Here is a 47500-nt window from a genome sequence, read left to right on the forward strand (position 1 = left end):
AAATCTTCAATTTATTGCGCTGTCGATTACAGAAAACAAACAAGTGCCCATTACAGGGCTCTTGTCGCAAGCTATAAGCAACAATGTTACTCAAACCATCTATCGACTTGCGCATATCAGTGATGCCGCATATCAAAGTGACATCAAGCCGGGTACTGTTATTAAACATATTGTCCTCCTATAAATCAGAAGAACAATGATGGTGGCTGATAGCTAAAATATGAAGGTGCAGTTTGTCGGACGCTTACGATGAAACCGTATCAAGTAGTCGAGCATCCCTACCGGGCGGGCGTTTGATAACCTTGTACAAAAAAGCCACGGCGGAGACCGTGGCTTTTTTAGCGGTGGCTTCCTAGCCACCTTTGGGATGTTGCTAAACTATGTTAGTAACCTATGAGTTAGGTTAGTTAAGAAGATTTAGTTCTTCTTAGAGTATTTCGCTGCTTCTTCACCCGCTAGGCGACCGAAGGTGATGATGTCAGAGATAGCGTTACCACCCAGACGGTTTGCACCGTGAACGCCACCAGTCACTTCACCGGCACCATATAGACCTGGAATGACCTGCTTCTTAGCATCCATTACCTCAGCCTTGGTATCGATCATCACGCCACCCATGGTGTGGTGAACACCAGGTGTTACTTCGATGGCATAGTAGTTACCTTCGTTTAGTGCACGTGGCAGGTTAGGACGCTCGAAATCAGCATCTTTACCGGCAGTCACGAAGCTGTTGTAGCGTGCAACGGTTTCGGTAAGTGCTTTACCGTCGATACCTTCCATCTTGCCTAGTTTCTCTAGGCTATCTGCGCTTGGTGCTACACCTAAGCCGATATACTTGTCGATCTTCTTCAGAGACTTACGAACTGAGTCGTCGAAGATCAGGTAGGCAGACTTACCAGTTTGCTGCAGGATAGCCGCGGCAGCCTTATCACGAGTGGTGATCTCGTTGACGAAACGCTTACCTTCACGGTTAACTAGGATAGCGCCGTTACCACGAACCGCCTCGGTCACCATCACACCACCTTTAACAGATAGCGTTGGGTGAGCCTGGATGTATTCAAGATCTTTCATCGCTGCGCCAGCGTTAGCCGCGACATCGATACCGTCACCTACCGCACCAGGTTGGTTGGTAGAAACGAAACCTTTCAGCTTAGGATCTAGCTTAGATACACGCTCGTTATTCTTAGCGAAACCACCGGTAGCCAGAATCACTGCATCGGCTTTCACCCAGTAGTAACCCTTGTACATCCCCTTAACCAGGATACCTTTCACCTTGCCGCTGTCGTCTTTTAGGATCTCGATGCCGCGAGTGTTCATGCGGATATCGATGTTGCGCTTAACCGCATTATCGTAAAGCACTTGCACAACGTGCGCACCAACACCAGCACCACCAGTTGGACGGTGTGAACGGTTAACCGATGCACCACCCATACGACCCACGTCATTCAGGTCGGCGCCCATAGCGGTCACCCAGTCAACTGAGCCTTTAGAGTGAGAAGAGAGGATCTCAACCAGTTTAGGATCGTTGATGTTACGGCCACCCTTCATGGTGTCTTTGTACATCAGCTCTGGGCTATCTTCGATCTTCTTGGCTTTTTGCTGATCGGTCCAAGCGGCGTTCATACCACCGGCAGCCAGCTTAGCGTTACCACCGATAACCGGCTCTTTCTCGATCAGAATGACTTTAGCGCCGTTATCGTGGGCCGATACTGCGGCAGAGAAACCTGCGCCGCCTGAACCCACAACCACTACGTCAACGGTATCGCGAGGTGCGCTAGCAAGAGCCGCTTGACGTTCTGCCTTGTCTTTCGCCAGTTCGGCAATAGTAGGCTCGTGACGCTCCCACTTCTTGGCATATGGCATGTTGAAATCGAAGCTATGGCAAGAATCACAGTAGACCATAGACTTTTCGTGGGCGCTGTGACATGAGGTACAGGATACATCGCCAGGGAAGTGAGAATCGTGGGCGTTGTAATGTTCATGCTTAGTGGTTTCAGCCACTTCAGCTAAGGTACCGTGACAAGAAACACACTGCTCGTTCTCATAGGTCAGGCTGTCGTTTGACAACTCACCATCGGGTTGGTGGCAGCTATCACATTCTTGATTTTGGGCGTGGAAGTCAGCCAGGTTATCGGCTGCCATGGCGTTGCCCATGAATCCGGCTGTGCCCATTAATGTGGCTAGACAAACCGCAAGTTTCATCTTTTTCATCTTTGCTCCCCCTTCTAAACTTACAGGCTTAACCCGCTGAATTTAGAAGCACTTACATTATATTTAGATTAAAGTGATTCACACTTAACTTTAGAAGAAAGCCTTAGCAGGTATTGATGAGTACCTAGGGCCTTCACTATCGCTCGATATAAATGATTAACCAGGGATGACAAAGCGGCAAACGGATACCCTAAATAACCCTCAGAAATGACACCTCAATCACATGCCCCGAGATCCCCTATGCAAGTATGCATAATCACAAAGGGGGATATGCAAAAATGCATAACCCACGGAGATCGGGATCACACCAAATGTTAGCTAGATAAGAAATCGCTAATTCGCGTAATACAGCACAGTTTATTGCATCGGAAAAATGTAACATTTCCGCATGAAACGCTTACTTATCTGCCTACTATTTATCAGCTTTCCTGCACTGACACAGGAGAGTATCGTCTTTGGCGTCCACTCGAAGACCGCGCCGCTGGAGTGGCGCAACAACGGTGTTGATCAAGGCTTCAACATAGAGCTGATGCACAGGATCGGCCAGCTGATCGACAGGCGGATCATCATCCGCCGCAAGAGCTTTCAGCAGCTGGTAAAAGATGTGCACAATCCCGGCAGCGACATAGATGTCATCGCCGTCGTCAGCCCGATGAATCTGGATCGCAAGCTCGCCCAATCAGATCCCATCTACGCCACCCATGCCAAGGCCTATACCCTGCAGGGTAAGGCGCTGATCAACAGCTGGACAGATCTGGTGGGTAAACGGGTTGCCATCAAGAAAGGCGCCTTCGTCGACGTCTATCTCTCAGGCTATCCGCAGAAATTTAACCGCGTCGATGTCGACCTGTATGAAACCGGCTTCAAGCAGCTGATCGAGGGCGAGGTGGATGTGGTGATCGCCGAGAGCTTCGTGGCCCGTCGCCTGCTCCCCCTCTACCCTTCGGTGCGCAGCTCCAGCGATGCCCTCATCTACGGTGCCTTCAACTTTGTCTGTAACGGCAAAAAGTCGCAGCTGATGCATGAGATCAACGACGCCCTGCGCCAGCTCAAGCTGTCGGGTGAATATGACCGACTGGTCAACAAGTGGTTTGGTACCGGCCGCGAGAAAGTCGACCTGACCTCGACAGAAAAGCGTATGTTTTCTCTGGCGATCTTGGTCGCCATCGTCTCGGCGAGCGGCATGATCTATACAGGCTTTATCAGTGCCAGCCTGCGCAGGCGCAAGAAGGCGCTGGACGCAGAGCTCATTCAGCGCCGCCGGGTCGAGGCGGAGATCTCCAACATCTCCAAACAGTTCCAGTCTGTGCTGGACGGTATTCCCCACGGGGTCACCATAGTCAACCGCGAGCTACAGCGCCTGTGGAGTAACGACAACAATGTGCACCTGCTGAGCTCGGAAGCCTTTCACTACATAGATAACCAGGCGTTCGACCTCAGGCCCGCCGTGTTACAGGTGCTCACCCAGCAAAAATCACTGATCGCCGATATGATGTATCAGGAGCAGTATTGGCAGCTGCAGATCCACCCCATCGCCAACGATCAGGTGGTGATCCTGCTCGAGGAGAGCACGGAGCAGCATCAATTGCGTCAGGCCAACGAAGAGGCCAGTCGTTTGGCATCCCTTGGGGAGCTTTCTGCCGGCATCGCCCATGAGATCAATAACCCGACAGGGCTCATCCTACACGCCATCTCGCTATTCTCGGCGGCGATGAAAGACCTAAGGCCCGCGGCCAACTACTATCAGCAGCACAACCCCTTCTGGCAGGTAGCTGGCCTGCCTCCCGGACAGGCCATAGATGAGATGGGCGTGAGCTGCGACACCATAGAAGAGGCCGCCAAGCGCATCAGCCGTATCGTCAAAGATCTCAAGCGCTACGCCCTGCCTAACCTCACCCAGGAACATACCCCGGTGTGCCTCAACGAGGTGGTCGAGGTGGCACTGCGTCTCACCGCCAACCAGACCAAGACCCGCCAGATCACTAAGCTGCTGCACCTGCCCAGCCCGAAAATTATGGGCGATGCCCAGCAGCTGCATCAGGTGTTAATCAACCTTCTCCAAAACGCCTGCCATGCCTGTCCGCCCCATGAGGGCAGCATTCAGATCAGCACCCAGATAAACCAGGGGCGCGCCATCATCAATGTCAACGACAATGGCTGCGGCATGGATAGCAATACCCTTAAGCGCATCACAGAGCCCTTCTTCACCACCCGGCGTACCGAGGGCGGCAGCGGCCTGGGCCTGTCGGTCTGCAGCCGTATCATCAAGGAGCATCAGGGGCAGATGCAGATCCACTCGACACCCGGTAAGGGTACCCGTATCCAACTTAGTTTCGCCTTGGTTCAGGAGTAGCAACGACAGATGAAACTTGCACGCAATATCCTATTGGTCGACGACGAGGCCTCCTGGCTACGCACCCTGGCGGTGACCCTCAACCGTCTGGTCCCCGAGGCAGAGATAGATACCTGTGTCGACAGCCGCCAGGTGCTCAACCGCCTAGAGGTAGGCGACTATGCCCTGGTGCTACTCGATCTCACCATGCCATTTCATTCGGGCGAGGAGCTGCTTGGGATGATCCGCGCCGAACACCCCAATACCCGGGTGATCATAGTCACTGGCGTCAACGAGGTGGATACCGCGGTGCGCTGCATCAAGCATGGCGCCTACGACTACTTCATCAAGACAGACAATGTCAGCGATCTGGCCCATACGGTACGCCGCGCGCTCGAGGTGGTAGGACTAGAGCGCAACTATCTGCATATCAAGGAGCGCTTTCTCAGCCGCACCTTAGATAATCCCAAGGCCTTTAATAACATTCTTACCTGCGAGCCTGCGCTGCTGGATCAGTTTCGCTATCTCGAGGCCGTCGCCTTCAGTCCTGAGCCGCTGCTGATCTACGGCGAGAGCGGCACGGGCAAGAGCGAATTCGCCCGCTCCTGTCACCAGCTGTTCAGTCCAGAGCAGCCCTTTGTCAGCCTCAACCTGGCGGGCATCAACAGCGACACCTTCGAGCTCAAGCTCTGTGGCCGCCTGAGCCATAAGCCTAATGGTGAGCTCGATGCGGTGACCGGCTTGCTCCATCAGGCAGGCAGTGGCGTCCTCTACCTGAGCGAGATAGGCGCCCTTCCCCTGAGCGCCCAGATCATCCTGCTGGAGCTTATAGAGAGCAGAAGCTACTCACCCCAGGGCAGCGACAGTCGTTTCCCCATCAAGTGTAAGTTTGTGGTCTCCACCCAGGATGACCTACTTGCCCTGAACAAGGCGGGCGAGTTTCGCAGCGATCTCCTCTACCGCCTGCGTGCCCACAAGATAAAGCTGCCTAGGCTGGCTGAGCGCCCACTGGATATCGCCATGTTGATCAACCACTTCATTGCCGAGGCCGCCGAGGAGATGTCCCTTAGTGCGCCGCAGCAACCCAGGGATCTGGCGCCCAAGCTACTGGACTATGACTTTCCAGGGAACCTCAATGAGCTCAAGGGCATGGTGTTCGATGCCGTCAGTCGCAGCGACGGCGTCACCCTCAACATCTCCCCCTTCATGGAGGCGGTGAAGGAGCATAAGTCACTCACGGCTACGCCTGGAGATCACATCATCTTTCCCAAGTCCCTACCGACGCTGGCCGAGATGAACCAGGCCCTGATCGACGAAGCCATGAGCCGCACGGCCAACAATCAGACGGCGGCGGCGCAGATGCTGGGAATAAGCCAGAGCGCCCTCAGTCGGCGCCTGACCAAGGGACACTGACCCAAGTCGCCTATCGAGAGGTTAGAAGCTACAGCAATTAAAAAAGGGACGCTTAGCGTCCCTTTTTACTCTCAAACGAATAAGTTAAAGGAGCTCCAATGTCTTAGTCGCAAGCAAATTATTATTGAGATCAGATAATTCCACTGTCAGTTTACCCTTGAACAGCTCATCGTCGTCAAACGAGATACGCGTACTCCATGTGTCCTCCTGGCTTCCCCACAAGAAGTTCGTCTGCACTATCTCTTTGCGTCCCTTATCGTCTTCTTTAGTCCACTTGGCAATAAAGGCGACCTTGCTCTGTTGATCCACGCCTTTTTGCGGCTCAACTTCGAAGACCATTCCTAACACCAGGCTGGGTGAGGCATCAAAACGCTTACGCTTCTCGTAAATCCTATACTTCTTGTAATAGCGACTGTATTCGATTGCACCGGCTTCAACCCCCTCTAACATCACTTGCACATCCGAGACGCCATACTCCTGTTTGACCAAATCCTGGATGAGCTGAATCTCTTTGGCATCAAAATGTCCGTAAGTATAAAGCTGGCTTATTATCCAATGCAGCAACTTACGCGAATCGTCAGTCACGGCATTTTTCTGATCTTTCTTCGGCAAGTCCGCCAACTTAGAGAGCGCAAGCAGTTCGGTGCAGCGCTTCACATCTCTCAACTCATCCTTGGCGAGGCAGTGTATTTTCCCCATCCTCAGTTGAGATCGCGCATCATAACCCTGCTCCACCGCAGCGCTATAAAACTCCACCGCCTTGGCCAGATCCTGAGTCACCTCTTCGCCCTCATCGTATAACAAGCCGAGCCAATTACTGGCCGACGCATAATCTAAGGAGGAACCTATCTCTACCCAGCTTATCCCATCCGCCACCAGACGTGTGCCTTCCTGACTGTCATCGACCCCCATCAGCTCTGTGGTCAGCTTCCCTTGAGTCTCTTTAAGCAACTGCTTGCCCTTTTGCACCAGCTTAATCCCATAGTTATAAGCAGAGCGACCATCGCCGGCTAACGCAGCTTGATGATAATAGGCAAGTGCCTGAGAAGGACTGTTTTCAACTTTATTATCAAAGTTATAGCCATCGGCAATGATAGCCAGGTCATAGCCCAGCTGGTGTGCAAGTTCAGGTTTAACGCCCGCCATCTCATGGTATTCAGACAGCACCAAGGTTCGTTTAAAATAATCGGCCACATAAGCATTTTCATGTTGCTGCCAATACCAAGTATTCTGGCCGTGCGCCGTCTTGTCATAATAAAGGTGCTCAACCCGCTTACCTTGTTTCTCGAGCACATATTGCATACGTTGCGAGTGTTCAAAGTCGGCGATACGATCCTCTTTACCGGCAATTAGCAGCACTGGCGCTTCTATCTTATCGGCCAGATAGACGGGGGAATACTTCAACAAGTCGTCACTCAGTTCACCGACAATTTCACTCACTGTCTTGCGATATTCCTCAAGGACCTTGTAATTGCTACCGTTGAATAGGAGCGGAAGATCATAGACACCATAGGCACCTACGGCGCATTGATAATCCTTGGGGTGGCTAATGGCTAACATCAATGCAGAATAGCCACCATAACTCGCTCCCATGGCGCACATCTTCTCGAAGGGATATTGTTTCCTGACATGATTAACCGCAGCCGTGATATCCTGCTCAATCGCCTTGCCAAACTCGCCCTTACCACTATTTAAGAAAGACTTGCCATATCCCTGAGAGCCGCGAAAGTTTACCCTTAATACGGCAAAACCACGGCTGGCAAAATACTGTGTATCGTTGTTGAAATAGTTATAGTCACGTATACCGATAGGTCCACCATGGGGCATAACAAGCAAGACACCATTACGACTCTGCGAATTTGGCAAGGTGAGATAGCCTTCAACGTTAACACCGGGCACACTCTCTACGCTAAAGACCTGAGTGTCAGACAAGTCAAAGGCCATCAGTTCAGGATTCAGCTCAGTCAACAACTCAACTTTGTCCGCCTCTTGGTCATAGAGATAGTAGCTACCGGGATCATTTGAGGCATAGACAAAGAATACTTGGTGCTTGTTATCAGGCGAGTAGGCACTAACAACCCCTTCTTTACCCTTGAAATGATGCTTAATCAGTGAGTCGCCTTCTGTCGTGCCACTATCGAGAAATTGGATAACATGCTGGCCATTCTCAACATAGGTCACCGAGCTTATGCCATTGCCGGCATTATTCACCTGTCCGCTGACAAGATCATACTTAGGGTGTTCATAGATAAGCTTACCAAGCTTTTGGCTTGCAATATCAAACTCATAGAGCGCAATCTTATCTGTGTTTTCGTTGCTCAAGACCGCCAGCTTATCATCGCCAATAAAGCCAATGGGACTAAATTGCACCTTCTTATCAGTGATCTCAAACAGGTGCTTCCAGCGTCGATCTGTCAACTCTCGATAAAGTACCTCTCCCTTCATCGCCTCAATATCAACGGTCACGGCAAACAAGGCTTTGCGTATATTGTCCCAACCAAAAAAAGCCACATCTTTCAACTTTTGTTCGACAAGACTGCCCTTGTCGAAATCTTTATCCAGCAGCTGTGACAGGGTCAGTTTATAGAGTTGGTAGCTAAGTCGTCCGTCATAGCGATTCTTGGCGAAAAGCACATAACCTGGCTCATCAACAAGCGGATCCACCAGGTAGCTATCGTTTGGCAGCGGCACCAACTCAGAGGTAAATTTTCCCTCCTTCTCTGACAGCTTGAGTAACACATGCCTAGATTCACCACGCTTTACATAATGGATATAGAGCGTCTCATCATTGATCCAACTATATTCACTCAATCGCTCGTCGCTATCGAATGAGCCGATATGTTGATACTCCTTGTCGCGAGTATCGATAAGTGAAATATAGGATTTGCCCTCCTCCACGATAAGCGCAGAGATATGCTTGCCATTTGGCGTAAATGTCACGTGGGACATCATGGGAGAGCGATAAAGCGTCGAAGCCGGGATAGGCAGCGCATGAGTCGAGAGGCTAATGATTAACAGCGCTAAGGCGATCATATATTTCATAGTGCAGCCTCCTTCGACTCGCTTAAGCCTTCTGCAAATTCGAGAAAGTTATCTTTTCCAGGGCCTGAATAACGCACCTGACGCGACTGCAAAATGTTAGGAAAAGAGGATTCGAGAAAGCGCAGTGCCTTGGTTGAACGATTTTCGAGGATAATCTCTGCCGACGTGATCTCCCACAATCCCTGAATTTCTATGTTCAAGTCCCCCACATAGCTCACCTGATTTGGCCGGACTTCAAAATCCCAATAACCCTCCTCAAGCTCCATATAGACATAGCGCCCAAATTTCACATCTTCGATTCGATAATGGCCGGCCGGCACATCCACCAATATGTAATTACTACCAAACTTAAGATCGCGCTCGGTCAACATCAGCTTGTTATCACCGCCGATAAGAATACTGTGTAATCCCCAATTGGTATCAACACCGATCAGCAGGTAACCACTGTTTTCAGCTAAGGTTTTATCAACATCTTTTGAAATGGACTGCAGCCTTTGGGCACAGCCAGAGAGGGTACTCACCACTATGATGAGTAATAAGGTCATGAATTGTTTCATCGAATTCCCTTTCGTCTATCTATTACAAGCGACGGTTAATTGCCGTTTCTCATTTTCTAGTAATAAAGTGCTATATCAACCGCTCTAAAATACCCAAATAAAACAAAAAATCAACATTTTTAACAAACACTTAATTAACCAAGCGCTAATAAACATCGCTGATGAATGACGCTTGCTGGCCCCTCTTTCCTCACACTCAAATAGTAAAGAATCCACCTTCATAGAAGGTGGCTTTGATTGGCCCCCTATAAGGGGGCTTATTTATTAATCAACGTTCAATTGTAATTGACGCTCGGCCTCTTCCTTCTCTTGTCTGTCTTGATGCCGCACGTATCGCCTAATTATTTCCTCATTCGCTCCTACCGAATCCACAAAGTAACCACGTTGCCASAAATGATTACCCCACAACTTCTTCTTTCTTAAATATGGATACTTCGCGAATAATCTAATCGCTGTTCTTCCCTTTAATACACCTACTAACTCTGACACGCTTAAACTCGGTGGTGTACGCACAACAAGATGAACATGATCCAACTGAACGTTTAATTCGACTACTTTACATTTCTTCATGTTGCAGAAGATAAAGATACTCCGATGAACCTCTTTCCCCACGTTCCCTTTTAGGATCCTATATCTATACTTTGGAGTCCAAACTATGTGATATTGGCACCTGTAGAAAACATGCGACGCTGACTCGTATCTGCTCATGCTATNATACTCCGATGAACCTCTTTCCCCACGTTCCCTTTTAGGATCCTATATCTATACTTTGGAGTCCAAACTATGTGATATTGGCACCTGTAGAAAACATGCGACGCTGACTCGTATCTGCTCATGCTATTTACCTCTCTTTATTTGCTGGTTACAAACAAAGTCAGTATTTAGCATGAGCAACCTTCAGGCATAGCCTAAATCGGACGTTCACCACCTCCATAGGAGGTGGTTTTAGAATGACAATAAAAAAGGAGACCTAATGGTCTCCTTTCAAATTTCACTCGCTTGCGCTATCGATTATTCGCTTGCCGCTTCTTCTTTTGGCTGAGCTTCTTTCATCGACAGACGTACGCGGCCTTGGCGATCGACTTCCATCACCTTAACCTTCACTTCCTGACCTACTTCCAGGTAGTCAGAGACGTTGGCTACACGCTCCTCGGCAATTTGCGAGATATGCACCAGACCGTCTTTACCCGGTAGGATGGTCACGAAGGCGCCGAAATCGACGATACGAACAACCTTACCGTTGTAGACACTACCCACTTCGACCTCGGCAGTGATCTCCTGGATACGACGGATAGCTTCCTTGGTCGCTTCGCCGTTGGCAGAAGCAATCTTCACGGTACCGTCATCTTCCAGCTCGATGGTGGTGCCAGTCTCTTCGGTCAATGCTCGGATAGTCGCGCCACCTTTACCAATCACGTCACGGATCTTCTCTGGGTTGATCTTCAGAGTAGTGATACGTGGAGCGTGATCAGAAATATCAGCACGGTGGCCAGAAATAGCCTGGTCCATCACGTTCAAGATATGTACACGAGCACCATAGGCTTGTTGCAGTGCGATCTGCATGATCTCTTTGGTGATACCTTCGATCTTGATATCCATCTGCAGCGCAGTCACACCGTCACGGGTACCAGCCACTTTGAAGTCCATGTCACCCAGGTGGTCTTCGTCACCTAGAATGTCAGACAGTACGACGAAGTCGTCGCCTTCTTTCACTAGACCCATGGCGATACCAGCAACCGACGTCTTAATCGGTACACCTGCGTCCATCAGTGCCAGTGAAGTACCACAAACTGACGCCATAGAGCTTGAACCGTTAGATTCGGTGATCTCAGATACCACACGGATGCTGTATGGGAACTCTTCTGCAGACGGCATAACCGCGTTGATACCACGCCATGCCAGCTTACCGTGACCAATTTCACGACGCTTAGGCGAACCAACCATACCGGTTTCACCCACAGAGTATGGAGGGAAGTTGTAGTGCAGCATAAAGCGGCTGGTCTGCTCGCCCATGATGCTGTCGATCTTCTGTGCGTCACGCTCGGTACCTAGGGTACAAGTAACCAGCGCCTGAGTCTCACCACGGGTGAACAGTGCACTACCGTGAGTACGTGGCAGTACACCGGCCATAACGTTCAGGGCACGGATCATATCTGGTTCACGACCGTCGATACGTGGGTTGCCTGCGATGATGCGGCTACGAACCACCTTCTTCTCCAGACTACCTAGTAGGCCTTCGATTTCACGTACATCTGCATCTGGGTTTTCTGCCAGCAATGCTTCGATGGCGGCTGTCTTCACTACACCCACTTGAGCGTAACGATCTTGCTTAACTTGAATTTGGTAAGCTTCGGTTAGACCCGCTTCAGCCAATTCTTTGAGCTTGGCAACCAGCTCTTCATTTTGCACTGGTGCGGTCCAGTCCCATTCAGGCTTGTTAACTTCAGCTTTAAGCTCTTTAATCGCCTGGATAACGACTTGTTGCTGCTCATGACCGTAAACCACGGCGCCAAGCATCACTTCTTCTGGCAGTGCATCGGCTTCAGACTCAACCATAAGTACTGCATTTTCAGTACCGGCTACAGAAAGTTCTAGCTGGCTGTCTGCAAGCTGAGAAACCGTTGGGTTGAGGACGTACTCGCCATCGACATAACCCACGCGAGCAGAACCCAGTGGACCGTTGAATGGGATGCCTGAAATAGACAGTGCGGCAGAAGTACCTATCATAGAGATCACTTCAGGGCTGATTTCTGGGTCAACAGAAACCACAGTGATGATCACCTGAACTTCGTTCTTAAAACCATTAGGGAATAGAGGACGAATAGGACGGTCAATCAGACGCGCAGTGAGGGTCTCGCCTTCAGATGGACGGCCTTCGCGCTTGAAGAATCCACCAGGGATTTTACCCGCAGCGTAAGTTTTTTCCTGGTAATTAACGGTTAACGGGAAAAAGTCACGACCTGGCTCTTCAGCTTTCTTGCCTACAACAGTAACCAATACCGTTGTATCGCCCATACTTGCCAAAACAGCTGCGTCTGCTTGACGTGCAATAACCCCAGTCTCTAGCGAGACTGTGTGCTGACCATATTCAAAACTCTTTACGATTGGATTCACGTGAACCTTTCCTTAATTTAATAACCTTAATTTCGCGGCTAAGTATACTGCAAGTCTAATCAATAGATAAAGAGCACATGTAGATGACAAAGCTGAATCTTTTCTCTAAAGTGGTTAGATAAAGATAAATTTCTGTCTATCGCTGCTTTTTCTGAAATTAGAATGTGATTGGTCACTGGTAACAAAGGGGTGGCAAATGAGTGCTCGGTTTAAATCCTTAACATGGAAACAGACGACACTGGTCGTTTTTTCAGCGTTATTTTTTGCCGTTGCCATCTTTATTGTCGAGGTCGCCCTGGTCGGGGTCTCGGCCCGCCAACAGCTCATGGTCGCCCAGGAAGAGCTCCTCAACTCTATCGAGCAGCCCGCCGCCAATGCCGTCTGGGCCTTGGACGACAACCTGGCCACCCAGACCCTCGAAGGGGTGCTTAAGGTCGAGCATGTGGGCGAGGCGGTGATCGAACTCGATGACGGCAGCATGTTTGTCTCCATGAACAACCCCTTCACCGACAACCCACTGGTGCGTAAGCTCAGTGAAAAACTGTTTGGCGACCTGAAACAGATCAGCCGCACCCTCTACCGTCCCTCCTTCTTCGAGGGGACGGAGAAACAACAGATCATCGGCACCCTGACCATCTTCTATAACACCCAGGAGCTAACCGACTCCCTGTTTTCCCAGTTACGTTTCAGCTTCCTGGCCACCCTGGCCCGGGCACTCTTGGTCACCATCGCGCTGTCCATTATCTTCCACCGCTTCCTGACCAAACCTATCGCCCAGATCAGCGAGGCGATAGATAAGATAGACCCAGAGCTACCGGACGAGAATCTACTGCCCATGTCCCCCGCCCATCAGGACGACGAGCTGGGCCTAGTGACATCAAAATTTAATCAAATCTTAATTCAATTTGGTCAGACCCAGAGCAAACTGCGCCGCATGGCCACCCGCGATCCCCTCACCGGCCTGCCCAACCGCACCCTACTGCTGGAAACCATCGCCGTATCGATTCAGCGCGCCAGGGTGCATAAGCATCAATTTACCATGCTGTTTATCGATCTCGATCGTTTCAAGAACGTCAACGACTCCCTGGGGCATGCGCTAGGGGATCAATTCCTCGCCCGTATCGCCAGGGTGCTGGAGCGTGTCGTCGGCGATCGCGGCACAGTGGCCCGCCTGGGCGGCGATGAATTTGTCATCTTGGCCGAAGATGCCAGAACGCCGGATCAAGCGGCGGATTTTGTCGACAAGCTACTGATGCAACTCAACGTTCCGCTGCAGCTTAACGAACACACCATACATCCGGCGGCGTCCGTGGGGATCTCCATCTATCCCGATGATGGCCTGAGCGCCGAAGATCTGATCCGCCATGCAGACATCGCCATGTACAACGCCAAGGCGGCAGGCTCGAATCAATGGGCCTTCTTCAAGCAGCAGATGACCGAGCGAGCCGCCGTGCGCCTCAGAACCGAGGCCTCCCTGCATGACGCATTGAAGAACAACGAATTTCTGCTGCACTTTCAGCCCAAGTTTAATATTAAGACGGGTAAGGTGATCGCCTGTGAGGCGCTGATACGCTGGAAGAAAGATGGCCGGCTCATCAGCCCTATGTCTTTCATCCCCGTGGCCGAGGAAACAGGCATCATCATCCCGCTCGGGCGCTGGGTTATCGAAGAGGCCTGCCGCACCCTGAAGCATTGGCGTAAACGCTATAACTACGCCATCCCCATCGCGGTCAACGTCGCCTCACAGCAGTTTGCCGATGCTAGCCTGGTGCCGGATATCAAGCAACTGGCACTGCGCTACCAGATAGATCCCAACCTGCTTGAGATAGAGATCACCGAGACCTCGCTGATGAATGATATCGAGCTCGCCATCCATAAACTGGAACAGCTCAAGGGCGCCGGATTTGGTATCGCGGTCGATGACTTCGGCACCGGCTACTCCTCGCTCTCTTACCTGCGTCACCTGCCGATCACCACCATGAAGATCGACCGCTGTTTCGTGACGGATCTCCCCAATGAGAGCGCCATCGCCTCTACCATATTAATGCTCGGCAAGCAGTTAAACCTGCATATCGTGGCTGAAGGCATTGAGAATGAGCAGCAGCTGAACTGGCTCAAGCAGATGGACTGCCAGATAGGTCAGGGCTTCTATTACAGTCAGCCGCTGGATATTAGCGAGTTTGAGCAACGCTATATCGCCCCCAACAACGCCAGCATCAGCCAGATCTAATCGCCGCTTTAATGTCACCAAAGCGATTAGCCAATGCCATTAGCAACAGCCATTTCCGAAAATCAGGCATAAAAAAAGGAGGCTAAGCCTCCTTTTTTCACTACAGCACTAATCGATAGATTAGCGACGTAGACCTAACTTCTTGATAAGCTCTTGATAGCGCTCGTTTTCAGTGCGCTTCAGGTAAGCTAGAAGCTTACGACGAGAGTTAACCATGCGAAGCAAACCACGACGTGAGTGATGATCATGGATGTGCTCTTTGAAGTGACCTTGTAGGTGGTTGATCTGTGCAGTTAGCAGGGCAACCTGAACTTCAGTAGAACCTGAATCATTTTCACCACGGCCGAAATCAGCCAGGATTTGTGCTTTTACTTCTTTACTTAGTGACATTTTTTTCTCCAAAAATAGATAGAAACTTCAGCCGATCACTAACTCAGCCAAAGAGAGCGCGCTATAGTACCGATTTTAGCGCCATTAAGCAAGCCTCAGGCCTGCTCGTCGTGCAATACCACCAGGCGCTTAGGCGCCAACAACCCATCGTCGTTCATCTGGCCGATGCCGACAAATTGTTTCGCCTCACCGAGCGTGATGCGTACCAGCTCATCGACCGGCAGATTCGCCACCTGAACCGGATTACCGTTCATCAGATAGTGGGCCAGCTCATCGGAGACATTGATCTCCTTGAGGCCGCCTACCGCTGTGTCCATAGGCAACAACAAAGGATCCAGCAGTTCCTTGGGAGGGCGCTCCTCGGCCTGTGCCTGAGCGAGTAATGCCTCGAGCTGTTCCAGGGTCACCATCTTATCGTAAGGATAACCGGCGACGCCTGTACGGCGCAGCATGATAACGTGGGCACCACATCCCAGCATCTCACCGAGATCGTCTGTGATGGTGCGAATATAGGTGCCCTTAGAGCAGTGAATGTCCAGGGTCAGCTCATCACCCTCGAGCTTGATAAAATTAAGCTCGAAGACATTGATAGGGCGCGCCTCACGAGGCACCTCTTTGCCTTCTCTGGCGTACTTGTATAGGGGCTGGCCCTGATACTTGAGCGCCGAGTACATAGAGGGCACCTGCATGGTCTCGCCACGAAAATGTTCCAGTGCCTCTTCGAGCTGCTGCTCGGTGAAGTTAATCGGGCGCGTCTGCACCACCTCTCCATCTGAATCACTGGTATCGGTGCGCACACCTAGCTTGGCGGTCACCAGGTAACGCTTGTCGGCATCGAGCAGATGCTGAGAAAACTTGGTGGCCTCCCCCAGGCAGATCGGCAGCATGCCGGTCGCTAAGGGGTCCAGCGCGCCGGTATGGCCCGCCTTGGCGGCGTTATAGATTCGCTTGACTCTCTGCAAGGCGAAGTTGGAGCTCATTCCCGTGTCTTTGTCCAGCAGCACTATACCGTCGACCAAGCGACCTCTAGGTTTACGCGCCATTAGTTATCATCCTGCTCGGTGTTGTCCTGCTCTTCGTCTTCACGACCATGCTCGCGCGCCTTGGCCTTATCCTTGATGATCACTTGACTCACCAGGTTAGACATACGCATACCTTCGATCAGTGAGGCGTCGTAGATGAAGCGAATCTCAGGCATAACCCTTAGCTTCATGCGACCCGCGACCAGTGAGCGTACATAACCCGCTGCCGCCTCTAGTGCCGCCAGCTTCTCTTCTACCACCGCCTTGTCTTCCTCGAAGAAGGTGACATAGACCTTGGCGTAGTTAAGATCGCGAGATACATCGACGTCGTTAACCGTCACCATACCGATACGCGGATCTTTGATGTCACGTTGCAACACCTGAGCCAGCTCTTGCTGTAGCTGCTGGGCGATGCGACGAGTACGACTAAATTCTCTTGCCATAATATTTTGCCATCTCAAAAACAGGTGACCGGTTTGGTAAAGCTGCAACCAACGCTATGTTAGTAACGCCTTGCCTTGGGTCATGCCTGAACAAAAAGGGCGGCTTACGCCGCCCCTTGGATACTGATACCAATCGTAGTAAATAGCGGATCATCCTAGCTTGTTAAAACGTTCGATAACTGCGTTAGCATTTTTGATTGTAGACTAACTACTTATCGAAAAATCCTGCCTTGTTCTCAAACGTTTTTCTTACGCTACTCCTAATCACTAACTTACTGTGATTGGTATTATAAGGTTCGAGCGATTTCGACCGTTTCGAAGACCTCAATCTGATCGCCAACTTTGACGTCATTATAGTTCTTCACGCCGATACCACACTCCATACCGTTACGGACTTCGTTAACGTCATCCTTAAAGCGGCGCAGAGATTCCAGCTCACCTTCGAAGATCACCACGTTGTCACGCAGTACGCGGATAGGCGCGCTACGCTTGATGGTGCCCTCGGTAACCATACAACCAGCGATAGCACCAATCTTAGGTGACTTGAACACGTCACGCACCTCGGCAAGACCGATGATCTCTTGCTTGAATTCTGGTGCCAACATGCCGCCCATAGCAGCCTTAACTTCATCGATCAGATGATAGATAACGCTGTAGTAGCGCAGGTCAACGCTTTCGCTTTCAATCGTCTTACGGGCCTGAGCATCGGCACGAACATTGAAACCAACCATGATAGCGTTTGACGCAGCCGCCAGGGTCGCATCGGTCTCGGTTAATCCACCTACACCGCTAGCGATGATGTTCACCTTAACTTCGTCGGTAGACAGCTTGTTGAGCGAGTCAGAGATCGCTTCCAGCGAGCCTTGTACGTCTGCCTTCAGTACGATGTTCAGCTCTTGGACTTCGCCTTCGGTCATGTTAGCAAACATGTTCTCAAGCTTAGACTTCTGCTGACGTGCCAGCTTAACATCACGGAACTTACCTTGACGGTAGAGTGCCACTTCGCGCGCCTTACGCTCGTCACGAACAACTGTCGCTTCGTCACCGGCAGATGGCACACCAGAAAGACCTAAGATCTCAACTGGAATCGATGGACCGGCTTCGGTGATCGACTTACCATTCTCATCCTTCATCGCACGGACTTTACCGTACTCTAGACCACACAGAACGATATCACCCTGCTTCAGGGTACCTTCTTGTACCAGAACGGTCGCAACAGGACCACGGCCCTTATCTAGCTTAGACTCGACAACGACACCGGCCGCCATACCTTCGCGTACCGCCTTAAGTTCCAGTACCTCGGCCTCAAGCAAGATGCCTTCCAGCAGCTCGTCGATACCTTCACCAGACTTGGCCGATACGTGGACGAACATGTTGCTGCCGCCCCAATCTTCTGACATCACGCCGTGCTGAGAAAGCTCAGATTTAACGCGATCAGGATCGGCCTCAGGCTTATCTATCTTGTTCACCGCAACGATAAGCGGTACACCACCCGCCTTCGCGTGCTGGATAGCCTCAATGGTCTGTGGCATCACGCCGTCATCGGCCGCAACCACTAGCACAACGATATCGGTCGCCTTAGCACCACGAGCACGCATAGCGGTAAACGCGGCGTGACCGGGGGTATCTAAGAAGGTGATCATGCCATTGCCGATTTCGACATGGTATGCACCGATATGCTGGGTAATACCACCCGCTTCGCCAGAAGCCACTTTAGCGCGACGAATATAGTCAAGTAGCGATGTCTTACCATGGTCAACGTGACCCATGATGGTCACAACCGGCGCACGTGGCTCAACCTTAACGTTACCGTCACGGTCTGCAAGCACTTGATGCTCTAGCTCGTTTTCGCGAGTCAGTACCACCTTGTGGCCCATCTCCTCGGCAACCAGCTGAGCAGTTTCCTGATCAAGTACCTGGTTGATGGTAACCATAGAGCCCATCTTCATCATCTGCTTGATGATCTCGGTCGCCTTAACCGCCATCTTCTGTGCCAGCTCGGCAACCGTTACGGTTTCGCCAATGGTCACGTCACGGGTAACGGCCGCTGCGGGCTTGTTGAAGCCATGGTCCATAGCCTCTGGCGCGTTGCGCTGATTGCGGTTGTTACGACCGCCGCGGGCATCTCTTCCGCCGCGCTTCTTATTCGCAGCTTCTTTCTTGCCACCGGCAGGCTTACGCGCACGACGACCGCGACGCTCGGCGTCTCTGTCGGCCGTATCTTCTGCGGCGCGCGCTTCACTCGATGTGGTCACATGGTGATCGGCACTGTTTTCAGATTCTTTACGCAGACGCTCTTCTTCCGCCCAACGCTTCTCGTTCTCTTCGGCAAGACGACGTGCTTCTTCGGCCGCAGCCTTAGCTTCTTCGTCGGCCTTAGCCTTAGCAGCAGCCTCTTTAGCCGCCAACAGACGGGCCTCTTCGGCACGAGCCGCTTTTTCTTCGGCTGTCTCTTCAACAGCAGGCTTGCTCTCAGCAGCCTTCTTGGCCTTAGCTTCTGCATCGGCTTTCGCCTTCGCCTTGGCTTCTGCCTCGGCCTTTGCCTTAGCTTCTGCTTCGGCCTTAGCCTTAGCCTTGGCTTCTGCTTCTGCCGCTGCTTTAGCTTCGGCTTCTGCCTTGGCCTTAGCTTCCGCCTCGGCTTCTGCCGCTGGGTCACGCTTAACGAAAGTACGCTTCTTACGTACTTCAACCTTGATGTCTTTCGACTGTCCGCCGCTTCCCGACACACTCAGCGTCGAGATAGACTTGCGTTGCAGTGTCATCTTGGTTGGCGCGGCATCGCCGCCGTGTTGCTTCTTCAAAAACTCAAGCAATTTCTGCTTTTCTTCTTCTGAAACAGTGTCGGTTTTACTCTTCTTAATGCCGGCCTCAGAAAACTGCTCAACTAATCGATCAGCACTCTTCCCTACTTCCTCGGCCAGTTTTGCTACTGTGGTATCTGCCATCTGTAAACTCCCCTCTGTTGATCGACTTAAGCTTCTTCGCCAAACCAACAGATGTTGCGGGCCGCCATGATGAGCTCACCAGCTTTTTCTTCTGTTAATTCTTCAATCTCGATCAAATCATCAATGCCTTGTTCGGCTAAATCTTCAAGCGTAATCACGCCTTTACTTGCCAACACATACGCCAAGTGACGCTCTAAACCTTCTAGGGCAAGTAAATCTTCGCTTGGCTCAGCACCGTCAAGTGCTTCCTCGGATGCCAAAGCCCGTGTAGAGATCGCCGCCTTGGCGCGTTCTCTGAGTGCCTCAACGATCTCCTCGTCGAAGCCGTCGATTTCTAGTAGTTCTGACTCAGGCACATAGGCAACTTCTTCAAGTGAGGTAAAACCTTCATCTGCCAGAACCTGAGCAAACTCTTCATCGACATCCAGTGACGTCACAAACAGGTTAACGATCTTGGCGCTTTCCGCCTGATGCTTAGCCTGCATATCTTCCACTGTCATCACGTTTAGTTCCCAGCCCGATAACTGAGTCGCCAAACGTACGTTTTGACCGTTACGGCCAATAGCTTGCGCCAATGAGTCGGCTTCAACGGCGATATCCATAGAATGGTTATCTTCGTCGACTATGATAGAAGCCACATCGGCCGGCGCCATGGCGTTGATCACAAATTGCGCCGGGTTATCATCCCAAAGCACGATATCAACACGCTCACCGCCTAACTCATTAGACACGGCCTGAACACGCGCGCCGCGCATGCCCACACAAGCACCGATAGGATCGATGCGACGGTCATTTGACTTGACCGCAATCTTAGCGCGAGAACCTGGGTCACGTGCCGCGCCCATGATCTCAATCATCTCGTCGGCAATTTCCGGTACTTCCACACGGAACAGCTCGATCAGCATGTCTGGCTTAGTACGGGTCAGGAACAGCTGCGCACCGCGGGCCTCTGGACGCACGGCGTATAGCAGCGCACGAACACGGTCACCAGGACGGAAGCTTTCACGTGAGATAAGATCTTCTTTGAACAGCACGGCGTCGGCATTGTTACCCAAGTCGACAACTACGCTCTCGCGGTTGCTCTTCTTCACCACACCCGTGATCAGCTCGCCTTCCTTCTCCAGGAACTGGTCGACAATCTGAGCGCGCTCGGCTTCACGTACTTTTTGTACGATTACCTGCTTAGCGGTCTGAGTGGTAATACGGTCGAAGACGACAGACTCGATCTCATCTTCGATATACTCGCCAACTTGAATCTCTGGGTTTTCGTAACGAGCCGCTTCCAGGGTGATCTCGCGGAAAGGATTTTCCAGCGCCTGACCGTCATCCTCAACCACCATCCAACGACGGAAGGTTTCGTATTCGCCTGTCTTACGGTCGATAGCGACACGAACTTCGATATCGCCTTCATATTTTTTCTTGGTAGCCGTCGCTAACGCTATTTCCAACGCTTCAAAAATCTTTTCGCGTGGCACGGCCTTCTCATTTGAAACCGCCTCAGCGACTAGCAGAATCTCTTTGTTCATTCTCTTGCCTCGTTCAGCTCGAATCCATCAAAACTTAGCGATTAAGTTGCCCTTGCGGATATTATCCAAGGCAATAATCAGTTCGTTGCCATCTACGGTAAGGGTCAGCATCTGCCCCTCAACGCCCGCGACGGTCCCTTTTAAATTACGACTACCAGCGACAGGCATAGTCAGTTGTACCTTTACGGTTTCACCTAGGTATCGTGCATACTGCTCAGCAGTAAATAATGGTCTATCGACACCCGGTGAGGAAACTTCTAGCGTATATTCGGTCGAAATCGGGTCCTCGACATCGAGCACGGCACTGATCTGGCGACTGACATCGGCACAATCATCGATAAAAATGCCGTTTTCATTATCTATATATACACGCAGCACTGAATGCTTGCCTGCCTGTACATATTCCAATCCCCACAGACTATGGCCCAATGCTTCAACTGGTGCGATAAGCATCTGTTCCAGCTTACTTTCTAGAGTTGCCAAGGTTACCCCCCCGAAAAACAAAAAAGGGCATAAAGCCCCAGTACGACATCATCAAATGACGATATTTCAAAAGTCCAGATAACAAAAAACCCCGTAATCACGAGGTCATATCATTCAGAACCTGTAACAGAAATGAAGCCTTGCTTCATCACTGGGAAGCTGGTTGCGGGGGCCGGATTTGAACCGACGACCTTCGGGTTATGAGCCCGACGAGCTACCAAACTGCTCCACCCCGCGTCAACTGCTGCAATTATATTGATTGAGAACAACATTTGCAATGATAAAGGCAGAAGCCTCTGCCACTTTATCGATTCAGATTAAGCTAGGCTCAATCTAAATTTGGTGCGGATGGAGGGACTTGAACCCTCACGAGCTAGGCTCACCACCCCCTCAAGATGGCGTGTCTACCAATTCCACCACATCCGCATGTGATCGTTACTTCGACTGGCTAAGACTTTTTATGAGTATTGAGGAGACTCATCTTTTCCAGTCACGCCGTTTAAATCAAACCAGGGTCAAATTTAAACTGCGCCTTGCTCTTTCGAGCGATTAGTCAGGGATCTTATCTTCTGACTTTTGTGCGTCCTTTGCAGCGTCAGTGACTTGTTCAGTTACTGCGGCGGCATCGGCACCTAAATCTTTCCAAGATTCTTCGCTCTTGGCATGGTTTGCGCTCAAGTTGCCAATCGTCAGACTCAGGGCAAAGAAGGCAATCGCCAGTATCGCAGTGGAACGAGTCAGAAAGTTACCCGAACCAGAAGAACCGAACAGAGTTGCTGATGCACCGGCGCCGAAAGAGGCCCCCATGTCAGCTCCCTTACCTTGCTGGATAAGGATTAAGCCAATCAGACCCAATGCAACCAACAAGTAAATAACCATTAGAACTTCGTACATATTATGCGCTCATCGCTATCGAACATAAACTTAAAAACTCGGTAGAGTTTAAGCTAGCACCGCCTATCAGTCCACCATCTACATCAGGCTGAGCAAATAGATCTGCTGCATTACTCGGCGTTACGCTACCACCGTACAAAATCCTGATATTCTCTCCGATATACGGAGACACTTCAGAGAGACGCTTGCGAATAAACGCATGTACTTCCTGCGCCTGCTCTGGCGTAGCGCTCTTACCTGTCCCTACAGCCCAAAGTGGCTCATAGGCGATAATCGCATTATCAAAAGCCATGGTGCCATTCTTCTCGATGACCACATCCAACTCTTCGGCAATCACCTCGAAGGTGCGTCTTGCTTCACGAGCGGGACCCGATTCACCTACACATAAGATAGGGGTCAAACCATGCTTCTGTGCGGCGGCAAATTTTTCCGCCACGATGTCGCTGGTCTCGCCATACATTCTACGGCGTTCGGAGTGACCAATAATGACATAGCGACATCCAGAATCTTTCAGCATCTGCCCAGATACTTCGCCGGTATAGGCGCCGAAGTCGTGTTGACTTAGGTTTTGGGCACCCATTCTAACCAAGCAGCCATTCAGGGCTTCTTTGTTAGCATCGAGCTGCTGACGAACACTTTCAAGAAAAATACTCGGTGGACACAAGACCACTTCCGCAGAATCATTTTGAAGCTTGGTAGCAAACTTGGTAAACAACTCTTGCGCTAACTGCGCAGTACCGTTCATTTTCCAGTTACCAGCGACCATTGGGCGTCTTAGTGCCATCACTGTCTCCTTCTGAAAGCGGGCTGAATAATAGCGAACCACTTGTTAAGTTACAATACCTAAATCTCGAATTTTTGCGATAAAGTGTCGAAGCGATTACTTTTTATCCTCGCGCGGGATAAATAGCACAGGATTTAACCTGGCACGGCTAAATCCTGTTCAGCGGCCTTAAACCAGCGCCTTGATGGCATCGGCAATATAGTTAGCATGCGCTTTTACATCGCTGGCCACATCGCCCTCAACCATGACACGGATCAGCGGCTCGGTACCCGATTTACGCAGCAACACGCGGCCACGTTCGCCAAGCTTGGCTTCCACTTCCGCCTGGGCGCTTAACACGCTGTCGGCCTCTAACGGATTATGGCTGCCTTCGAATCGCACGTTAACCATCACCTGTGGCAACATCTTAATGCTTTCGGTCAGCTCCTCTAAAGTCGCCTGCTTACGACACATGGCCGCCAGCACCAGAATACCGGCTACGATACCGTCGCCCGTGGTGCCGTGATCCAAATTCAGGATATGTCCCGAGTTCTCGCCGCCGATGCGCCAATCTTTCTCTTTCAACAGCTCCATCACATAGCGGTCACCCACTTTCGAGCGAGCGAACGGGATATCACGAGCCTTAAGCGCCAAGTCCAACCCTAAGTTAGACATCAGGGTACCAACGACACCGCCCTTTAATACGCCGCGATCTTGCGCGTCACAGGCCAGGATATAGAGGATCTCATCACCGTCGATCACCTTACCGTGACGATTCACCATCATGATGCGATCACCGTCGCCATCCAGCGCGATACCGAGATCTGCCTGCTCGGCAATGACGGTCTCGCGGATCTTACCCATTGAGGTAGCGCCTACCTCATGGTTGATATTGATGCCATCAGGCTTGTCGCCGATAGTGATCACCTCGGCGCCTAACTCGCGAAACACGCTCGGGGCGATGTGATAGGTTGCCCCATGGGCACAGTCCACCACTATCTTGAGCCCGTTGAGGGTGTGTTCGGCGGGGAAATTGCCCTTACAGTATTCAATATAACGACCGGCTGCATCGTCGATGCGCGATACCTTACCCAGCAGATGAGACTCGACGCACATCAGCGGCTTTTCCAGCTCACGCTCGATCTCAAGTTCAACCTCGTCATCGAGCTTGCTTCCGTCGGTCGAGAAGAACTTGATGCCGTTATCATAATATGGGTTATGAGAGGCGCTAATCACCACACCGGCCTCCGCCCTGAAGGTACGGGTCAGGTAGGCCACCGCCGGTGTCGGCATTGGTCCCATCAGCATCACATTTAAACCTGCCGCCGACAGACCAGCTTCCATCGCCGATTCGAACAGATAACCTGAAATCCGCGTGTCCTTGCCTATGATCACCTTCTTGGTGCCGGCGCGGGACAATACACGCCCAGCCGCCCAGCCTAGTTTGAGCGCCAATTCCGGGGTCATCTTACCCGCGCCCACCTTGCCTCTAATACCATCGGTTCCGAAGAATTTTCTCACTTGTGATTACCTCAGCCCCATCCAGGGGTCTTTCCTATTTGATCCGTTTGCAATCGCCTACAAGTGGCGCATTAGGCCTATAATGCCTGATAGTTGGCGCAAGCCTGCATGACCTTGATCATATCCATGGTCGGTTTTACGTCATGGACACGAATAATATGTGCGCCCTGCTGAATACTCAATAGCGCTGCGCTCAGGCTGCCCGCGAGGCGATCGCAGGTCGGTACGTTAAGCAGGTTACCTATCATACTCTTACGCGACAACCCGATAAGCAGCGGCAAGCCGAATGCGTTGAGTTCGGCCTGACGATTTAATAATTCATAGTTGTGTGACAGTGTCTTTCCAAAGCCGTAACCCGGGTCAAGCAGCAAGTTGTCTTTGTCGATGCCCGCCGCCAGACAAGCCTGGATCCGCTTCTCAAAGAAGTCGCTGATGTCCGATATGATATCTTGATACTCGGGCGCATCCTGCATGGTTCTCGGCTGTCCCTGCATATGCATCAGGCAGACGGGCACATTCAGTTTAGCAGCGACGGCTAACGCGCCAGGCTCCTGAAGCGCTCGCACGTCGTTGATCAGATGCGCGCCGGCGGCAACCGCCTCACTCATCACCTCAGGCTTGCTGGTGTCGACCGAGATCCACACATCGTGATGCTTACTGACATATTCCACCAGGGGAATCACCCTGTCCAGCTCATGCTGCACACTGACCTCGGCTGCGCCGGGGCGAGTCGACTCGCCACCGATATCGATAATGCTGGCGCCTTCGCTAACCAAACTATCGGCATGGCGACAGGCAGGCTCAATATTTGCGAAACTCCCCCCATCGGAGAAGGAGTCCGGTGTCACGTTAAGAATGCCCATCACTCTGGGCTGAGAAAGGTCCAGGCGTTTATCGCCACAGACAAATTGAAACCCTTGCTGCAAGAGAGGCTCCTCGATCACACGCTAAAGACGTAAACAAGAAAACCCCGTTAAGGGGTTTTCTTAGACAATGCACTTAATCTATCGCAAAGATGATTACTTAACTACAGGTGATTCATCACCTTCTTTTGGCTCACTCGCAGGCTCGGCTTCGGTCTCGCTCGGCTCAGGCGATTTCACCGCCTCGCCACGACCGCCCTGGCCGTTACCATTAGAACCATTTTCATCCATGTTCCAATCGGCCGGCGCACGTACCTCACGACGGGCCATCAGATCGTCAATCTGAGTCGCATCGATAGTCTCGTATTTCATCAGCGCATCTTTCATCGCATGAAGAATATCCATGTTATCGGTCAGGAACTGATGGGCACGGCCATAGTTGTTGTCGATCAGCTGTTTCACTTCGACATCGATGATGGCTGCCGTCTCATCCGACATATGCTGCGCCTTAGCCATGCTGCGACCCAGGAATACTTCGCCTTCATCTTCGGCATACAATACTGGGCCGAGTTTTTCCGAGAAGCCCCATTGGGTAACCATGTTGCGCGCAATGGTAGTCGCATACTTGATATCCTGAGAGGCACCGGTAGAGACGCGCTCGCTGCCGTAGATCAGCTCCTCGGCGATACGTCCACCGTAGGCCACAGAGATCTGGCTCTCCAGCTTACGACGACTCTGACTGATGGCATCGGCCTCAGGCAAGAAGAAGGTTACCCCCAAGGCTCGGCCGCGGGGAATGATGGTGACCTTATGCACAGGGTCGTGCTCAGGCACCAGACAACCGACGATGGCGTGACCCGCTTCGTGATAGGCGGTCATCTCTTTCTCTTCCTCAGACATCACCATGGTACGACGCTCGGCGCCCATCATGATCTTGTCTTTGGCACTCTCAAACTCTTCCATGCCCACCACGCGGCGATTACCACGAGCAGCAAACAGTGCCGCCTCGTTCACCAGGTTAGCCAGGTCGGCACCCGAGAAGCCAGGCGTTCCACGAGCAATCACGCTCGCCTTAACGTCATCGGCCAGAGGCACCTTGCGCATGTGCACCTTAAGGATCTGCTCACGACCACGGACGTCTGGCAGGCCAACCACAACTTGACGATCGAAACGACCCGGACGCAGCAAGGCGGCATCCAGTACGTCAGGACGGTTGGTCGCGGCGATAACGATAATACCTTCATTACCCTCGAAGCCATCCATCTCAACCAGCATCTGGTTAAGGGTCTGTTCACGCTCGTCGTGACCGCCACCGACACCGGCACCACGCTGGCGACCAACGGCGTCGATCTCATCGATAAAGATGATACAAGGGGCTGACTTCTTCGCCTGCTCGAACATGTCACGCACACGAGAGGCACCAACACCGACAAACATCTCGACGAAGTCAGAACCAGAAATCGTGAAGAAAGGTACCTTAGCTTCACCGGCAATCGCCTTAGCAAGCAGGGTTTTACCTGTACCTGGAGGGCCAACAAGCAGTACGCCTGTCGGAATACGACCACCCAGTTTCTGGAACTTAGTCGGCTCTTTGAGGTAATCGACCAGCTCTTTGACATCTTCCTTGGCCTCGTCGCAACCGGCAACGTCACCGAAGGTGGTCTTGATCTGATCTTCGCTCATCAGCTTGGCTTTACTCTTACCGAAAGACATGGCGCCTTTACCGCCACCGCCCTGCATCTGGCGCATGAAGAAGATCCATACCCCGATGAGTAACAGCATAGGGAACCAAGAGATGAAGATCTGCGTGAGGAAACCTGACTCTTCGGCTTCCTGACCTTTCATGGTCACACCCTTGCGGTCAAGATCGTTGATCAGATCCTGATCGTACATAGGCATGATAGTGATAAATTTTTCCCCGGTTCTTTTGGTACCCTCGATGGTGCGCTGGTCGCTCTTCACCTCGACAGTATTAATCTGCCCGGAGCGTACATCGTCCAAGAAAGTAGAATAATCCATCTTCATGGAGTTCGATGAAGAGGGGGAGTAGCCCTGAAACACTGACATCAGCACGACGGCGATGACAACCCAGAGAATTAAATTTTTTGCCATATCACTCAAAATTACTAGACCTCATACAGTCTTGCGGTTACTGACGTTAGGTTACTACAACTTGTAACCCGTCGCCACAAGATAGACTTCACGCGAACGCGGTCGCGACGAGTCTGGCTTACGTGTTTTAACGGTGGTAAATGCCTGTCTCACCGCCTTCATATACTCATCAAAGCCCTCCCCCTGAAAGACTTTGACAGCAAAACTACCATTTGGTGCCAACACCTGATGGCACATATCCAGTGCCAGCTCCACCAAATACATGGCGCGAGGCTGATCCACACCACCTGTGCCACTCATATTAGGTGCCATATCCGACAACACAACATCGACTTTAGCATCGCCAACTCGTTCGAGTAAGGCATCGAGCACCTTTTCTTCACGAAAATCGCCTTGCATAAAATCGACACCGACGATGGGATCCATGGGTAGGATATCGCAAGCGATAACCTTGCCAGTCTCTCCCGCCAGCTTAACGGCGATCTGTGACCAGCCACCCGGGGCTGCACCAAGATCCACCACAGTCATGCCTGGGCGGATCAGCTTATCCTTTTGTTGTATCTCTTCTATTTTAAACGCAGCGCGCGAACGCAATCCCCGTTTCTGCGACAACTTAACATAATGATCATCGAAATGTTCCTGCATCCATCGGGCGGAACTGGCCGTTCGTTTTTTACCTGACATTTAAAATCCGCAACAAATATGAGTTACACAAAGGCTATATGAGGGTAGAATAGCGGTTTTTCAACAGTAACTCAGCATAAAGTTGGTAGAAATGAACTTAACAACCAAACAAAAACAGCATCTAAAAGGCTTAGCACATAACCTCAAGCCTGTTGTGCAGCTTGGTGCCAATGGCCTGACTGAAGGTGTACTGGCTGAAATTGATAATGCACTCTCTCATCATGAATTAATCAAAGTGAAAGTTGCCTCTGGAGACAGAGAGCTAAAAAATGCAGTCGTTGACGCCATCGTACGCGAAACTCAAGCTGAAAAGGTTCAGCTTATCGGTCACGTATTGGTCCTATTCCGTCAATCTCCAGAGATGAAGATTGCCGTACCAAGAGCCAAATAGCTCCTGGACTCAACAAAAAAGCCGCTATCGATAGCGGCTTTTTTGTTGCTACTTTCATACTGAGTATGAAGCGGTCGTCGACCGACCCTAGGGCCTGTTTATCTTTCGCGTTCATTTTTGCAGCATTCTGTATCGCTTTTATACAAGGCAGAGCGATTGTAATGTGGTGTGCTACATCAATGAGCGATAACGCAGTAGAAAAATGATACAGACACTGCTCGCAGGGTTCGTCTTGAGTACGTTCAACTCTTTGTTACTCGGCTTTTATATAGAATAACTATACTCCAAGCATCATGCCGCGATTTGAACGAGCTCAATTAGAACAAAATTTGTTCTCAAAAGGTCAACAGGCCCTAGCGCAAGTTAGATATATTCGACCGCAGTGATCTCATAATCTGTCAAGCCACCTGGAGTCTGAATAGAGACTTCATCCCCTTCCGATTTCCCCACCAGACCGCGAGCAATTGGTGAAGAAACAGAGAGCAGGTTAGCCTTGATGTCGGCCTCGTCTTCACCCACGATACGATAGGTAAATTCCTCTTCGGTATCCAGGTTCAAAATGGTAACTGTGGTACCGAAGATCACTCGGCCCGTATTTTCCATCTTAGTCACATCGATGATCTGTGCGTTAGACAGCTTACCTTCGATATCACGTACACGAGCCTCGCACAGTCCCTGCTCTTCGCGGGCGGCGTGGTATTCGGCGTTCTCTTTCAGATCGCCCAGCTCACGCGCTACACCAATGGCCTCGGCAATTTTTGGACGCTTCTCAAACTTCAAAAAATCTAACTCTTCACGCAGTTGATTTGCACCAACAACTGTCATTGGAACCTTATTCATAGGAACACTCGTCTCCTCAAAACAAAAGCAACCTAGTCAGCCTGACCACTTGGGCCACCGACTAGGAATAAAGAACGCTTGGAATCCATCTATTCTATACCCTGATGACGGGATAAGCTATCGGATCCCCAAGAGTTTGTTAGTACGCCCACAGAACTGTGTGTTCCTAAGCGCGCCCGAAGCAAAACAAACTCGCGCCATATAACCGGCTTGTTGATTGCTTCATTGTTTCTCTCACCCCCTAAAGCGCCCATAAAAAAGGCCGCTTGCGCGGCCTTTTATCAAGGGTTAACCCTTAGCCTTTAATGCGCTGATGCAGTTCCTGCACAGAAGTCACATTGGTGCGGCTGTCGGCAGAGTGTGCCATACAGGTCGCAAAGGCGGCATTCAGCGTCGTGGTGTAGTTCACCTTGTAACGCAGGGCGCCACGACGCAGCTGACGCGAGTCTTCGATCGCCTGACGGCCCTCGGTGGTGTTCACGATATAGGTGTACTCATCGTTCTTGATACGGTCAAGAATGTGCGGACGACCTTCGTGTACCTTGTTTACCAGACGCGGATTGATTCCGGCTTCACCAAGCACCACAGCCGTACCGTGAGTCGCATCGATCTCATAGCCTAGCTCAATCAGCTTGGCGGCCAGGTCGGCAACACGCTTCTTGTCACTGTTGCGTACAGAAAGTAGCGCGCGGCCAGACTTAGGCACCTCAGAGGTTGCCCCCAGTTCCGCCTTGGCATAAGCCTCAGCGAAGGTAGCACCTACGCCCATCACCTCACCGGTCGAGCGCATTTCAGGGCCAAGTAACGGGTCAACACCCGGGAACTTGTTAAATGGCAGTACCACTTCCTTCACAGAATAGAAAGGTGGAATCACCTCTTTGGTAAAGCCCTGCTGCTCAAGTGTCTGACCAGCCATGACGCGCGCCGCTATCTTAGCCAGGGGTACACCCGTCGCCTTAGAGACGAATGGTACGGTACGGGCCGCACGCGGGTTAACCTCGATCATGTAGATGGTGTTGTCCTGCACAGCGAACTGCACGTTCATCAGCCCCACAACCCCAAGTTCCATCGCCAGCTTGCGCACCTGTTCGCGCATCTGATCCTGGATCTCCTGGCTCAAGGTGTAAGGAGGCAGAGAACATCCTGAGTCACCCGAGTGAACACCCGCCTGCTCGATATGCTCCATGATGGCGCCAACCACTACGGTTGTGCCGTCACACACAGCATCGATATCCACCTCGGTGGCGTTGTCGAGGAAGCGGTCCAGCAATACTGGCGAGGCGTTAGAGACGCTAACCGCTTCGTTGAAGTAACGGCGCAGGTCTTGTTCGTCGTAAACAATCTCCATCGCGCGGCCACCCAGCACGTAAGATGGACGCACCACCAGTGGGTAACCGATACGCTCGGCGGCGATCACGGCACCTTCTACCGTGGTGACGGTATCGTTTTCTGGCTGCTTCATCTCTAGGCGTTGAATCGCCTGCTGGAAACGCTCACGGTCTTCGGCGCGGTCGATTGCATCCGGGCTGGTACCGATAATAGGCACACCGGCGGCTTCCAGGTCACGGGCCAGTTTCAGTGGCGTCTGGCCACCGTACTGCACGATAACCCCTTTAGGCTGCTCGATGCGGACGATCTCCAGCACATCTTCCAGGGTTACAGACTCGAAATAGAGTCTGTCTGAGGTGTCGTAGTCAGTAGAAACTGTCTCAGGGTTACAGTTGACCATGATGGTCTCGTAACCATCTTCACGCAAGGCAAGCGCCGCGTGCACACAGCAGTAATCGAATTCGATGCCTTGACCAATACGGTTAGGACCACCACCCAGCACCATGATCTTGTCGCGGTTAGATGGGTTAGCCTCACACTCTTCCTCATAGGTAGAGTACATATAGGCGGTATCGGTCGAGAACTCGGCGGCGCAGGTATCGACACGCTTGTACACTGGGTACACTTCGTGACGGTAACGCAGCTTACGCATCTCAGACTCGCTGACCCCCATCAGGGCCGCCAGACGAGCATCGGAGAAGCCTTTACGCTTAAGCTTGTAAAGGAAATCTTTGTCCATGCTAGCCATGCCAGCTTCTTTCACCTGGTTTTCAAGTGATAGCAGCTCTTCAATCTGAACCAGGAACCAAGGGTCGATATTGGTCAGCTTGAAGATGGCATCCATGCTCAGACCGGCACGGAAGGCATCGGCGATATACCAGATACGCTCGGCGCCCGGCTCTTTCAGCTCGTGGCGAATGCGTGACAGGGCATCGTTATCTTCTACATCGACGATAGAATCCAGGCCGTTAACGCCTACTTCGAGGCCACGCAGTGCTTTTTGCAGCGACTCCTGGAAGGTACGACCGATAGCCATCACCTCGCCCACTGACTTCATCTGAGTGGTCAGACGGTCATTTGAACCGGCAAACTTCTCGAAGTTGAAGCGTGGTACCTTAGTGACTACATAGTCGATAGCTGGCTCGAATGAGGCTGGTGTCGCACCGCCAGTGATGTCGTTGCTCAGCTCATCCAGGGTAAAGCCCACGGCTAGCTTAGCGGCGATCTTAGCGATAGGGAAACCTGTCGCTTTCGATGCCAGGGCAGATGAACGTGATACACGTGGGTTCATCTCGATGATCACCATACGACCATCTTTCGGGTTGATACCAAACTGAACGTTTGAACCACCAGTTTCGACGCCGATCTCGCGCAGTACCGCCAGAGAGGCGTTACGCATCAGCTGATATTCTTTGTCTGTCAGGGTCTGCGCCGGGGCCACTGTGATAGAGTCACCGGTGTGCACGCCCATAGGATCGAAGTTTTCGATAGAGCAGACGATGATACTGTTATCGTTGCGGTCACGAACCACTTCCATCTCATATTCTTTCCAACCGATAAGCGACTCATCGATCAGCAGTTCGTTGGTTGGTGAAAGCTCGAGCCCCTGAGAACAGATCTCCTCGAACTCCTCCTTGTTGTAGGCGATACCGCCGCCCGAGCCACCCATGGTGAAAGAGGGACGGATAATACAAGGGAAACCAACCTGCTCGAGCACCTCGTAGGCATCTTCCATGCTACGGGCGATACCGGCGCGTGGACACTCAAGGCCAATCTTCTTCATCGCCGCATCGAAACGACTGCGGTCTTCGGCCTTGTCGATGGCATCGGCGGTCGCACCTATCATGTCGACGTTAAACTCGGCCAATACGCCTTCGGCCTCGAGGCGCAGGGCACAGTTCAATGCCGTCTGACCGCCCATGGTCGGCAGAATCGCATCGGGACGTTCCTTAGCGATGATGTTGCGCACCACTTCCCAATGAATCGGCTCGATGTAGGTCGCATCGGCCATCTCTGGGTCTGTCATGATGGTCGCTGGGTTAGAGTTCACCAGAATAACCCGGTAACCCTCTTCACGAAGCGCCTTACACGCCTGGGCACCCGAGTAGTCGAACTCACATGCCTGACCGATAACAATCGGGCCAGCACCCAGGATAAGAATACTTTTTATGTCTGTACGTTTTGGCATTGCTGAAACTATCTCCCGGACTACTTAGCGTTATGACGATATTCTTCGATCAACTCGATAAAGTGATCGAACAGCGGCGCGGCGTCGTGTGGACCCGGGCTTGCCTCAGGGTGGCCCTGAAAGCTGAACGCTGGCTTGTCGGTCAGGTGAATACCCTGTAGCGAGCCATCGAACAGCGACTTGTGAGTCACCTTAACGTTGGCCGGCAGGCTGGCTTCATCAGCGGCAAAACCATGGTTCTGGCTGGTGATCATCACGTTGCCCTTCTCCAAGTTGCTGACCGGGTGGTTGGCACCATGGTGACCAAACTTCATCTTCAGTGTCTTAGCACCTGAGGCCAGTGCCAACAGCTGATGGCCAAGGCAGATACCAAAGAGTGGAATGTCAGTCTTGAGGAAAGCCTGAATCGCTTCGATGGCATAGTCACATGGCTCTGGGTCACCAGGGCCGTTTGAGAGGAAGATACCATCGGGATTCATCGCCAGCACTTCGGCAGCTGGAGTTTGCGCCGGTACCACGGTCACATCGCAGCCACGGTCAACCAGCATACGCAGAATGTTGCGCTTAACGCCGTAGTCATAGGCCACGACCTTATATTTCAGTTCTGACTCAGGGGTGTCGCTCGGCAAGCCGCCCACCAGACGCCAGCTACCGCTGCGCCATTGGTATTGCTGCTCTGTGGTCACCTCTTTGGCCAAGTCCATGCCTTTCAAGCCAGGGAAGGCTTTAGCAGCCGCCAGCGCCTTAGCTTCATCCATGTCACCCACTAAGATGGCACCCGCTTGTGCCCCTTTTTCCCTGAGGATACGTGTCAGTTTACGCGTGTCGATATCGGCAATGCCTACAACATTGTTGCTTTTTAGGTAATCGCTGAGAGATTGCTGATTTCTGAAGTTGCTCGCCAGTAGCGGTAGATCACGAATGATCAAACCACAAGCATGTACGGCATCAGATTCGGTATCTTCACTATTGGTACCAGTGTTACCAATGTGCGGGTAGGTTAGAGTAACAATTTGACGAGAATAGGAAGGATCCGTAAGGATCTCTTGGTAACCCGTCATGGAAGTGTTAAATACCACTTCACCAACTGCGAGTCCATCAGCACCAATTGCAGTGCCAGAGAATACGGTTCCATCTTCGAGTACGAGTAAGGCAGACTTTGTCAACGCGACCTCCGAAAAGAGCCAAGCCATTGAATAATAAGGTTTTATTTTGTGTTTAAAATACCAACTTTCGCTTAAATACGAAATTTTGACAAATTCCGACTATTTTATAGGTAATAGTGCAACTCGTCTATAGATAAGCGGTACTTTCTTTCAAAAAAAAACGCCAAATAGGCGTTTTTTTTAAATACTAATCCTTCAGGCCTAAGACCTGTTGCATATCGTATAATCCCGGACCCTGATCGCCCAGCCAAAATGCGGCACGCATGGCACCGTTGGCAAAGGTCATACGACTCGATGCCTTATGGGTGATCTCCAGGCGCTCACCAATGTCGGCAAACATGGCGGTATGCTCGCCCAACAGGTCACCGGCGCGAATGGTAGAGAAACCTATGGTCTCACGGCTACGCTCTTCGGTGATCCCCTCACGGCCATAGACGGCACATTTTTCCAGATCGCGACCCAAGACCTCGGCGATCACCTCGCCCATCTTGAGTGCGGTGCCCGAAGGCGCATCCTTCTTGTGTCTGTGGTGACCTTCGATGATCTCGATATCGGTATAGTCACCCATCACCTCGGCGGCCAGCTCCAGCAGGCGCCACATCAGGTTAACTCCCACAGACATATTAGGCGCCATCACAATCGGCGTGTTCTCTGCGTAGGCCGCAATCTGCTCTTTCTGGGCATGATTGAAGCCGGTTGTGCCGATGACAATCGCCTTACCGTTACGCGAACACCAGTCGGTATGCACCACGCTGGCCTCGGGCGAGGTAAAGTCGATCAGGATATCGAAATCATCTACGGCATTGTCCAGTGAATCAGTGATGGCAACATTCATGGCACCCACACCGGCGAGTTCGCCCGCATCGCCACCAATCAAAGTCGAACCCGCACGCTCAACCGCCGCACCTAGATAGATATTGCTGCTGAGTTTTGCCGATTCAATAAGAGTTCGGCCCATGCGACCACTGCCACCGGTTATCGCCACTCTTACTTGCTCTGTCATCTAACTCTCCTACACATTTGCTACTGTTAATTGAGCACAAGGCTAACGCCAAATCATTTCAAAAAAAAGCCTAAGCAAACGCTTAGGCTTTTTCGATTAGAGAATGTCGAGCAATTCCACTTCGAACACTAGGGCCGAATACGGAGGAATTGAGGCACCTGCGCCACGCTCGCCATAGGCCAGGTGATGCGGTACATATAGCTTCCACTTAGAACCTACAGGCATCAGCTGCAGTGCCTCGGTCCAACCGGCGATAACGCCAGATACTGGGAACTCGGCAGGCTGGTCGCGCAGTACTGAACTGTCGAATACGTCACCGCTGATGAAAGTACCATGGTAGTGAGTACGTACAGTTGAATCATAGCTAGGCTTGTCACCTGAACCTTCGGTGATGATCTCGTATTGCAGACCTGATTCCAGGGTCACAACACCGTCACGCTGTTGGTTTTCAGCAAGGAAAGCTTCGCCTTCGGCCGATGCAGCCGCGGCAGCTTCTTCCTGAACCTTTTGAATACGCTGACTAATCTCAGTGAATGCAGTTTGAAGATCTTGCATAGAGACGGCGCTCTCTTTACCTTCAAACGCATCTGACAGACCAACTTGAACAGCTGAAATATCGAGACCTTCGAATGAGTTAGCTGCGAGTTGCTCGCCTAATTGGCGGCCAACACCATAGCTGGCGTGCTGTTCAATTGTGGTGAACTTATCAGACATAATGATTGTACTCTCATTTATTCAATTAATTTCGCGGCGGATTTTATCACAAACTGTGATAAAAAACCCAAAAATTGCCCCTAGTCGCAGCGATTTTTTCCACTGGCGCTTGCGGTGCGATACAGAGGCGCCACCTGCGGCAGCATCTGCTGCAGATCGGCGATGCGATGGTCGTGTGATGGATGGGTCGATAACAGCTCGGGCCCCTGACTTCCGCCCGCCTTAGCCATGTTCTGCCACAGGCTGATGCTCTGGCTGGGGTCGAACCCGGCTCTGGCCATCAGCTCCACGCCCATAACATCGGCTTCGCTCTCCTGGGCGCGGCCATAGGGAAGAATAAAGCCATACTGGGCACCTAGCCCCAGCGCCGACATATAAAGATCTTTGTTGCTCAGGCCACTGACGTCGATGGCGGCGCCGGCAATCTGCATCCCCACCCCCGTCATCTGCGCCCGAGATACCTGCTCGTTACTGTGGTTGGCCAGCACGTGAGCCACCTCATGACCGATAACCGTCGCCAGCTGATCCTGATTTTTCGCCACCTTCAATAGGCCGGTATAGACACCTATATGTCCGCCAGGCAGGGCAAAGGCGTTAACCTGATCCGATTCAAACACCACCACCTCCCAGCTGGGCTGACGGCCGGGCAGCACAGAGGTGATGCGGTTAGCCACACAGGCCACATACTGATTGACCTGCTTATCCTGACTCACCTTCTGCTGTTTCTTCATCTCGGCAAAAGATTCGGCCCCCATCTGATCCATCTGCTGCGAAGAAAACAGCAGGGTCTGTTTACGCCCGGTGGGCGACTGTGTGGTGGCGCAGCCGGCGAATATAAGTATTACCAGCGCCGCGGTTAACTGTTTCATCTCTCATCCCTTATCTATCATGAAACTGCATTTAGACTATTAAGAATAGCGGTAAAAAATAGCGATAAAAAAACCTCGCATCGCGAGGTTTTTATTGTGTATCAGCACACCTTAGCTGTTCAAGTCCTGAAAGAACTTCTTCACACCGTCGAAGAAGCCTTCGGCCTTAGGACTGTGCTTTTTTGATGAACCCGTCAGGGTGTTATCAAATTCACGTAACAGCTCTTTCTGCTTATCGCTCAGGTTCACCGGCGTTTCCATCACTACCTTACACAGCAGGTCGCCGACCGCATGACTGCGCACCGACTTGACGCCCTTGCCACGCAGACGGAACATACGACCCGTCTGAGTTTCCGAAGGTATCTTCAGGTTCACCTTGCCATCGAGTGTCGGGACTTCGATCTCGCCGCCCAGTGCTGCCGTGCTGAAAGAGATAGGCACTTCACAGTAGAGGTTGTTACCGTCACGCACGAAGATGGCGTGCTCGCGTACCGTCACCTGTACGTAGAGATCCCCTGGAGGCGCACCAAACTCGCCCGCTTCCCCTTCGCCCGACAGACGAATGCGATCGCCGGTATCCACACCCGCAGGAATTTTCACCGACAGCGTCTTGCTCTTCTCTACGCGGCCTTCGCCATGACACTTGCTGCAAGGATCTTTGATGATCTTACCGCGGCCATGACAGGTAGGACAGGCTTGCTGCACCGCGAAGAAACCTTGGCGCATCTGCACCTGGCCCTGGCCGTGACAGGTACCACATGTGGTTGGCGAAGTGCCTTTCTTGGCGCCGCTACCGTCACACAGATCACAGGTGGCTAAGGTTGGAATGCGTAGCTCTTTGGTCAGTCCACGTACCGCTTCTTCCAGCGACAGTTCCAGGTTGTAACGCAAATCTGAGCCACGCGCCGCCTGGCGCTGGCCACCACGGCGTCCACCGCCGAAGATGTCACCAAATACGTCACCGAATACATCACCGAAGTCGGCACCGCCGCCAAATCCACCACCGCCGCGGTTAGGATCGACACCCGCATGACCAAACTGATCATAGGCCGCCTTCTTGTCGCTGTCGGTGAGGATCTCGTAGGCTTCTTTTACCTCTTTGAAGCTGGCTTCGGCCGCCTTGTCACCTGGGTTACGATCCGGGTGAAATTTCATGGCGAGGCGCTTATAGGCCTTCTTAATCTCACGCTCGCTGGCGTCGCGACCTACGCCTAATACTTCGTAATAATCTCGCTTTGACATAGTCTCATACTTTCTGCGCTAGGGTCTGTTGACCTTTTAGGTTTACTTTTTGTTCAATCTAAACGCGTTGTGCCCAAGGCTCGCGCTGCACAGCATAGTTATTCTATGCAAGTCGCACGTAACGCAGGGCAAAGCGCGTTTAGATGAATCCTTTGGACAGTGTTTGTTGGCCATTTCTACGGCATTATCGCCTGCTTATGTAGAATAACTACACCGCACAGGCTCTGCCTTGTATAACTGGCCAACAAATAACTGCAAAAACAAACAGCAAAGGTCAACTGACCCTTAAGTTGTACGAACGGGCGTTAGAGTTACCCCATAACGCCCGCTGGAAATAATTTAGGCTGGGCCTGAATTATTTTTTGTCGTCTTTAACTTCTTCAAACTCGGCATCGACAACATCGTCAGCAGGAGCTTCGTTAGACTGCTGAGCCTGCTCGCCTTGGCCTGCTTGCGCCTTAGCCTGAGCGATCTCCATCAGCTTGGCAGACGCTTCCATCAGGGCTTGCGTCGCTTTCTCGATAGCTTCTTTGTCCTTACCCTTAGTGGCAGTTTCAACTTCAGCCATCGCCGCTTCGATCTTCTCTTTGTCTTCGCCAGGCAGTTCATCGCCCGCTTCTTCGATCTGCTTCTTGGTCGCGTGAACCATGCCGTCAGCCTGGTTGCGTGCAGTCACTAGCTCTTCGAACTTAGCGTCTTCATCGGCGTGCGCCTCGGCGTCACGTACCATAGCTTCAACTTCTTCATCGCTCAGACCAGAAGAGGCCTTGATGGTGATGTTTTGTGCCTTGCCTGTCTTCTTGTCAGTCGCTGACACGTGCAAGATACCATCGGCGTCGATATCGAAGGCCACTTCAATTTGTGGCATGCCGCGTGGTGCTGGCTCGATACCTTCCAGGTTGAACTGACCCAGCGACTTGTTGGCGCTAGATTGCTTACGCTCACCCTGTAGCACGTGGATGGTTACCGCGCTTTGGTTGTCATCGGCTGTTGAGAAGATCTGGCTAGCCTTAGTCGGGATAGTAGTGTTCTTCTCGATAAGCTTGGTCATCACGCTGCCCATGGTTTCGATACCCAGAGACAGAGGCGTTACGTCTAGTAGCAGAACGTCTTTCACGTCACCTGCAAGTACACCCGCCTGAACCGCAGCACCGATAGCAACCGCTTCGTCTGGGTTAACGTCTTGACGCAGCTCTTTACCGAAGAAGCTAGAAACTTCTTCACGTACCTTAGGCATACGGGTTTGACCACCCACCAGAATCACTTCGTTGATGTCTGATACAGACAGGTCTGCGTCAGCCAGTGCCACTTTTAGCGGCTCGAGTGAACGTTGGATCAGGTCTTCAACCAGAGACTCAAGCTTGGCGCGAGTGATCTTAACCACTAAGTGCTTAGGACCTGTCGCATCTGCCGTGATGTATGGCAGGTTAACTTCAGTCTGTGTGGTGCTAGACAGCTCGATCTTCGCCTTCTCGGCAGCTTCTTTCAGACGCTGCATCGCCAATGGGTCGTTACGCAGGTCTAAAGATTGCTCTTTCTTGAACTCGTCGGCCAGGTAGTTGATTAGACGGTTATCGAAGTCTTCACCACCTAGGTGAGTGTCACCGTTGGTAGCCAATACTTCGAAGGTCTGCTCGCCATCGACACTATCGATCTCGATGATAGAGATATCGAAGGTACCACCACCTAAGTCGTATACCGCAACGATGTTGTCGCCTTGCTTCTTGTCGATACCATAAGCCAGTGCCGCAGCAGTAGGCTCGTTGATGATACGCTTAACTTCAAGGCCAGCGATACGACCGGCGTCTTTTGTCGCCTGACGTTGTGAATCGTTAAAGTAAGCCGGTACGGTAATTACCGCTTCGGTTACAGGCTCGCCCAGGTAGTCTTCGGCAGTCTTCTTCATCTTCTTCAGAATCTCTGCAGAAACTTGTGGCGGTGCCATCTTTTTATCGTGCGCTTCAACCCATGCATCACCGTTGTCTGCACCGATGATCTTAAATGGCATGATGTCTACGTCACGCTGTACTTCGTCATCTTTGAAACGACGACCGATAAGACGCTTAATAGCAAAGAAGGTATTCTTTGGGTTTGTTACAGCTTGGCGCTTCGCAGGCTGACCAACTAATACTTCTTCGCCTGTATATGCGATGATCGACGGGGTAGTGCGATCGCCTTCCGCGTTCTCAATTACGCGTGCTTTATCGCCATCAAGTACAGCTACACAAGAGTTAGTTGTACCTAAATCGATACCAATAATTTTACCCATGGAGTCCTCCAAAAAACTTTTAACTAACGCTAACTTTGTTATCTGATTCAGATATGGGGATAGGCGAATTCGTTTTCAAGCCTAATTTTCCAAGCCAATATCTTTCCTTAACACCCTATATTGGGCCTCCAAATGGGAATACAAGGGCAACAAAGATAAAAATTAACTTAATTGAGTATTTTTTTGATCTTAAAAGCTGCCGATCCGCAAACAAGAAGCGTATAATGCATGCAATCGAAAAAGATATCCCTCTGAGCCCCCTGGCTAGTGGGATTTTTTAGTTGTCTCGTTTAGTGAGAAGGTTCAGTGAAATCATCCAACCAAGCTTATCTCTATGCCTTAGCGGCCATCTTACTCTGGTCGACCGTTGCCACCGCCTTCAAGCTGGCGCTGAGCCATTTCACGCCGCTGCAGCTGGTGTTTGTCGCCGTCTCGACCTCTATCGTCGCCCTAGGGGTTATCCTGGCCGCCACGGGTAAGCTGCATCTCATTAGGCGCCAATTCGTCAATCGCCCCTGGTTTTACCTGCAAACCGGGCTGCTCAACCCGTTTCTCTATTACCTGGTGTTGTTTAAGGCCTACGCCCTGCTGCCCGCCCAGCAGGCGCTGTCGCTCAACTACACCTGGGCCATACTGCTGCCCCTGTTGGCGGTGCCGCTACTCAAGCAAAAGCTGCGCAAGAGCGATCTCACCGCGGCACTTATCGCCTATCTGGGGGTCTTTGTCATCGCCACCAATGGTGAGGTAGCCAGCGTGCGCTTCGAGAGTGCCACCGGCGTGCTATTGGCGCTGACCAGTACCCTACTGTGGTCGCTCTACTGGATAGTGAACACTAAGGATGAGGGTGACCCAGTAGTGAGCCTACTGCTGAGCTTCATGGTGGGACTGCCTTTTATCGTGATCACCCTGCTGCTGACCCAATCGCTGCCGAGCTGGGATCTCAAGGCCCTGGGGGCCGGCATCTATGTCGGCCTGTTCGAGATGGGGGTCACCTTCGTGCTCTGGCTGGTCGCCCTCAAGAAGGCGGATCGCACCGCCAGCATGAGCACCCTGGTGTTCATCACGCCTGTGCTGTCGGTAGGCTTCATCGCCTGGATCTTACAAGAGACCATCACCCCGTCGACCTTCATCGGCCTGGGACTGATCCTCACCGCGCTGGCGCTGCAGCAGCTATTACCTCAGCTTAAGCGCCTGCGCGCCAAAGCCTATCCCGCGGTGTCGCCGGAAAACTGATGCCAAAGGCTAACCTAAGCCGCCAGAGATAGATAAACCGACATAAAAAAGTTGGCATAAAAAGCCGGCATAAAAAAACCGACCTGAGGTCGGTTTTTTTATCTGAATCCTACTTCAATGATTAATTGCGCACGTCGATTTCACCGACGCCCACGGAGACATACAGGTGATCATCGCTTGCCGCGCCTTGCTGATGATAGCTCTGGCTCACCAGGTTTTGATTCACCTCCAGGCGCTGACCGCCCTCACGAATGCTCACCTCGCCCACACCAGACTTGAGTGACACCTCTCCAAAGTTTGCCTGATGATTAATTTCGGCGCGTCCCACACCCAGCTCTACCTCTATGCTGGCACTGAGGCCTTCGACAGACACCTCACCGACACCGGCATCGACCTTTAACGCCGCATTACTGGGCAGATAGACACGCCACTTCTGGTTCACATCATCCTGATCCGCCAGTCTTAGTACCAGCTTGTCACCGTCATCGAGAATATCGAACTTGGCCGAACTCACATCACTGTTCTGCCAGAAACCAAACCACTTAGAGTCGTTGGCCTTCACCACCACCTCGACCCGCACCTCGTCTTGATCGCCGGCAATCAACTCCGCCTGACCCACGTCCATGTCCAGAGTCACCTTCTGGCCGTGATAATCAAATTCATCATTTAGCGTGATGCTCGAGGCCGCCTGGACTCCCGCACTCATCAAACCTACGACCAGACTTAAACCGACCAATGTCTTGTTAACCATGTTGTTTTTCATCTTATGCTCCGTAACCGATTCCCTGTGAGATTGATTAAGACAAAGCAAACAAGATGCCAAAATGATAAGCCATTGTAATTAAATGACTTTAACTAAGATTTACTTTTTAACCTTGATGGCTTTCCCAAACAAGTTGTGAAATTCACCAAGGGGATTAGCTAATTTGCTCACTGGCTAAGCCAGGTAAGAGTGCCCGATAAAAAATACCAGGTAAGAGAGCCTGATATGTTCCACATAAGGACGCCGAATGAAGATGCCGATTCATTAGCGCAAAGGCAGTTTAACTAGAAGAAGGTTTAAAAATAAGAAAGGTATGGCTCTTAACTTAGCCGCGGGCGGTATAGTCGCCGACACCGATCCACTTATAGGTGGTGAGCGCCTCAAGCCCCATAGGTCCTCTGGCATGCAGCTTCTGGGTCGATACCGCTACCTCGGCGCCCAAACCAAACTGGCCACCGTCGGTAAAACGGGTACTCGCGTTGACATACACGGCCGCCGCATCCACTTCATTAATAAAGTGCGCCGTGGCATGTATGTTATCGCTCAAGATCCCCTCGGAATGACCGCTGGAGAAACGACGGATATGGGCGATTGCCTCATCGATATTCTCGACCACCTTAACCCCGAGATTAAGAGACAGCCACTCGTTACCAAAGGTCTCATCGCTCGCCTCGTGTGTGGCTACACCGGTATCCTCACCTATCGCCTTGGCCTGCTCACAGGCATAGAAGCTGACGCCCAGGGCACTGAGGCGGGTGTAGAGTTGCGGCAAGAAGGCCTTGGCAAGATCTCTATGGATGAGCACAGTATCCAGGGCGTTACACACGGTAGGACGCTGCACCTTGGCATTGGCGATCACCTCGATGGCTTTTAGCTGCTCCACCTCACTGTCGACATACAGATGGCAGATCCCTATGCCACCCAAGATCACCGGAATAGTCGCCTGTTCGGCGCACAGACGCTGCAGATTTTGACCGCCGCGAGGCACTATCATGTCCACATACTTATCGAGCTTCAACAGACCCGAGACCAGGGCGCGGTCAGGGTCTTGGATCAGCTGCACCGCATCGCAAGGTAATCCCTGTTCGCCAATGGCCTCCCGGATGGCCTCACTCAGGGCCAGGTTAGACGCCAGGGTCTCCTTGCCACCGCGCAATATCACGGCATTGCCCGTCTTCAGCGCCAGCACGGCGATATCCACGGTCACGTTGGGGCGAGCCTCATAAATAACCCCCAGCACACCCAGTGGCACCCGGCGGCGGGACAGGCGCAGGCCATTGTCCAGCAGCTGGCTCTCCAGCTCGCTACCGATAGGATCGGCCAGCGCCACCACATTTTCGATATCGGCGATAACCCCAGAGAGACGCACATCGTCGAGCAATAGCCTGTCGATCATAGCGTCATTCAGGCCATTTTCTCGCGCCTTGGCCACATCCTGCTGGTTAGCCGCGACAATCTGCGCGCTCTTATCGCTAAGCTTCTGGGCAATAGCCCTAAGCAGGTCGCGCTTCTGCTGTCCCGAGAGGCTCGCCATGGCGTAGCTGGCGGCCTTGGCCTGCTCGCCGAGAGTGTTTAAATACTGCTGTTTATCGTCCATCGTTTCTGTTCCACTCATCTTTAATCTGCAAATCCCCTAGCCTTACAAGACCACCATGTCGTTACGATGCACTATGGCATCGCCGTAGTCGTAGCCCAGCAGCGACTCAATTTCATCGGAATGTTTACCGGCGATCTTTTGCAGATCTTTGGCGCTGTAACGGCTCATGCCTCTGGCATGTTCACGCCCCAGCTCGTCCACCAGCTGCAGGGTGGCACCGCGATCAAAGACGCCACTCACCGACAAGATCCCCTTAGATAACAGGCTGCGTCCCTTAAGGGTCACGGCATTAATGGCGCCGCTGTCCAACACCAGGCGCCCTTTCGTCGCCGGGCCCGCCAAGATCCACTGTTTACGACTCTCCAGCGGATTCTCCAGCGCGGTAAAATGTGTCCCTACCGGCAGCTTAACCACGGCATCTAAGATCACCTTAGGATGATGACCCGAGGCGATCACCACCTCGACTCCGGCGCGCCTGGCAATATCCGCCGCCTGCAGCTTAGTCGCCATACCGCCCGTCCCCAGGCCGGAAACCGCGCCGCCCGCCAGGCTGCGCAGGCTATCATCGATATTCACTACCTGCTTGATCAACTTGGCGTCTGGGTTAGCCCTAGGATCGGCATCGAACAGCCCCTTCTGATCCGTCAGCAGGATCAGGAGGTCGGCATCACACAGCAGTGCCGCCCTTGCCGACAGGTTGTCGTTGTCGCCAACCTTGATCTCATTGGTCGCCACCGCATCGTTCTCGTTGATGATTGGAATGATGCCATTGGCCAGCAGGGCGTTGAGCGAGTCTCTGGCGTTGAGATAACGCTCCCTGTCATGCAAGTCGGCGCGGGTCAGCAGCAGCTGGCCCACATGCAGCCCATAGATGCTAAACAGCTGTGACCAAGCGAGGATCAGCTGGCTCTGGCCCACGGCGGCAAGCAACTGCTTGTTGGCGACCGTGTCCGGCAGTGTCGGATAACCTAAGTGTTCGCGCCCCGCGGCGATGGCGCCAGAGGTGCACAGCACCACTTCGACACCCGACTTCATCAGCTTGGCCATTTGTCTGGCCAGCTCAACCATATGCGCCTTATCCAGCTGGCGCGAGCCTGAGGTGAGCACACTGGTGCCCAACTTTACCACCACACGGCGGTAGCCTATCTCACTTAAGTTCATTGACATATTGATAGAAAAAAACCGAACCCCAAGTTATACCCAATCCCCAGGGCAAATGGTAGCGGGGAAGATAAAAGATTAGAGCCAGTCTACCTTCCTTCAAATTTCCTTTAAAAAAAGCCCATAAAAAAGGCCATACATTGTATGACCTTTAATCGCAGCCGAGCGAAACTCAACTTACTTCAAGCCCAGCTCCCATGAAACCTTAAAGTACTTAGCCATAGATGAACTTGGCCAGGAAGAGCGCCGCCAGCACCACCACGCCGACAGAGAGATCTTTATAGCGGCCGCTGAACAGCTTGATGGCCGCATAGGCGATAAAGCCCATGGCGATCCCCGTGGCAATAGAGAAAGTGAGCGGCATCAGGATACAGACCACCACCACGGGCGCGGCCTCGGTCAGATCCTCCCAGTCCACATGCACCAGGCCAGACATCATCAAGATGGCGACATAGAAGAGGGTTCCCGCGGTAGCGTAGGCCGGCACCATGCCCGCCAGTGGCGAGATAAACAGCGACAGCAGGAACATGACTCCCACCACCACGGCGGTCAGTCCGGTGCGGCCACCGGCGCTCACCCCGGCGGTGCTCTCGATATAACTCGTGGTAGTTGAGGTGCCCAACATGGCACCGGCTATGGTTGCAGTGCTGTCGGCGGTCAGGGCACGGCCGAGACGCGGCAACCGGCCTCTGTCATCGAGGAAGCCGCCGCGCTGCGCCACGGCCACCAGGGTACCCGAGGTGTCGAACAGATCCACAAACAGGAAGGCAAACACCACAGAAAGCATGCAGATCTCGAGCACGTTGGCGAGATCCATCTTCATGAAGGTGGGCGCAATCGAAGGTGGCGTCGAGACCATGCCGTTATACTGCACGTCCCCTAACAAAAGCCCCAACGCGGTGATCCCCAAAATACTGATGATCACCGCCGACTGATAGCCTCTGTGTACCAGGGCAATAATGATAAAGAAGCCCAACACAGACATCACGGCCGGCAAGGCAGTCACATCGCCCATGGTCACCAGAGTCGCGGGGCTGGCCACCACTATGCCGGCGCTCTTGAGGCCGATCAGCGCCAGAAACAAGCCGATACCGGCGGCAATCCCCAGACGCAGCGACATAGGAATGCTGTTGACAATCCATTCACGGATCTTCATCAGCGACAATATCAAAAAGCAGATCCCTGAGAGGAATACCGCCCCTAGGGCCATCTCCCAGCTATAGCCCATCTCGCCGACGACGGTGTAGGTGAAGAAGGCGTTGAGCCCCATGCCCGGTGCCAGGGCGATAGGGTAATTCGCCACTATGCCCATCACCAGGCAGCCCACGGCGGCGGCCAGACAGGTGGCGACAAACACGGCACCATGGTCCATGCCGGCATCGGCCAACATCATGGGATTGACGAAGATGATATAGGCCATGGTTAAAAAGGTGGTCATCCCGGCCACCACTTCTTGTTTTAACGTTGTCTGGTGCTCGGTTAACTTAAATACTTTTTCTAACATGGAACGAGGTTCCTTGATTTAATTATGGTTTATTTAGGTAGGGTAAGGGTTGCCACCAAGTTAACGACTTGATAACAAGCGATGATTATATACGCAATAATCGCGCAAACGCGAGCCAGTTTAGAGCCATGACTCGAGAGGATGGCATAAAGGTGATCTACGCCAGATTTATCGCCCTAGCGACGAGGTGTAGATAGCAAATTTCAGGTAAAAAAAAGCCTGCTCAAGGAGCAGGCGAGACATGTTTCAAGTGTTCCGAAAGGAAAGAGTTACCGCGCTAGCGGGTTACACTGGTCTATCACTCAGTAAGCAATAGACAACTTGAGTCTAAAAATCCCCAAATGGGGTAAGGTTGATGGATGATGCAACTACTTTAATCGAGTGAACCAGGTTCAAACGACCCTAGGGGTAGTTAGCCCTTAAAAGTCATAGCGTACAGACCACCGCGAAGGGCATCGGTACAAAACCAAGTATTCTGCCAATAAACGTGCTGAATTCCTGTATAAGACATAGTCAATAACTCCTAACAAAGTTGAAAAAATAATCTCTAGTGAAACTTGGCAGGCCTTTCATTTCCGGGGCCATGCCGCAGTCAACTTGTCGCTCGGTTCCTTGGAGAGTTATCCATCCTGGATAGACTTTGAGGTGGAAGACACAGTGTCTAACCAACGAGAGCCATTATATTTAAA

General features: G+C 52.0%; 35 protein-coding genes, 2 tRNA genes and 1 pseudogene. 6 read left to right on the forward strand and 32 right to left on the reverse strand.

The genetic code is table 11. From position 1 onward, the window contains the following. Nucleotides 1-184, forward strand: a 184-nt coding sequence (locus L1D47_RS11560) for a hypothetical protein (protein WP_239882767.1), incomplete at its 5' end; no start/stop codon positions are given. 233 nt (nucleotides 185-417) lie between these two features. Here the strand turns inward: L1D47_RS11560 and L1D47_RS11565 are convergent. Next, nucleotides 418-2208, reverse strand: coding sequence for a flavocytochrome c (locus tag L1D47_RS11565; protein WP_239885000.1), 1791 nt, complete (start codon nucleotides 2206-2208; stop codon nucleotides 418-420). Nucleotides 2209-2596: 388 nt separating this feature from the next. On the opposite strand from L1D47_RS11565, the gene L1D47_RS11570 reads away from it, so the two are divergent. Both L1D47_RS11570 and L1D47_RS11575 read left to right on the forward strand, forming a co-directional pair. Then, nucleotides 2597-4561: an ATP-binding protein gene (locus L1D47_RS11570; RefSeq protein WP_239885001.1), complete on the forward strand. Its 1965-nt coding sequence runs from the start codon at nucleotides 2597-2599 to the stop codon at nucleotides 4559-4561. 9 nt (nucleotides 4562-4570) lie between these two features. Continuing rightward, nucleotides 4571-5953: a sigma 54-interacting transcriptional regulator gene (locus tag L1D47_RS11575; RefSeq protein WP_239849646.1), complete on the forward strand. Its 1383-nt coding sequence runs from the start codon at nucleotides 4571-4573 to the stop codon at nucleotides 5951-5953. Nucleotides 5954-6037: 84 nt separating this feature from the next. Here L1D47_RS11575 and L1D47_RS11580 read toward each other — a convergent pair whose 3' ends face one another. The 5 genes and pseudogenes from L1D47_RS11580 to pnp all read right to left on the reverse strand — a co-directional run bounded on the left by L1D47_RS11580 (nucleotide 6038) and on the right by pnp (nucleotide 12666). After that, complete coding sequence (locus L1D47_RS11580) at nucleotides 6038-8995, reverse strand: prolyl oligopeptidase family serine peptidase (RefSeq protein WP_239885003.1); 2958 nt, start codon at nucleotides 8993-8995, stop codon at nucleotides 6038-6040. Next, nucleotides 8992-9552, reverse strand: a complete 561-nt coding sequence (locus L1D47_RS11585; RefSeq protein WP_041510110.1) for a hypothetical protein — start codon at nucleotides 9550-9552, stop codon at nucleotides 8992-8994. Before L1D47_RS11585 ends, L1D47_RS11580 begins: the two co-directional genes overlap by 4 nt. 264 nt (nucleotides 9553-9816) lie before the next feature. Then, nucleotides 9817-10260 (reverse strand): IS200/IS605 family transposase, encoded by a 444-nt coding sequence (gene tnpA / locus L1D47_RS11590; RefSeq protein WP_239885005.1) that lies wholly within the window; start codon nucleotides 10258-10260, stop codon nucleotides 9817-9819. An 8-nt stretch (nucleotides 10261-10268) separates the two neighbouring features. Beyond that, nucleotides 10269-10388 (reverse strand): annotated as a pseudogene (locus L1D47_RS11595) (transposase); the annotation flags it as partial. 175 nt (nucleotides 10389-10563) lie between these two features. After that, the gene (pnp, locus tag L1D47_RS11600; RefSeq protein WP_239885007.1) at nucleotides 10564-12666 is read right to left on the reverse strand and encodes a polyribonucleotide nucleotidyltransferase; all 2103 of its coding nucleotides are present in this window, start codon (nucleotides 12664-12666) and stop codon (nucleotides 10564-10566) included. A 196-nt stretch (nucleotides 12667-12862) separates the two neighbouring features. Here pnp and L1D47_RS11605 point away from each other — a divergent pair, with 196 nt between their 5' ends. Further along, nucleotides 12863-14896 carry an EAL domain-containing protein gene (locus L1D47_RS11605; protein WP_239885009.1) on the forward strand — a complete coding sequence of 678 codons (2034 nt, stop codon included), beginning with the start codon at nucleotides 12863-12865 and terminating at the stop codon, nucleotides 14894-14896. 120 nt (nucleotides 14897-15016) lie between these two features. Here the strand turns inward: L1D47_RS11605 and rpsO are convergent, their stop codons facing one another. From rpsO to rlmE, 14 genes are all read right to left on the reverse strand, one after another. Then, nucleotides 15017-15286 (reverse strand): 30S ribosomal protein S15, encoded by a 270-nt coding sequence (rpsO, locus tag L1D47_RS11610; RefSeq protein ID WP_033537407.1) that lies wholly within the window; start codon nucleotides 15284-15286, stop codon nucleotides 15017-15019. 95 nt (nucleotides 15287-15381) lie between these two features. Beyond that, the gene (truB, locus tag L1D47_RS11615; protein ID WP_041509105.1) at nucleotides 15382-16329 is read right to left on the reverse strand and encodes a tRNA pseudouridine(55) synthase TruB; all 948 of its coding nucleotides are present in this window, start codon (nucleotides 16327-16329) and stop codon (nucleotides 15382-15384) included. Then, a complete protein-coding gene (gene rbfA, locus L1D47_RS11620) occupies nucleotides 16329-16751 on the reverse strand; it encodes a 30S ribosome-binding factor RbfA (protein ID WP_239885011.1) in 423 nt (140 codons plus the stop codon). The genes truB and rbfA overlap by 1 nt, the downstream gene beginning before the upstream one ends. Nucleotides 16752-17038: 287 nt before the next feature. Then, a complete protein-coding gene (infB, locus tag L1D47_RS11625; RefSeq protein WP_239885013.1) occupies nucleotides 17039-19696 on the reverse strand; it encodes a translation initiation factor IF-2 in 2658 nt (885 codons plus the stop codon). A gap of 26 nt (nucleotides 19697-19722) precedes the next feature. Continuing rightward, nucleotides 19723-21222, reverse strand: coding sequence for a transcription termination factor NusA (gene nusA / locus L1D47_RS11630; protein ID WP_041509102.1), 1500 nt, complete (start codon nucleotides 21220-21222; stop codon nucleotides 19723-19725). 27 nt (nucleotides 21223-21249) lie between these two features. Then, the gene (gene rimP / locus L1D47_RS11635) at nucleotides 21250-21705 is read right to left on the reverse strand and encodes a ribosome maturation factor RimP (protein WP_041407366.1); all 456 of its coding nucleotides are present in this window, start codon (nucleotides 21703-21705) and stop codon (nucleotides 21250-21252) included. A 160-nt stretch (nucleotides 21706-21865) separates the two neighbouring features. After that, nucleotides 21866-21942: transfer RNA gene (locus L1D47_RS11640), tRNA-Met, on the reverse strand. Nucleotides 21943-22045: 103 nt separating this feature from the next. After that, nucleotides 22046-22131, reverse strand: a tRNA-Leu gene (locus L1D47_RS11645). 123 nt (nucleotides 22132-22254) lie between these two features. Beyond that, nucleotides 22255-22599, reverse strand: coding sequence for a preprotein translocase subunit SecG (gene secG, locus L1D47_RS11650; protein ID WP_041509101.1), 345 nt, complete (start codon nucleotides 22597-22599; stop codon nucleotides 22255-22257). A gap of 1 nt (nucleotide 22600) precedes the next feature. Beyond that, nucleotides 22601-23383 carry a triose-phosphate isomerase gene (gene tpiA, locus L1D47_RS11655; protein ID WP_011866628.1) on the reverse strand — a complete coding sequence of 261 codons (783 nt, stop codon included), beginning with the start codon at nucleotides 23381-23383 and terminating at the stop codon, nucleotides 22601-22603. Nucleotides 23384-23551: 168 nt separating this feature from the next. Beyond that, entirely contained in the window at nucleotides 23552-24883 is a 1332-nt protein-coding gene (glmM, locus tag L1D47_RS11660) for a phosphoglucosamine mutase (protein ID WP_345778766.1), read from the reverse strand. Between the two features lie 77 nt (nucleotides 24884-24960). Continuing rightward, nucleotides 24961-25746 carry a dihydropteroate synthase gene (gene folP, locus L1D47_RS11665; RefSeq protein ID WP_239885036.1) on the reverse strand — a complete coding sequence of 262 codons (786 nt, stop codon included), beginning with the start codon at nucleotides 25744-25746 and terminating at the stop codon, nucleotides 24961-24963. 156 nt (nucleotides 25747-25902) lie between these two features. Beyond that, on the reverse strand, nucleotides 25903-27867 hold the full coding sequence (ftsH, locus tag L1D47_RS11670; protein ID WP_152619093.1) for an ATP-dependent zinc metalloprotease FtsH: 1965 nt from the start codon (nucleotides 27865-27867) through the stop codon (nucleotides 25903-25905). Nucleotides 27868-27912: 45 nt separating this feature from the next. Next, nucleotides 27913-28542: a 23S rRNA (uridine(2552)-2'-O)-methyltransferase RlmE gene (gene rlmE / locus L1D47_RS11675; protein WP_239885015.1), complete on the reverse strand. Its 630-nt coding sequence runs from the start codon at nucleotides 28540-28542 to the stop codon at nucleotides 27913-27915. A 91-nt stretch (nucleotides 28543-28633) separates the two neighbouring features. Here rlmE and yhbY point away from each other — a divergent pair, with 91 nt between their 5' ends. Then, entirely contained in the window at nucleotides 28634-28933 is a 300-nt protein-coding gene (yhbY, locus tag L1D47_RS11680; RefSeq protein ID WP_033537396.1) for a ribosome assembly RNA-binding protein YhbY, read from the forward strand. 363 nt (nucleotides 28934-29296) lie between these two features. Here yhbY and greA read toward each other — a convergent pair whose 3' ends face one another. From greA to dnaK, 8 genes are all read right to left on the reverse strand, one after another. Further along, complete coding sequence (gene greA, locus L1D47_RS11685; protein ID WP_041509096.1) at nucleotides 29297-29773, reverse strand: transcription elongation factor GreA; 477 nt, start codon at nucleotides 29771-29773, stop codon at nucleotides 29297-29299. Nucleotides 29774-30068: 295 nt separating this feature from the next. Further along, nucleotides 30069-33290, reverse strand: coding sequence for a carbamoyl-phosphate synthase large subunit (gene carB, locus L1D47_RS11690; RefSeq protein WP_239885017.1), 3222 nt, complete (start codon nucleotides 33288-33290; stop codon nucleotides 30069-30071). Nucleotides 33291-33310: 20 nt separating this feature from the next. Beyond that, a complete protein-coding gene (gene carA / locus L1D47_RS11695) occupies nucleotides 33311-34483 on the reverse strand; it encodes a glutamine-hydrolyzing carbamoyl-phosphate synthase small subunit (RefSeq protein WP_239885019.1) in 1173 nt (390 codons plus the stop codon). Nucleotides 34484-34643: 160 nt separating this feature from the next. Further along, the gene (dapB, locus tag L1D47_RS11700) at nucleotides 34644-35459 is read right to left on the reverse strand and encodes a 4-hydroxy-tetrahydrodipicolinate reductase (RefSeq protein WP_239885021.1); all 816 of its coding nucleotides are present in this window, start codon (nucleotides 35457-35459) and stop codon (nucleotides 34644-34646) included. A 96-nt stretch (nucleotides 35460-35555) separates the two neighbouring features. After that, nucleotides 35556-36173, reverse strand: a complete 618-nt coding sequence (locus tag L1D47_RS11705; RefSeq protein ID WP_239885023.1) for an FKBP-type peptidyl-prolyl cis-trans isomerase — start codon at nucleotides 36171-36173, stop codon at nucleotides 35556-35558. An 80-nt stretch (nucleotides 36174-36253) separates the two neighbouring features. Further along, a complete protein-coding gene (locus L1D47_RS11710; RefSeq protein WP_239885025.1) occupies nucleotides 36254-37042 on the reverse strand; it encodes a M48 family metallopeptidase in 789 nt (262 codons plus the stop codon). A gap of 111 nt (nucleotides 37043-37153) precedes the next feature. After that, nucleotides 37154-38284: a molecular chaperone DnaJ gene (dnaJ, locus tag L1D47_RS11715; protein ID WP_041509092.1), complete on the reverse strand. Its 1131-nt coding sequence runs from the start codon at nucleotides 38282-38284 to the stop codon at nucleotides 37154-37156. 355 nt (nucleotides 38285-38639) lie between these two features. After that, the gene (dnaK, locus tag L1D47_RS11725) at nucleotides 38640-40553 is read right to left on the reverse strand and encodes a molecular chaperone DnaK (protein WP_041509091.1); all 1914 of its coding nucleotides are present in this window, start codon (nucleotides 40551-40553) and stop codon (nucleotides 38640-38642) included. Between the two features lie 306 nt (nucleotides 40554-40859). Here dnaK and L1D47_RS11730 point away from each other — a divergent pair, with 306 nt between their 5' ends. Further along, nucleotides 40860-41786, forward strand: a complete 927-nt coding sequence (locus tag L1D47_RS11730; RefSeq protein WP_239885026.1) for a DMT family transporter — start codon at nucleotides 40860-40862, stop codon at nucleotides 41784-41786. Nucleotides 41787-41907: 121 nt separating this feature from the next. Here L1D47_RS11730 and L1D47_RS11735 read toward each other — a convergent pair whose 3' ends face one another. From L1D47_RS11735 to L1D47_RS11750, 4 genes are all read right to left on the reverse strand, one after another. Next, complete coding sequence (locus L1D47_RS11735; protein ID WP_239885028.1) at nucleotides 41908-42549, reverse strand: hypothetical protein; 642 nt, start codon at nucleotides 42547-42549, stop codon at nucleotides 41908-41910. Nucleotides 42550-42874: 325 nt separating this feature from the next. Continuing rightward, nucleotides 42875-44164 (reverse strand): glutamate-5-semialdehyde dehydrogenase, encoded by a 1290-nt coding sequence (locus L1D47_RS11740; protein WP_239885030.1) that lies wholly within the window; start codon nucleotides 44162-44164, stop codon nucleotides 42875-42877. 24 nt (nucleotides 44165-44188) lie between these two features. After that, a complete protein-coding gene (gene proB / locus L1D47_RS11745; RefSeq protein WP_041509087.1) occupies nucleotides 44189-45307 on the reverse strand; it encodes a glutamate 5-kinase in 1119 nt (372 codons plus the stop codon). 214 nt (nucleotides 45308-45521) lie between these two features. After that, a complete protein-coding gene (locus tag L1D47_RS11750) occupies nucleotides 45522-46811 on the reverse strand; it encodes an NCS2 family permease (RefSeq protein WP_239885032.1) in 1290 nt (429 codons plus the stop codon). Between the last annotated feature and the right edge of the window lie 689 nt (nucleotides 46812-47500).

This window comes from Shewanella sp. Isolate7, assembly GCF_022398425.1.
GTDB lineage: Bacteria > Pseudomonadota > Gammaproteobacteria > Enterobacterales > Shewanellaceae > Shewanella.

Bases quoted from the DNA above. Each gene is read 5' to 3' on its own strand.
- L1D47_RS11565 (WP_239885000.1), bottom strand. From the start codon at position 2,208: ATGAAAAAGATGAAACTTGCGGTTTGTCTAGCCACATTAATGGGCACA.
- L1D47_RS11570 (WP_239885001.1), top strand. From the start codon at position 2,597: ATGAAACGCTTACTTATCTGCCTACTATTTATCAGCTTTCCTGCACTG.
- L1D47_RS11575 (WP_239849646.1), top strand. From the start codon at position 4,571: ATGAAACTTGCACGCAATATCCTATTGGTCGACGACGAGGCCTCCTGG.
- L1D47_RS11580 (WP_239885003.1), bottom strand. From the start codon at position 8,995: ATGAAATATATGATCGCCTTAGCGCTGTTAATCATTAGCCTCTCGACT.
- L1D47_RS11585 (WP_041510110.1), bottom strand. From the start codon at position 9,552: ATGAAACAATTCATGACCTTATTACTCATCATAGTGGTGAGTACCCTC.
- L1D47_RS11605 (WP_239885009.1), top strand. From the start codon at position 12,863: ATGAGTGCTCGGTTTAAATCCTTAACATGGAAACAGACGACACTGGTC.
- rpsO (WP_033537407.1), bottom strand. From the start codon at position 15,286: ATGTCACTAAGTAAAGAAGTAAAAGCACAAATCCTGGCTGATTTCGGC.
- truB (WP_041509105.1), bottom strand. From the start codon at position 16,329: ATGGCGCGTAAACCTAGAGGTCGCTTGGTCGACGGTATAGTGCTGCTG.
- rbfA (WP_239885011.1), bottom strand. From the start codon at position 16,751: ATGGCAAGAGAATTTAGTCGTACTCGTCGCATCGCCCAGCAGCTACAG.
- infB (WP_239885013.1), bottom strand. From the start codon at position 19,696: ATGGCAGATACCACAGTAGCAAAACTGGCCGAGGAAGTAGGGAAGAGT.
- nusA (WP_041509102.1), bottom strand. From the start codon at position 21,222: ATGAACAAAGAGATTCTGCTAGTCGCTGAGGCGGTTTCAAATGAGAAG.
- secG (WP_041509101.1), bottom strand. From the start codon at position 22,599: ATGTACGAAGTTCTAATGGTTATTTACTTGTTGGTTGCATTGGGTCTG.
- tpiA (WP_011866628.1), bottom strand. From the start codon at position 23,383: ATGGCACTAAGACGCCCAATGGTCGCTGGTAACTGGAAAATGAACGGT.
- folP (WP_239885036.1), bottom strand. From the start codon at position 25,746: ATGGGCATTCTTAACGTGACACCGGACTCCTTCTCCGATGGGGGGAGT.
- rlmE (WP_239885015.1), bottom strand. From the start codon at position 28,542: ATGTCAGGTAAAAAACGAACGGCCAGTTCCGCCCGATGGATGCAGGAA.
- yhbY (WP_033537396.1), top strand. From the start codon at position 28,634: ATGAACTTAACAACCAAACAAAAACAGCATCTAAAAGGCTTAGCACAT.
- greA (WP_041509096.1), bottom strand. From the start codon at position 29,773: ATGAATAAGGTTCCAATGACAGTTGTTGGTGCAAATCAACTGCGTGAA.
- carB (WP_239885017.1), bottom strand. From the start codon at position 33,290: ATGCCAAAACGTACAGACATAAAAAGTATTCTTATCCTGGGTGCTGGC.
- carA (WP_239885019.1), bottom strand. From the start codon at position 34,483: ATGGCTTGGCTCTTTTCGGAGGTCGCGTTGACAAAGTCTGCCTTACTC.
- dapB (WP_239885021.1), bottom strand. From the start codon at position 35,459: ATGACAGAGCAAGTAAGAGTGGCGATAACCGGTGGCAGTGGTCGCATG.
- L1D47_RS11705 (WP_239885023.1), bottom strand. From the start codon at position 36,173: ATGTCTGATAAGTTCACCACAATTGAACAGCACGCCAGCTATGGTGTT.
- L1D47_RS11710 (WP_239885025.1), bottom strand. From the start codon at position 37,042: ATGAAACAGTTAACCGCGGCGCTGGTAATACTTATATTCGCCGGCTGC.
- dnaJ (WP_041509092.1), bottom strand. From the start codon at position 38,284: ATGTCAAAGCGAGATTATTACGAAGTATTAGGCGTAGGTCGCGACGCC.
- dnaK (WP_041509091.1), bottom strand. From the start codon at position 40,553: ATGGGTAAAATTATTGGTATCGATTTAGGTACAACTAACTCTTGTGTA.
- L1D47_RS11735 (WP_239885028.1), bottom strand. From the start codon at position 42,549: ATGAAAAACAACATGGTTAACAAGACATTGGTCGGTTTAAGTCTGGTC.
- L1D47_RS11740 (WP_239885030.1), bottom strand. From the start codon at position 44,164: ATGAGTGGAACAGAAACGATGGACGATAAACAGCAGTATTTAAACACT.
- proB (WP_041509087.1), bottom strand. From the start codon at position 45,307: ATGAACTTAAGTGAGATAGGCTACCGCCGTGTGGTGGTAAAGTTGGGC.
- L1D47_RS11750 (WP_239885032.1), bottom strand. From the start codon at position 46,811: ATGTTAGAAAAAGTATTTAAGTTAACCGAGCACCAGACAACGTTAAAA.